Genomic DNA, 56,739 nt, shown 5'->3' with positions numbered 1-56,739 from the left:
CAATGCGCATTGGCATGTCGGCGGCTCCGCCGAACGGGTACGGCCTCGTTGGTGGCTTTGGGCAAGGTATGGTGGGTGTGGTGACGGCGGGCGATCCGCAGCACCCCCCAGAGCATGGCGGCGGCAACGCTCAACCAGGCGCCAACCAGCATGAAAATTGCCATTGTCAGGCTCATGTTTGCCTCCTCAGGTCCATGGCCAGCCCAATTTGCTCGCCACGCGAACTCCACTAGAGTCTAGCCGAAGCCGTGTTGCAGGCTATTGACCGATGGTCTTGAGCCTTGGGCCGCTTTGTTCTAAGCCTTCTTCACTCTATACCCGCGCCTTCTACCGGCCTATGATCGCAACCCAGGGCCGGGCGCTGTCTGCCGGGCATCAGCACAAGCGAGTGTTCATGCTGCCACTGTCTAACACCTTTTTTGCGATAGCCCCAGGCCGCCTGCTGGCAGCGTGTGCACTGACACTCGCGTTGGTCGGTTGTGCCAGTCAACCAGCAGCGCCGACCCAAGGCCTGGCTCAGCGCGTAGAAATTGGTTCGGTACCGTTTTATCGCGGCAACGCCAATCAAAGCGCACCCATGGCGCTGGCAGCCATACTTTCGCAACAAGGCGTACGCATTACTCCAGGGTTGCTTGAGCAACCATTGGGGCTGCCGCAAGGGGTCGACAAACTGCAGGACTCGATGCAGAACGTTGCCCGGCAATATGGCATGGTGGTCTATCCGCTGGAGCCGAAACTCAACGCACTGCTGACCCAGGTGTCTGCGGGTAATCCAGTGTTGTTGCGGTTTGAAGAGGGGGCGGCATTTTGGGGTGAGCCGCGCTATGCCTTGCTGGTCGGCTACGACCGCTACAAGGAACGCGTGCTGCTGCGTGCCGGGATGAATCGACGCATGCTGATGGATTTTGATGATTTCACATCGGTGTGGAACAAGCAGGGGAGTTGGGCGGTACTGGTACAGCAGCCGGGCCAGTTGCCCGCTCAGGTTGACCGTCAGCGTTGGCTGAAGGCGGCCAATGACCTGGCCCAGGCGGGCCAGGAACGAGCAGCTCGCCAGGCCGTCAGTGCCCTGGGGCAGTAACAGCCTGGAAGCAGCCAGGGCTTAGAAGCCCAGGCGGTCGCGCAGGCTGTAGTACCAGGCGCCCAGGGCGCTGAACGGTACGCGCAGCAGTTGGCCTCCTGGGAACGGGTAGTGTGGCAGCTCGGCGAACGCATCGAAGCGCTCGGCTTGTCCGCGCAGTGCTTCGGCCAGCACCTTGCCCGCCAAGTGGGTATAGGTAACGCCGTGGCCGCTGCAACCCTGGGAGTAGTAGATGTTGTCACCCAGACGACCTACCTGAGGCAGGCGCGACAGGGTCAGCAGGAAGTTGCCGGTCCAGGCGTAGTCGATCTTCACGTCCTTGAGTTGCGGGAAGGCTTTGAGCATTTTCGGTCGGATGATCGCTTCGATGTTCGCCGGATCACGTGCACCGTAAACCACGCCACCACCAAAGATCAGGCGCTTGTCACCGGTCAGGCGGTAGTAGTCGAGCAGGTAGTTGCAGTCTTCGACGCAATAATCTTGCGGCAACAGTTGACGCGCCAGATCATCGCCCAGCGGTTCGGTGGTGATTACCTGAGTGCCGCACGGCATCGACTTGGACGCCAGTTCCGGTACCAGGTTGCCCAGGTAGGCGTTGCCGGCAACAATGATGAACTTGGCACGCACTTTACCTTGTGGTGTGTGCACAACCGGGTTAGCGCCACGCTCGATGCGTACAGCCGGGGATTGCTCGTAGATCTTGCCACCCAGCGACTCGACCGCTGCAGCTTCGCCCAGGGCCAGGTTCAGGGGGTGAATGTGGCCGCCGCTCATATCGAGCATGCCGCCCAGATACTGATCGCAATCGACTACTTCACGGATGCGCTTCTGGTCCATCAGCTCCAGTTGAGTATGGCCGTAGCGTTCCCACAGGCGCTTTTGCGATTCCAGATGGCCCATTTGCTTGGGCGTCAGGGCTGCGAATACACCGCCGTCCTTGAGGTCGCACTGGATGTTGTATTTGGCTACGCGTTCGCGAATGATGCGTCCGCCTTCAAAGGCCATTTGGCCGAGCAGTTGCGCCTGCTTGGGGCCAACAGTACGTTCGATAACGTCAATGTCGCGGCTGTAGCTGTTGACGATCTGGCCACCGTTGCGGCCCGAAGCGCCGAAACCGACTTTGGCGGCTTCCAGCACGGTGACACTAAAGCCGGCTTCCAGCAGGAACAAGGCGCTGGACAGACCGGTGTAGCCGGCGCCGATCACGCAGACATCGGTCTGTACCTCTTCCTGCAACGCCGGGCGCGGCGGTACCGGATTGGCCGATGCGGCGTAGTAGGACTGAGGGTAGGGTGTATTGGCCATGCTGCGAAACCTCTGTTTTATATTTTTTACGACTGTACCGATGCTATCAATAATAATAAACACCCGCTAGTCATGTGTTAAAAATCCTTTACCCCGGCTTTTGCTAAATATTTTTAAGATTCAGTGGCTTAGCCAAAAAAAAGAGTTGACACTGTCAACCGAATACGTAGAATGCCGCCCCACAGCAGGCACATAGCTCAGTTGGTTAGAGCACCACCTTGACATGGTGGGGGTCGTTGGTTCGAGTCCAATTGTGCCTACCAAATCAAATCCGCCCCTGCTGGGCGGTCCAGAAGGGCTCACCGAAAGGTGGGCCCTTTTTTGTTGTCTTGGATTTTCTGCGATGCCTCGGCGAGCCAGGCGCACTAAAGCTGCTGATTTTTTTATGAAATTTCGCTTTACGACAGGTGCATACCTGCGTATTATGCGCCCCACAGCAGGCACATAGCTCAGTTGGTTAGAGCACCACCTTGACATGGTGGGGGTCGTTGGTTCGAGTCCAATTGTGCCTACCAAATCTCGACAAGAAGGGCGATCCGAAAGGATCGCCCTTTTTGCTTTCATCGGGCCGCCGATTGTAACCTTTGGCCTTGCCGCCGATGGTAAAATCCGCCGCTTGTATCCAGGAGATAGACGCGTGCGCAAAGTGGCGATGGTAATGGCAGTACTGGCTCTGGCCGGCTGCGAAAATGCAGTCGAAGGCGTGCACAAGCAAATTGCCGAGCAGTTGCCCAATCCCAAGACGGCCAAGTTCGGCAACGTGCGAATCGACAAACAGGGCACCATTTGCGGTCAGGTGCGCAGTAAAGACGATGCTGGTGCCTTTTTGCCCTACCGCAGCTATGTGGCCTTCAAGCAAACCGAGGGCTACGAGATTGTTCTCGCCGACAAGGGCAGCAACCTGCGCATTCGCGAAGCCTGTGGTGGCGCCGAGCTGCAGCGCAGCGCCGAAGCCATGGCAGATAAGCCTGCACCTGAAGGGTGGGACGTTGAAATCGTCCAGGGGGCGAACATGGGCGCCTTGAGCGACATGACCGCCCGCCTGATCGAAAAGCAGATCCCTTCGTCAGTGGTGTACCGCAACGGCAAGCCAGTGGTTTTGCTCGGTCCGTTCCCGAGCAAGGCTGAGGCCGAGGCGCGGCAGGCTGATGTGATGACGCGCCTGGGTACCGACTCGATCGTTATTCAGCACGACGCGCCACGCTAGCCACAGCCTTCCCGGGCCCCGTACACTCACAGCTCAATGCAAGGAGAGCTGTGATGAAGGAAGCGTCGCCCGCCATACCCCTACAGCCTATCGAACCGACTGAAGGCGCCGACAAACAACCGGCGCTTGCGCTTTACCTGCGCCATGACTTTGATGTCGAAGGACAATTGCTTGACTATGCTATGCATGAGGGCCGGTTGAGCAACGTCCACGGCAAGGCGCGCCATAAGCCGCGCGAGCATTGAGCAGGAGGGCTTATGTCTACGCTGGAGCGGGCAATTGCGGTGGCAGCGAGGGCGCATGAAGGGCAGCAGGACAAGGGCGGCGCTGCCTATATCCTGCATCCACTACGGGTGATGTTGCAGGTCTCGACAGTCGAGCAACGCATCGTTGCGGTGCTGCACGATGTGCTCGAGGATTCTTCGATGACGTTGCCGGACCTTGCCCGCGAAGGCTTTACCCTCAAGATCCTCGCCGCAGTGCAGGCATTGAGCCGTCGGGATGAGGAAAGCTATGAGGCTTTCGTTATCCGTGTAGGCGACGATCCGTTGGCGCGCGTAGTGAAGCTTGCTGATCTTGCCGACAACAGTGACCTGTCACGCATTGCCTCTCCCGGCCCCGAAGACCTGGCCCGCCTGGCTCGTTACCATCAGGCCAGCGCCTACCTGCAGGCGCTGGCCTGATGCTCAACCGCAAGCACTGAGGTTCACCGGGCCGACGAACTCATTGCCGTGCCCCATCACACAGGCGACTCGCTGATTGCGCTGGCGTTCCCAAGGTTGCGGTGGGTAGGTTTTGTTCCAGGCTTCATAGAGTTGGCGGTCCTGCTTGGACAGTTTGAGGCTGTACTGCTTGCTCATATAGAAGTAGGTGCGTGCGATCATCCCGCGAATCGATGGCCGCGGCATGACCTTCTTGGCCTTGAAGTCCACTTGGGTCAGGCATGAACCATATTGCCCGCGTTGTTCAGGCAGCCAGCCGAAGCTGAAATTGCTGCGATCGCCGTTTACCTCGCCAATACTTGGCACCAGATTGTGCAGGTCGGCCTCGGCACGCTGGAATACTTTGTCATTGCGTGTGCAATTCTTGCGCCCGCCACTTTGCCAGCACTGGCGCTGGTGGCCAATCTGCCAGGCAGGAACGATATGTTCCCATTCGATGCGCGAGGCGCGGTTGGCATTCTTGCGCGGAATGTACCCGCACGCGGCGAGGTCGACCCTGTTGCCGTTGTATTTGCAGCCGCAGTAGAACTCAGTGGACTGCGGTGCATACAAGCGCCAGGCAACTTTTTTGGCTTCGCTGAAAGTGCGGGGTGCGTCGGCGTGGGCATTGGTGAAACTAAACAGTAGGCAAGCGACTGCAAAAAACGAAACTCTCATGCGGGTTCAATCTTCCTTTGGCACAACCCAGAAAATCTGCACGCCACCGTCATCGCGGTAGGCGAGGGTGACGTTGTCGTTCTCGGCGATTTCCTCAAGCAGGGTCGCCCAATCGTCGGGGGATTCATGCTCCAGGCGGAAGATCAGTGCGGCTCGCGCTTTCTGTGCGGTCGGTGAGTTGATGATTTTCTGGATGCGGATGCCCAGTTGCTCGTAACTGCTGGCAGGGGCGGAAGTGGTGGCCACGAAACGTTCCTTATTTGGCTGTATGTGCGTACAGTATTTTACTGTAAGCAATTTCGCAACAGCTCGTCAGTAAAAGAGCGCATGAGACCGCAAACCGCGCACTTTGCTGCGGTCCGTTTAAAGTATTTTTACCTGGGGTAGGCGGGGGGAGGGCTTGCCCCGTCCTACAGGAGGGGCAAGCACTTGGAGTGCGAAACTCAGTATTCCCAGAAAATCCGCTGCAGCTCTTTGCTGTTCTGGGTCTTGGTCAAGGCGACCATTGCCAGAATCCGGGCTTTTTGTGGGTTGAGGTCATGGGCTACAACCCAGTCGTTCTTGTCGTCAGGCTGCTCGGCGTTGCGCAGTACGAAGCCGCCGGCATTCACATGCGAGGAGCGAATGATCTGCACGCCCTCCTTACGCAGCTCCTGCAGTGTAGGAACTACGCGGGAGGATACCGAGCCGTTGCCGGTGCCGGCATGGATGATTGCTTTGGCGCCGCCCTGTGCCAGCGCCTTGTAGGCGGTGTCGGTAACGTTGCCGTAGCCGTAGGCGATGTCTACCGCAGGCAGGCTGTTGATTTTCTTAATGTCGAATTCGGAATCCATGGTGTGGCGCTTGGCTGGCAGGCGAAACCAATACGATTTGCCTTCAACGACCATGCCCAGTGGCCCCCAAGGGCTCTTGAATGCTTCGGTCTTGATGTTAACGGTCTTGCTGACGTCACGACCCGACTGGATTTCATCGTTCATGGTGACCAGCACGCCTTTGCCGCGCGACTCTTTGTTGCTGGCCACGGCTACGGCGTTGTAGAGGTTGAGCATACCGTCGGCAGACATGGCAGTGCCTGGGCGCATGGAGCCGACAACTACAATTGGCTTGTCGGTTTTTTCTACCAGGTTGAGGAAGTAGGCAGTCTCTTCCAGGGTATCGGTACCGTGGGTGATCACGATCCCATCGACATCCTTGCTGTCGGCAAGCTCGGCAACGCGTTTGCCCAGTTGCAGCAGGTTGTCATTGCTGATGCTTTCGGAGGCGATCTGCATCACTTGTTCGCCGCGCACATTGGCGATATTTGCCAGTTCCGGAACACCGGCAATCAGCTTGTCCACGCCCAGCTTGGCGGCTTGGTAGGTGGCGCTGTTGGCGGCGCTGGCACCGGCACCAGCGATGGTGCCCCCGGTGGCGAGAATGACCACATTGGCCAGTTTCTGTTGGTTCTCGACTTCTTTGGCGTTGACACCTGCGGGCAGTAACAGCAGCAGGGCCAATGCCCCTGGAACGAAGGAGTTAAGCGCAGCTTTCATTATTGATCTCTCTTATGAATGGAGTTCGCTGTGTAACTCGCAGGAGGGAGCAGAAAGCGGGCCAAGTCTGCCGTTCGTCGGATTATGTGGTTAACTAATTGATATACATGGTTTTTTTGAAGCTAGAGGACGTCCCTTTTAACTTTTTCTGTTCGATAAACCGAATGTTCCATTTTGGGGGGTTCGGTTTTCCGAGCAATTTGATGATAATTCGTACGGGCAACTTCCAGAGCATCGACGGTGGCGAATTTGACAAAGTCTGGTTGCGTTCCCATAGTGAGTTAACGCAAACGTTTGCGACCCGATAGATAATTATAAAATTCGGAGTAAATGCAATGAAGCTGCCGTTCGCAGGACGTCTTTTGGCGCTCGCCGTAATGTCTTCGCTGTCCCTCGCACTGCCTCTTTCCCCGGCCGTGGCGGAGGAAAAGCCCAAGGTTGCCCTGGTGATGAAATCCCTTGCCAATGAGTTCTTCCTCACCATGGAAGACGGGGCCAAGGCCTACCAGAAAGAACATGCCAGCGCATTTGATCTGGTGTCCAACGGCATCAAGGATGAAACCGATTCAGGCAACCAGATTCGCATTGTCGAGCAGATGATTGTTTCCGGGGTCAATGCCCTGGTTATCGCACCTGCCGATTCCAAGGCGCTTGTACCTGTGGTCAAGAAAGCCATGGACGCGGGCATTACCGTGGTCAATATCGACAACCGTCTCGACCCTGAAGTCCTCAAGAGCAAGAACCTCAGCGTACCCTTTGTTGGTCCGGACAATCGCAAGGGTGCACGTCTGGTGGGCGAGTACTTGGCCAAGGAAAAGCTCAAGGCTGGCGATGAAGTCGGCATCATTGAAGGTGTCTCGACCACCACTAATGCCCAGCAGCGCACCGCTGGCTTCAAGGATGCGATGGAGGCGGCGCAAATCAAGGTCGTTTCAGTGCAGTCGGGCGATTGGGAAATTGCCAAGGGCAACGCCGTTGCGGCTTCCATGCTCAATGCCCACCCTGAACTCAAGGCGCTGCTGGCTGGCAACGACAGCATGGCGTTAGGCGCGGTTTCGGCGGTACGGGCAGCGGGCAAGGCTGGCCAGGTGCAAGTCGTCGGCTACGACAATATCAACGCCATCAAGCCTATGCTCAAGGATGGTCGGGTACTTGCGACCGCTGATCAGTACGCGGCCAAACAGGCAGTGTTCGGTATTGAAGCCGCGTTGAAGATGCTCAAGGGCGAAAAGCCAGAAGTAGACGCTGACAACGTCATCCAGACCCCAGTCGAGCTGATCACCAACAAGTAGTCGCACTGCAAGCGCCTGCCCATGGCAGGCGTCAGGAGAACAGGTAATGTCAGCGACTGCGCAGGTAGTGCTTTCGGTCAGTGCAATAGGCAAGACCTACGCTCAGCCGGTGCTGAGCGATGTCAGCCTGAGCCTGCGTCGAGGTGAAGTGCTGGCCCTCACTGGCGAGAACGGTGCGGGCAAAAGTACCCTGTCGAAAATCATTGGCGGTCTGGAGACGCCCAGCACCGGGTATATGGAATTTCAAGGTCAGCCCTACCTGCCCGGCAGCCGGGCCGCCGCCGAGCGAATGGGCGTGCGCATGGTCATGCAGGAACTCAATCTGCTGCCGACACTGAGCGTGGCCGAGAATCTGTTTCTCGACAACCTGCCTAGCCGTGCCGGCTGGATCAACCGCAAGCGCCTGCGCCAGATGGCCCAGGCTGCGATGGCGCAAGTCGGCCTGGATGCTATCGATCCAGACACCCCGGTTGGCGAGCTGGGTATCGGTCACCAGCAAATGGTGGAAATCGCCCGCAACCTGATCGGTGAATGCCGAGTACTTATATTCGATGAACCCACCGCCATGCTCACGGCGCGAGAGGTCGAGTTGCTGTTCACTCAGATCGCCCGCCTGCAGCAACAGGGCGTGGCCATCGTCTACATCTCTCATCGTCTCGAAGAACTCAAGCGCATCGCTAAGCGTATCGCTGTGTTGCGCGATGGTCGGTTGGTATGCGTCGAGCCGATGGCACGCTATAGCAGCGCCGAACTGGTGAACCTGATGGTGGGGCGCGAATTGGCCGAGCATATCGACCTGGGTCAGCGCCAGATCGGTGCGCCGTTGCTCAAGGTCAATGGCCTGGGCAGAGCTGACAAAGTTCGCGACGTGTCTTTCGAGGTGCGCAGTGGCGAAATTTTTGGCATTTCAGGGCTGATAGGTGCAGGTCGTACCGAATTACTACGTTTGATCTATGGTGCCGACCGCGCCGACAGCGGCACTATCGAGTTGGGCAATCCTTTGCGTGGCGTTCACATACGTTCTCCAGTATCGGCAGTGCGCCAGGGCATCGCCCTGATTACCGAAGACCGTAAGGGCGAGGGGTTGCTGCTGTTGCAGTCAATCAGCAGCAATATTGCCTTGGGCAACATGCCGGCGATTTCCCGGGCGGGAATACTTGACCGCGATGCCGAGCGTGACTTGGCACAGCGCCAGATCGCTGCCATGCGTATCCGCAGTTCTGGTCCGCAACAGGCGGTAGGTGAGCTGTCGGGGGGTAATCAGCAGAAGGTAGTGATCGGTCGTTGGCTGGAACGTGATTGCTCGGTGCTGTTGTTTGACGAGCCAACCCGTGGCATCGATGTCGGTGCCAAATTCGATATCTACGGCTTGCTGGCTGACCTGGCGCGCAACGGCAAGGCATTGGTGGTGGTTTCCAGTGATCTGCGCGAGCTGATGCTGATCTGTGACCGTATCGGTGTGCTCAGCGCCGGACGGCTGGTCGATACCTTCGAGCGTGAAACCTGGACCCAGGATCAATTACTGGCCGCGGCCTTTGCCGGCTATCAGAAACGTAATGCGCTGCACGAGGCAGCGCCCAGGACAGACTCATGAAAACCACGCCATTGGACACAGTGCCGCCAGGCGCCAAACGCAGCAGTAGTTATTCTGGGTTTGGCACCTACCTGGGGTTGGCCGGTGCGTTACTGGCGATGATTGTGCTGTTCTCGTTCCTGAGCAGCCACTTTCTCTCTTACGGTACGTTCAGCACATTGGCCAACCAGATCCCCGATTTGATGGTGCTGGCGGTTGGCATGACCTTCGTGCTGATCATTGGCGGTATCGATCTATCGGTCGGATCGGTGTTGGCCCTGGCGGCCTCGGCAGTCAGTGTCGCCATGCTGGGGTGGGGCTGGAGCCCACTGCCAGCTGCCTTGCTGGGTATGGCCGTGGCGGCACTGGCAGGTAGCATCACCGGCTCAATTACAGTCGCCTGGCGTATCCCATCCTTTATCGTTTCCCTGGGCGTGCTGGAAATGGCCCGAGGCCTGGCCTACCAGCTGACCGACTCACGTACCGCCTACATTGGCGACGCTTTTGCCTGGCTCTCCAATCCTTTGGCGTTCGGAATATCACCGTCGTTCATCATCGCCTTGCTTGTGATCGTCGTTGCCCAACTGGTACTGACGCGCACGGTGTTCGGGCGCTACCTGATAGGCATCGGCACCAATGAAGAGGCCGTGCGCCTGGCGGGTATCGATCCGCGCCCTTACAAAATCCTGGTGTTCTCGCTGATGGGCTTGCTGGCCGGCCTTGCCGCGCTGTTTCAGATTTCCCGCCTGGAGGCCGCCGACCCCAATGCTGGCTCCGGCCTTGAGCTTCAGGTCATTGCCGCCGTAGTGATCGGCGGGACCAGTTTGATGGGCGGACGCGGCTCAGTCATCAGCACGTTCTTTGGCGTATTGATTATTTCTGTGCTGGCCGCAGGCCTGGCGCAGATCGGCGCATCGGAGCCAACCAAGCGCATTATTACCGGGGCGGTAATCGTTATCGCCGTGGTCCTCGACACCTATCGTAGCCGGCGTGCTAGCCGGCGGAACTGACTCATGGCAACTATCAAAGATGTCGCGGCGCTGGCGGGTATTTCCTACACCACAGTGTCCCATGTACTGAACAAAACCCGCCCGGTCAGCGAGCCTGTACGCCTCAAGGTCGAAGCGGCTATCGCTGAGCTCGACTATGTGCCAAGTGCGGTGGCTCGTTCGCTGAAGGCGCGCAGCACCGCTACCATTGGCTTGCTGGTGCCCAATAGCGTCAACCCATATTTTGCCGAGCTTGCCCGAGGTATCGAGGATGCCTGCGAGCGTAATGGCTATTGCGTGATTCTGTGCAACTCAGACGACAACCCGCAAAAACAACGCAGTTACCTGCGCGTGCTGCTGGAAAAGCGCATCGATGGCCTGATTGTGGCGTCCGTGGGTGAAGACAGCGACTTGCAAGGCAGCCTGGCCAACGTGCGCACCCCGATGGTTATCGTCGATCGTGAGCTGGAGGGCGTCGCAGCGGATCTTGTGCGCATCGACCACGAGTTGGGGGCTTATCTGGCTACCCGCCATTTGCTGGAGTTGGGGCATCGCGACATTGCCTGCATCGGTGGCCCGGCCAGCACCAGTACGGCGCAGCTGCGTCTGGCAGGGTTTCAGCGCGCGTTGGCTGAAGCTCAAGTGCAGGTGAGTGACGAGCATATCGTCAGCAGTGACTTCACTAGCCTGGGTGGGTATGCGGCGGCTGCGCAACTGCTCGAGGGGCGCCGACCTACGGCGATTTTTGCTGGCAACGATATGATCGGCATCGGTGTGCTGCGTGCTGCGGCAGAACGCAATATTTGTGTGCCCGGCGAACTCTCGGTCATAGGCTTCGATGACATCCAACTGAGTCGCTACGTCTTCCCGGCCCTCACCACGGTGGGGCAATCGATTCGTGAACTGGGTGAGAGCGCTGCCTCACTGTTGTTGTCGCGCATTGCCCAGCCGTTGCGCGGCGAGCCGGAGCAACGCATCGTTGAGCCCAAGATCGTGTTGCGTGAGTCCACTGCACCGCGTCCAGACCTCTTCAATGAATACCGTTGAGATCGGAGCACCTATGCACGCCAAAGTGGTGGTGGTTGGAAGTCTCAATATGGACCTGGTGGCCCGCGCCGAGCGCTTGCCGCGCGCTGGCGAAACCCTGGCGGGAGAATCCTTTGCTACCGTGCCGGGTGGCAAGGGCGCCAACCAGGCGGTGGCTGTAGCGCGCCTGGGCGCTTCGGTTGCGATGATCGGCAATGTCGGCGACGACGCTTATGGCCACCAACTGCGCCAGGCCTTGCTCGATGAGCAGATCGATTGTCGAGGGGTGGCAGTGTGTCCCGGTGTATCCAGCGGGCTGGCATTGATTGTGGTAGATGCCAGCAGCCAGAATGCCATCGTTATCATCCCGGGTGGCAATGGTCAGTTACAGCCACAATCGGTTCAGGCTTCCGATGACTTGCTGCAAGGCGCTGAAGTCATCATCTGCCAACTGGAAGTGCCCTCGCAGACTGTGGCCTACACTCTTGAGCGGGGCCGGGAACTGGGCAAAACAGTGATTCTCAACCCTGCACCTTGCACTGGCCCCTTGCCGCTGAGTTGGTACGCTTCAATCGACTACCTGATCCCCAATGAAAGTGAAGCGCAGGCGCTGACCGGCCTGCCGGTAACCGATCTGGCCAGCGCGGAAGTTGTGGCCAGCCATCTGCGCGAACTTGGGGTAAAAAACGTGATCATCACGCTGGGTGCCCAAGGGGCGTTGTTCGCCGGCGCCCAAGGCGTACGGCACTTTGCAGCGCCGCCAGTACGGCCAGTGGATACCACGGCTGCTGGCGACACGTTTGTAGGTGGTTTCGCAGCTGCGCTTGCGCGGGGAGTGGAGGAAAGTGAGGCGATTGCTTTTGGCCAACGTGCCGCGGCCCTATCGGTAACCCGCGCTGGCGCCCAGCCTTCAATTCCTCGTCTGGGCGAGGTGTGGTCATGAAGAAGACGCCTTTGCTCAACATTGCCCTGTCGCGGCTCATCGCCTCGCTGGGGCACGGCGATATCCTGGTCATTGGTGATGCCGGTTTGCCGGTACCACCGGGTGTCGAGTTGATCGATCTGGCGTTGACCCCGGGTACTCCGGATTTTGCCAGTGTTCTGCGTGCGGTATTAAGCGAAATGCAGGTGCAGAGCCATGTGCTCGCCGATGAAACGTTCACGGCCAATCCTCCGGCCTTGACCACCATTGAGCAATATCATGCCCATGGTCAGCTTGGTGCGAGAACTCGACTTAATCATCCTGAGTTCAAGCAGCTCTGCCGTGGCGCCCGCGCCATAGTGCGTAGCGGGGAGTGCCAGCCCTACAGCAATATTGCTCTGATCGCCGGTGTTACGTTTTAACGCTTTATGAATTCGGTGGCTTGATTCATTGCGCCAAACGTCTGCTACAAGGAGTTCTGCTGATGTCCATTTTATCGCAGGGCGCAGAGCAAGTTGCGCCCATCGATTTGATCATTGATACCGACCCGGGTGCTGACGATGTAGTGGCCTTGCTGTTGGCCATGGCTTCACCCGAAGAGCTGAACATCCGCGCTATCACAACGGTTGCTGGCAACGTGCGCCTGGAGAAAACGTCGCGCAATGCAAGGTTGGCCAGGGAGTGGGGAGGGCGAGAAGACATTGCTGTATATGCCGGTGCGACCAGGCCGTTGCTACGCACGCCTGTCTACGCCGCTGATATCCATGGTGAGGAGGGTTTGCCGGGTGTTGCGGTGTATGAGCCCAATCAAGGCTTGGCCAAAGGCTGTGCGGTTGAATACTTGGTCGAGACGTTGAGTAACGCCAAGCCGCAAAGCATTACCCTGGCTATGCTCGGCCCGCAAACCAACCTGGCGCTGGCCTTGATTCAAGCCCCGAAAATAGTCCGCGGCATCAAGCAGGTGATAGTAATGGGAGGGGCCCATTTCAATGGTGGCAACATCACGCCCGTGGCTGAATTCAATCTATTTGCCGATCCGGAGGCCGCTGAAGCGGTGTTGAGCAGTGGGGTCAAGTTGACCTACCTGCCACTGGATGTGACCCATAAGGTGCTGACCAGCGACGCACGGCTCAGGCAGTTGGCCACCGTCGATAATCAGGCCAGCAAGCGGGTGGTGGGCATTCTCGATGCCTACGGCAGGCCCGATATGCAGCGCTATGGTATTCCGGGCGGCCCGGTGCACGACGCCAGTGTGATCGCTTACCTGATCAGGCCGGCCTTGTTCAGCGGCCGGCAGATTTACATGCAGGTGGACAGCCGCAAAGGCTTGACCTATGGCCAGACAATTGCTGACTGGCACGGCGTCCTTGGGCAACCGGCCAATGTGCTGTGGATCGACAGTGCAGATGCCCAGGGATTTTTTGACCTGCTCAGTGCGCGGCTTGCGCGTCTGAAGTAGCCTGCGAGTAGCGTTCGAACACCTGATCGACGAAGCTGCGGGCAGCCTCATTGCCCAGGTCTTTGACCAATAGGTCAACGGCAATCAGCATCAGTTCTTCAGCGCTGGCGGGGCTGTAGGCGCTTTGGCCTTCGGCCCACTTGACCTTGATGTCGGCATCGATGATGTGGCTTGTCATAAGCTTTTCCAAAAATAACTGCGCGCTGTGAGTTCAAATGCCGTGCCCTGGCGTATGAAGACGGAGACCTGATTGCCCTTCGCCCAAGGCAGCAGTAGAGCATGTCCAGAGTGGTCCAGGCACTGCGACTTAGGCATAAGCGCGGGGGCGTGGCAAACTAATGGTTTTCAGCTTGGCGGAACAGTGCTGTGCAGATCGACTTGAGCAACCCCGAACAATTCACCGTCGAGACGGTACGCCGCATGCTTGCCGCCGGTAGCAACGCTGTGCACAACCAGTTGCGGGTCAGTCGCGATGGCATTGCCTGGCTATCGCAAGTCGTAGGTGGGCGTGATCTGGATGGCTTGGCCTTTCGTCTGGAAACCTGGGCGGCCGGCTCAGGCTGCGTGGGGGAGCAGGCGGCAGCAGATGAGCGTTGGGTGCTGCAGGTGTTCAATGTTTTGAGCAGCAACTGGCCAAAACCTGTGAGTGACTACATAGACCTGTACTGAGTGCCCATGCACTTTGTGCAAAATTCCGTGACGATTAGGTTTTTACCTGAGCGCGCTGGCTCAGGCAGACTTGACGGGTTTTGCAACGAAAAATCAGCGAGGCTGTCACAGAGGCAGCAGCATTCCGTTTTTAAGGAGGATTCATGTTCCGTGCATCACTGATGAGCCTGGTAGCAGTTGCCGTATTGGCCGGTTGTAGCAGCAATAGTGGTTCGTCGTCCAAGGCCCCGGAGGCTGCAGTGGCGAACAACGACGGCCGTTGTCAGGCAAGCGGCGCCGAGTTCGCCGTCGGCAAGCAAGCAACGCCAGCTTTGGTCGAGCAAGCGCGCAAGGCCAGCGGATCGCAAATGGCGCATGCGCTTGGCCCGAATGATGTCATGACCATGGATTACCGTTCCGAGCGCCTGAATTTGCACACCAATGCGCAAGGTGTGGTTATTAGCGTTAACTGCGGCTGATTTCCGTTTCTCGCAGGCACAAAAAAACCCGCCACATGGACGGGTTTTTTTATTCGGTCAGAGCTTACTCTGGACGAACTTGTGCAGCCTGCATGCCCTTCTGGCCTTTTTCGGCAACGAAGGAAACGGTCTGGCCTTCTTTCAGGCTTTTGAAACCGTCAGATTCGATAGCCTTGAAGTGAACGAACAGGTCGTCGCCGCCACCTTGTGGAGTGATGAAGCCGAAGCCTTTCTCATCGTTGAACCATTTTACGGTGCCGGTTTGGCGATTAGACATGGGTGTATCTCCAGGAAACATGATTTTCGGTAGTGCGGTGTTGCCGAGGCCAACAGGGTGCACGCGACCATCATAGTATAAATATGGGCTTGTAGCCCCTTTTACCTTCGCAGATTGCTGATCTGGAGCAATTTAGCGATGGATTATCCGGCCAAAGGCCTATTTTTTCGGGCCGCAGACCGCTGCGACTTTTTCTTGCGCGCGCTTCATTACGCTTGCATCTACGCCATCCTGCAGGGTGTCGAGGTCCTTGATCTCTTTATCGCTGAGGTTTTTTTCAAGCACATCTCCGGCGCATTTGCAGTGAATTACGGCTTTGTCCTGGGTCAGGCCTTGCTTCTGTGCCTGAGCCACGCAGGATGTCTGGTAATCGGCAGGTAGCTGGCCGGCACTGGCGCCCAGCGGCAGTAACAGAGCAGAAGCAGCCGCCAGGGCCAGAAAAGACGGAAGTCGCATAGCCAAACACTCCTTGGGGTCTAGTTTCACAAGAGTAGGTCGCTTCAGAAACTCTGAGCGGAAAATTTCCCCTCAAGTTCCCCTCAGTGGTCGCTAAGCTTTGTGCTAGCATGCCTAGCTTGAAATTGCCGCCAGCTTTTACTTACGGCTTGTAGCTTGCAATTCCCTTTTTATTCCAGTCACTCTGGTTCGTTCCCTGGCAGGCGTTCGGGCTTCTGCCACTGTGAGGCAGGCTTTGCTTGTGCAAAGACAGGGGCGGATCTTGTACTGGCTCATCCCAACCCACGTGACCTTTGGTAGGGGTCACCACTAGGAGAGGAGGCGCCATGCCCATTATTACTCTTCCCGATGGCAGTCAACGTTCGTTCGACAAGGCCGTATCCGTAGCCGAAGTCGCCGCATCCATTGGTGCAGGCCTGGCCAAGGCCACCGTAGCAGGCAAGGTTGATGGCAAGCTGGTAGATGCCAGTGACCTGATCGAGCACGACGCCAAGCTGCAAATCATTACACCCAAGGACGAAGAGGGGCTGGAGATTATCCGTCACTCGTGCGCCCACCTGGTTGGCCACGCAGTCAAGCAGTTGTACCCGACCGCTAAAATGGTTATCGGTCCGGTCATCGACGAAGGCTTCTACTACGACATCGCCTACGAGCGTCCCTTCACACCTGAAGACATGGCTGCTATCGAGCAGCGCATGCAGCAGTTGATCGACACCGACTACGATGTCATCAAAAAAGTTACCCCGCGTGCCGAGGTAATCGAGGTCTTCAAGGCGCGTGGCGAAGACTACAAGCTGCGACTGGTCGAAGACATGCCGGATGAACAGGCCATGGGCCTGTACTACCACGAAGAATATGTCGACATGTGCCGCGGTCCGCACGTGCCGAACACCCGCTTCCTCAAATCGTTCAAGCTGACCAAGTTGTCCGGCGCCTACTGGCGTGGCGATGCCAAAAACGAGCAGCTGCAGCGTGTCTATGGCACTGCCTGGGCCGACAAAAAACAGTTGGCTGCCTACATTCAGCGCATTGAAGAAGCGGAAAAACGCGATCACCGTAAAATCGGCAAGCGCCTGGGTTTGTTCCATCTCCAGGAAGAGGCGCCGGGCATGGTGTTCTGGCACCCTAACGGTTGGACGCTGTACCAGGTGCTCGAGCAGTACATGCGCAAGGTGCAACGTGACAACGGCTACCTCGAGATCAAGACCCCGCAGGTTGTTGACCGTTCGTTGTGGGAGAAGTCTGGTCACTGGGCCAACTACGCCGACAACATGTTCACCACGCAGTCGGAAAACCGCGACTACGCCATCAAGCCGATGAACTGCCCTTGCCACGTGCAGGTGTTCAATCAGGGCCTGAAGAGCTACCGCGAATTGCCGCTGCGTCTGGCCGAATTCGGTGCTTGCCACCGCAACGAGCCGTCGGGTGCTCTGCATGGCATCATGCGTGTGCGTGGCTTTACCCAAGACGATGCGCACATCTTCTGCACTGAAGAGCAGATGCAGTCCGAATCTGCGGCTTTCATCAAGCTGACCATGGATGTCTATGCGGACTTCGGCTTTACCGACGTGGTGATGAAGCTGTCCACTCGTCCTGAAAAGCGTGTTGGTTCTGATGAGCTGTGGGATCGCGCCGAAGCGGCGTTGGCGTCCGCGCTTGACAGCGCCGGTCTGCCATACGACCTGCAGCCAGGTGAAGGCGCTTTCTACGGTCCGAAAATCGAATTCTCGCTCAAGGATTGCCTCGGTCGTGTCTGGCAGTGTGGTACCCTGCAGCTCGACTTCAACCTGCCAATTCGCCTGGGCGCAGAGTTCGTGTCCGAAGACAACGGCCGCAAGCATCCTGTCATGCTGCACCGTGCCATCCTCGGTTCGTTCGAGCGTTTCGTCGGAATTCTGATCGAGCACTACGAAGGTGCGTTCCCGGCCTGGCTAGCGCCAACTCAGGCGGTGGTGATGAATATCACCGACAAACAAGCCGAATTTGCTCAACAAGTGGAAAAAACTCTGGCCGAAAGCGGTTTTCGTGCCAAGTCCGACTTGAGAAATGAGAAAATTGGCTTTAAGATCCGCGAGCATACCTTGCTCAAGGTTCCTTATCTCCTAGTTATCGGGGATCGGGAAGTCGAAACGCAAACTGTCGCTGTGCGTACCCGTGAAGGTGCTGACCTGGGCTCAATGCCCGTCGCCGAGTTCGCGGACTTGCTCGCGCAAGCGGTTTCCCGGCGTGGTCGCCAAGATTCGGAGTAATTATTATTAAGCGTGATATGAGACAAGACAAACGAGCTGTACCGAAGGCCCCGATCAACGAGAATATCTCGGCACTCGAGGTTCGGTTAATTGGCGTTGACGGCGAGCAGTTGGGCATCGTCTCGATTGGTGAAGCGCTTCGTATCGCTGAAGAAGCGAAGCTGGACCTGGTAGAAATTTCTGCTGATGCTGTACCTCCTGTCTGCAAAGTCATGGATTACGGCAAGAGCCTGTTCGAAAAGAAGAAGCAGCAGGCCGCGGCGAAGAAGAACCAGAAAGTCATCCAGATCAAAGAAATCAAGTTTCGTCCAGGGACGGAGGAAGGGGATTACCAGGTAAAACTACGCAACCTGGTACGTTTCCTTAGTGATGGGGACAAGACCAAAATCTCTCTGAGATTCCGTGGTCGTGAGATGGCCCACCAGGAGCTGGGTATGGAACTGTTGAAGCGGATCGAAGCTGATCTTGCCGAATACGGAACCGTCGAACAGCATCCGAAGATGGAAGGACGCCAGCTTTTGATGGTCATCGCCCCCAAGAAAAAGAAATAACCACCAGGGCACGGCAGGCCTTGCGGTTATGTTTATCAACTGAATGCGGAGTATCCGAACATGCCAAAAATGAAAACCAAAAGCGGTGCAGCCAAGCGTTTCTTGAAAACGGCTAACGGCATCAAGCACAAACACGCTTTCAAGAGCCACATCCTGACCAAAATGTCGACTAAGCGTAAGCGTCAACTTCGTGGTAGCAGCTTGCTGCACCCGTCGGACGTGGCAAAAGTCGAGCGCATGCTGCGCCTTCGTTAATTTTTGGATCTAGATAGAGGAAGTTACTCATGGCTCGTGTAAAGCGTGGCGTCATCGCTCGTAAGCGTCACAAGAAAATTCTGAAACTGGCTAAAGGTTACTACGGTGCACGCTCGCGCGTATTCCGTGTTGCCAAGCAAGCGGTCATCAAGGCAGGCCAATACGCCTACCGCGACCGTCGTCAGAAAAAACGTCAGTTCCGCGCTCTGTGGATCGCTCGTATCAACGCTGGTGCGCGTATCAACGGTCTGTCCTACAGCCGCCTGATCGCTGGCCTGAAAAAAGCGTCGATCGAAATCGACCGTAAGGTTCTGGCTGATCTGGCAGTGAACGAAAAAGCGGCGTTTGCTGCGATTGTCGAGAAAGCTAAAGCCTCGCTGGCTTAAGTACCCCGACAATCACCCGGCGTCATTTCCGGCGCCAGGTGTTAACGTCTTAATAGGGGAAGAGCCTGCGCTCTTCCCCTATTTTGTATCTGGAGTCTGTACATGGAAAACCTGGACGCGCTGGTCTCCCAAGCCCTGGAGGCCGTGGAACGCGCTGAAGACATCAATGCCCTGGAACAGATCCGGGTTCAATTCCTTGGCAAGAAAGGCGAACTGACTCAGGTGATGAAGACCCTGGGCAACATGCCTGCCGAAGAGCGGCCGAAAGTGGGCGCGCTGATCAACGACGCCAAGGAACGCGTCACCGAGGTGCTCAACGCGCGCAAGGCTGCTTTCGAAGAAGCCGAACTCAGCGCCCGTCTGGCTGCCGAATGCATTGATGTGACCTTGCCGGGCCGTGGCCAGACCTCAGGCGGTCTGCATCCGATCACCCGTACGCTGGAGCGCATCGAGCAGTTCTTCACCCACATTGGCTACGGCATTGCCGAAGGCCCTGAGGTTGAAGACGACTACCACAACTTCGAAGCGCTCAACATTCCCGGCCACCACCCGGCCCGGGCAATGCATGACACCTTCTACTTCAATGCCAACATGCTGCTGCGTACCCACACCTCGCCGGTGCAGGTGCGGACCATGGAGTCCAGCCAGCCGCCAATCCGCATTGTTTGCCCGGGCCGCGTTTATCGCTGCGACTCGGACCTGACCCACTCGCCGATGTTTCACCAGGTCGAAGGCCTGCTGATCGATCGCGACATCAATTTCGCCGATCTCAAAGGCACCATCGAAGAGTTCCTGCGGGTGTTCTTCGAAAAGGAACTGGCGGTACGCTTCCGTCCGTCCTTCTTCCCCTTCACCGAGCCTTCGGCTGAAGTCGACATCCAGTGCGTGATGTGCAGCGGCAAAGGTTGCCGCGTGTGTAAGCAGACCGGCTGGCTGGAAGTCATGGGTTGCGGCATGGTTCACCCGAACGTGCTGCGCATGTCTGGCATTGATCCGGAAGAGTTCCAGGGCTTTGCCTTCGGCATGGGTGCCGAGCGCCTGGCCATGCTGCGTTACGGCGTCAACGATTTGCGCCTGTTCTTCGACAACGACTTGCGGTTCCTTGCGCAATTTCGCTAGGTCGCGCACCCGTAACGAATCTTTCAGGAGAGCAGGATGAAATTCAGTGAAAAATGGCTGCGCGGTTGGGTAAACCCGCAGGTATCCCGAGACGAGCTGGTTGCTCGTCTTTCGATGGCCGGCCTTGAAGTCGACAGCGTAACGCCGGCTGCCGGCCAGTTCAGCGGCATCATCGTGGGTGAGGTGCTGAGCACCGAACAACATCCCGATGCTGACAAGTTGCGCGTGTGCCAGGTCAGCAGCGGCAGCGAGACTTTCCAGGTAGTGTGTGGCGCGCCTAACGTGCGCCCTGGCCTGAAGATCCCGTTCGCCATGATTGGTGCCGAGCTGCCGGGCGATTTCAAAATCAAGAAGGCCAAACTGCGTGGCGTTGAGTCCAACGGCATGCTGTGCTCGGCTGCAGAACTGCAGATCAGCGAAGAGAATGACGGCCTGTTGGAACTGGCAGCTGATGCACCGGTGGGCGAAGACATTCGCGTGTACCTGGATCTGGACGACGCCAGCATCGAGATCGGCTTGACCCCTAACCGGGGCGACTGCCTGTCGGTGGCGGGTCTGGCGCGTGACGTAGGTGCCTTGTACGACGTGCCGGTCACTCGCCTGGCCGTGCCGGCCGTTGCCGCCGTCCATGATGAAGTGCGTCCGGTTGAAGTTCTGGCGCCCGCAGCCTGCCCACGTTACCTGGGTCGTGTTATCCGCAATGTCGACCTGTCGCGCCCAACCCCGCTGTGGATGGTTGAGCGTCTGCGTCGCTCCGACGTACGCAGCATCGACGCGGCTGTCGACATCACCAACTATGTGATGCTCGAACTGGGCCAGCCGATGCACGCCTTTGATCTCGCCGAAATCAACGGCGGTATCCGTGTGCGCATGGCCGAGGAGGGCGAGAAGCTCGTTCTGCTCGATGGTCAGGAAGTGGCACTGCGTAGCGATACCCTGGTTATTGCTGACCACTCTCGTGCCCTGGCCATCGCCGGCGTCATGGGTGGCGAGCACAGCGGTGTATCCGACACCACCCGTGACATCTTCCTCGAAAGCGCCTTCTTCGAACCGATCTCGGTTGCTGGTAAGGCGCGTTCATACGGCCTGCACACCGATGCATCGCACCGCTACGAGCGTGGCGTTGACTCGCAACTGGCTCGCGAGGCCATCGAGCGTGCGACTGCGCTGCTGCTGGAGATTGTCGGCGGCGAAGCCGGTCCTGTGGTCGATGTCACCAGCGAAGAGCACTTGCCGAAGGTTGCGCCGATCACCCTGCGCGCCGAACGCTTGAGCCAAATGCTGGGCATGGAAATGGCTGGCATTGAGGTCGAGCAACTGCTCAACGGCCTGGGCCTGAAGACCACCGCTGGAGAAGGGCAGTGGCAGGTGGAAGTACCAAGCCATCGCTTCGACATCAGCCTTGAGGTCGACCTGATCGAAGAGTTGGCCCGTTTGTACGGCTACAACCGTCTACCGGTTCGTTATCCGCAAGCTCGCCTGGCCCCGCAAGCCAAGGCTGAAGCCCGTGGTGAACTGCCAGCCTTGCGCCGTTTGCTGGTTGCTCGCGGCTACCAGGAGGCGATCACCTATAGCTTCATCGATCCGAAACTGTTCGAACTGTTCACGCCAGGCGTGGAGCCACTGCTGCTGGCCAATCCGATCTCCAGCGATATGGCGGCCATGCGCGCCTCGTTGTGGCCAGGCCTGGTCAAATCGCTGCAGCACAACCTCAACCGTCAGCAGGATCGTGTACGCCTGTTTGAAAGCGGCCTGCGTTTCGTTGGCCAGTTGGGTGACCTCAAACAGGAGCCTATGCTTGCGGGCGTGGTGTGTGGCAGCCGTCTGCCGGAAGGCTGGGCGAACAGTCGCGACACCATCGACTTCTTTGATGTTAAAGCCGACGTTGAAGCTGTTCTGGGCTTCTCTGGCTCGCTCGCCGAGTTCAGCTTCGTTCCTGGCAAGCACCCGGCCTTGCACCCAGGTCAAACTGCCCGTATTGAGCGTGGGGGTCGTGAGGTAGGTTACTTAGGGGCTATCCACCCTGAGCTTGCCAAGACCCTGGGTCTAGACCGTCCTGTATTCGTCTTCGAGCTGGTACTGGGTGAAGTTGCCGATGGCCGCTTGCCGAAGTTCAGCGAGCTGTCGAAATTCCCGGAAGTGCGCCGTGACCTGGCCTTGGTGGCAGGACATGATGTTGCTTCGAGCTCGGTGCTTGAAGTAATTCGTGACAATGCAGGCGAATGGCTTACAGACCTCAGGCTGTTTGATGTTTATCAGGGTAAAGGTATTGATCCTGATAGAAAAAGCCTTGCCGTAGGCTTGACCTGGCAGCATCCGTCGCGCACTCTTAATGATGAAGAGGTGAACACAGCGACACAAAACATCCTCACCTCGCTCGAACAAAGGTTGAACACCACGTTAAGGAAATAGCGTATGGGTGCTCTGACGAAAGCTGAGATGGCCGAACGGCTGTACGAGGAGCTGGGCCTGAACAAGCGTGAAGCCAAGGAATTGGTTGAGCTGTTCTTTGAGGAAATCAGGCACGCTCTAGAAGACAACGAGCAAGTCAAATTGTCCGGATTCGGCAATTTTGACCTGCGTGACAAGCGCCAGCGGCCGGGCCGCAACCCCAAGACGGGGGAAGAGATCCCGATCACGGCGCGTCGAGTCGTCACCTTTCGTCCAGGGCAGAAGTTGAAAGCCCGAGTTGAGGCCTATGCTGGAACCAAGTCATAACGACGAGCTTCCGCCGATTCCAGGCAAACGCTACTTCACCATTGGTGAGGTAAGCGAGCTTTGTGCGGTAAAACCGCACGTGCTCCGCTACTGGGAGCAGGAGTTCCCGCAACTCAACCCGGTAAAGCGCCGCGGTAATCGACGGTACTATCAGCGCCAGGACGTGCTGATGATCCGCCAGATCCGCGCGCTGCTGTACGACCAGGGCTTCACCATCGGCGGGGCGCGCTTGCGCCTCTCTGGCGATGAAGCCAGGGACGACACCACTCAGTACAAACAACTGATTCGACAGATGATTGTCGAACTGGAAGACGTGTTAGTGGTGCTGAAGAAGTAACCCGTATCGGGCCGGGAATTACGGAAAAAATGCTTCCATAATTCAAAAGGTTAGGGTACATTCTTCAACGTTCTCAGCAACTAGGGGAATTGCTTCAAGCCCAGTCGGGGCGTAGCGCAGCCCGGTAGCGCACTTGCATGGGGTGCAAGGGGTCGAGTGTTCGAATCACTCCGTCCCGACCATTATTTTCAATGAATTAGCCCAATCTTTTCAGGTTGGGCTTTTTCATGTGTGGGATTTTTTCGGGACATCATTCGATTTTCCCCTTCAAGATCGTCAACACCGGGCCACGCGAGTCCGCTGCCGTGCCTTCTTCGACGCGAATCTACCGACGCTCCCATTGACCTTCAGCAGCACTTTCCTAGTGGTGGTCGACGAATTCATCGAACAGTGCTTTCAGTGAAACCTCGTCGGCCAGCAGGCCCTCGCCGGTGAGCGCGTCGACTACCTGGCTCGCCACCCCACTGCTATTGATGGCGATGAGCTCGAGGTCGGAGTATTTGCCTTGAGCGAAGAGTTCCGCGCCAACTGGGCCGAGCAGAACAGCAACGCCTAACGCGTCAGACCATCAGAAACCATCGTGTTTAGCGGGGTTTGGCTCGATCGGGCACGCGACCCACTAAGTGGTAAGGCATATTGACATCATTCGTGGCGAAAATGAGAATTGGGTCCTCTTAAAGCCTGAAAAGGACTTGGCGTATATGTTCCGAAGGATTTTCGACACGGTTTCTCATGCTGCAGACAAAGTGGTTGAAAACGTATCCGAGGCATATGAAGCCACAGTGGGGACAGTCTCCACGGCTACAGGTGTTGTTGTTGATGCGTATGGTGCAACCCGCGATACGGTGGTCGAGACCGCAGACAAGGTGGCGGACGTGGTGTCGGACGCCTATGGCTCGTCGCGAGATACAGTGTCCGAAGCGGCCGACAGGGTGGTCGATGTGGTCTCGGATGCCTTCGACGCCACGCGAGATACAGTTTCTAGTGCCACCGACGTAGTTGTCGACGTTGTCTCGGATGCTTATGGTTCGACTCGTGATGTTGTCAGTGGCAGCTTCGATGCTTCGCGTGATTACGTCAGTGGTTTTGGTACATCAATGGGGGCGTTCTGGGCGGCCCGTAAAACCCGTGAAAGCGCCAAAATTATGGACGCCGAGTCGCGCGGTGAAGCACGTGAGAAGGTGCGGAGCTTGGAGCGCGAAAAGCGCTTCGAAGCGGCCTTGAAAAAAGCAGGCGCCCGAATCCAGGACAACGACGACTATTTTCGCATGCTTATTGCTATGCAGGCTGTGGCCCAAGCCTGTGCCGCGTGCGACGGAAAAGTCAGCCGCGAGGAGCAGGAGCAGATTGACGAGTTACTCTTGGGTATGGGGGCTAAATGGCTTCCACCCCAAGTGAGAAACGCGCTGGATGAACTAATCGCGCAGCCGCCGACTATTATGGATGCTTTTGCGATGGCGCAAAAAGTGGGTACTGATGCGCAGGACTTGTTCCAGGAAATCGTACGCTTTGTGATCTACCTCGATGAGCAAGTCAGCGAGTCGGAGCAACAATTCCTCGCCCACTGGGTACAGTTGCGCGCTAGCGCCTGACGGAGAGTTTCATGACGGATCGAATCGAGCGGTTCAAGGCGCGTCGCCAACTTCAGGCTCAACTACGTGAACAACCGGTACTTGTGGCCTTGCCGAATGCAGGAGAGGCGTTAGTGTTGCGGCAACAGCCAGTTGATCAACATCGGATCGACTCATTGTTTGGTTCACTGTCTGTGGACATCGATAAAATGGTGTGCGAAGCAGATGTGGACGAAGCGCTTCGCGTATTCAGCGAAAATTTTACCCAGGAGCGTTTCGAACAGTTGCTCAGCGACAGCCGTCGCGAAGTACTTCAAGCGGTTGCCGTTCCCTTTGGCCTTGGGCGAGTACTCGCGGTGTACGACAAGGTGGGTGGAAACGTAGATACCATTCACAACGCCCGCCAAGAAGTCTATGCCACCGACGAAGCGCGGCAGGAGTATGCCAAGAAGCCGAAATACAACCCGGACGACTATCACGGCGACAAAAGGTATACAGACAAGAACGCTCTCGATACCAAGGCGCAGTCTGAAGGTCGTCTTGAAGACGCCTATACCGGTGAAATTTTCAGGCATAAAAACTTAGACCCACGCAATTTAGATCATACGATCGCGGCCAAGGAAATTGACGAGGATGCCGGGCGTGTTCTAGCGGGTCTTGACGGTGTAGATCTAGCCAATGCCCCTACTAATCTCAACCCGACTATGGAGCGCTTCAATAAGTCGAAGGGCCAGCGCGCGGCTGTTGACGTCGTCGCCCAACTGCAACAGGAAAGTCCCAAGCGTCGAGCTCGAATTGCAGAGCTTGAGTCCAAGCCCGAGTTGACGAAGAGTGAGCGAGGTGAACTGGAGTTAAACCAGCAGAAGCAGGCGATTGCAGATAATCCCGAGCGTCTGCTAGCAAAAGACAAGGCAGCGCGGGAGGAGTATGAAGGGAAGCTGCGCGATGCGTATTACAAGGGCAATAAGTTTCGCGACGATGTAATCGGAACCAGCTTGAAGGAAGGCGGCAAAATGGCCTTTCAGCAAGCCTTTGGACTAATGCTGGTGGAGTTTTTCAGTGCCACCTTCGACGAACTGAAGGATTTCTATCGAAACGGGGCCATTCACGACAAATTATGGCCGGAGCTACGTAGTCGAATGGAGCGAGTAGCTAGCCGAGTCGGCAAGCAGTGGAAATCCGCTCTCGCCGCCGGTGGAGCAGGCTTTGTTGCAGGTGTTTTGTCTAATTTGGTCACGGTCTTTCTCAACACCCTGAAGACCACCGGGAAGCGCGCAATCCGCATGTTCCGTGAGGGCTTCATGTCCTTGCTGCGGGCAATCAAGATGTTGGCATTTCCACCCCAAGGCATGACATTGCGTGAGGGGGCGCACGAGGCGCTGAAGGTGGTGTCTGCCGGTGCAGTGGTGATTGGCGGAGTTGCGTTCGAAGAGATCATCGAGAAGTACATTCTGGCAATACCGGGCTTGGGCGCCATAGGATCGATTGTTTCTGCAGTGATTGTTGGTGCGTTGACAGGGCTAGCCAGTACCTTTGTCGTGTACTTAATCGATCGCCTAGACCCCTTGGGTGTGAATCGCAGTCGTGAGTTAGCTTCGTTACATATGCACTTGGACGGCGAGTTGGAAGATGTAAGGGGCCGTAACGACAAATGGTTGATCGAGTTGGAGGCGACCTTCGATTTTTGATTTTGGGAAGGCGCTCCTGATGGTGGTGATTCTCGAGACATCCTATTCCGGTTAGATTCGGCAGTTTGTTTCGAGAGCCCCGCCCCGCGTTGGGCTTTTTGCGCATGGTGCCGGCCAGGTGTGTCGATTGCTGTCGTTCTATTTCAGCTTTGGAAGGCGAGGCGCGCGCAACGTTTCGCTGCTCGGATGTCAGCAGGTGGCGGCTTCCATCGGCGTCAGCCCTGAGACGACGCAGTCGTACTCAAGCGATTCCATCCGTCTCGCTGCGAGGTTGTAGCCGATTTTTAATTGGCGTTATACAGCTGAGACACTACAGCGGCCCGTAGACATTACAAACCTAGCGGCGTCCAGATACAGTGAGTCTTCATTAGGCGATAGGTTTGAAAGATCGACCGATCCGCCCAAAAATTGTCTTCCACCAGGACAATTCTTCGTAATAGCCGGTTCGGTTGTCTATTCTCACGCCGCAACTTCCTGCTCGCCAGAGATGACACATGAATCGCGCGCTCGACTGACCTCTTTCTCTCCATCAATGTCGTCTACATTTGTGGGGAGTTCCTTTTCCGGTGAGAACGCTCATGTCCCAGTTGAAAACAGTGTTAACGATGCTCACCAGCGCTGCCCTGATCGCGGCTTGTGCTGGTGCTTACGCCGACCCTGGTAATGGCAAGGGGCAAGGTAATGCTCACAACGCCTCAAGTCACGAAGCTCAAAGGGGAAAAGCAAAAAGCTCAGGTCATAACGAAGGGGATCACGGCCCGAGCATCGATCGAGGTAGCGTTTTGAGTGTGCTTAGTCGTTACCACAACTATTGGAGCCCTGGATCGGAGTTGCCTCCAGGCATCCAGAAGAACCTGGCACGCGGAAAATCGCTGCCTCCCGGAATTGCAAAGAAGCTCGATGGTCGTCTTCTTGGGCATTTACCTCGCTACGACGGCTACGAGTGGCAGCAAGTTGGGACCGATTTAATTTTGGTAACTATTGCTACCGGTATCATTTACGAGGTTCTCAATGGCGCTCTAGATTGATCTTGATGGGCTAATTTTCCGTCAGCTCTCTCGCCTCCCAAGCAGAAGCTCCAAAGCGCCGCCATTCAGTTCATCCAGGATTTTGTCGTACTGGCTAGGTTTGGAATTCACGGTTTGTCGGGATGGTGGCTAAGTGAAATTATTTAACTCGGAGCTTTAAGTCGATAACCTAAATAATTGATTTCACTCAAACCAGTACGAGATCCGCTGATGCTCAGAGCAACAGTTCTGCTTATTGCTTTTGCGTTTGGTCCAGCCCTTGCGCAGGACTCTGTCCAGGATGCGGTCGGATCAAAAGTCATCGCTTTAGGTGAGGTTGAAGAGTACTCCTGTCCTGGGCTCGGAATTTATGATTGCTCGAATTGGCCAGCGAGCCTTTACCGATTCAAAGACCAGAACGTCTGCTTCACATTCAACGAAGTATGTGATTTCGAATGTGCAGCCATGCTGGTTGAGAAGAACGCAGAGCAGTCTATTTTATTAGTCGGCTCCAGGTATGGTGACAAGATTTTGAAAGCAGCAGGGCAGGTTAAGGAATGCCCAGAAAGCTATTCCAGTAAGCCTCAGTCAGCGGGCGGCCGTCAGTTTCGCTCCGATGGGGAAGCCGATGCTGTGCTTGATGAGCAACCGAACTAGCCGCCCCTAGCTTTCAGCCGACTGCGCGGCAATCGCTGTCCAGTATTTTTCTAACCGGTTTCCTCTCGGCCGCACTCAATCCCAAACCTGGCTTGTTCGTCCTGGCATTCATTGCCTGGTCAACGGCTTGAACGTCGGTACCGGATTGACCTTTGTTGCGCCGGGCTTGTCGATTGCGACGCTTACAAAAGTAACGGTTCTACACGCTGCGTTCTGTACACCCAAGCTGACGCTTTCAAGCGGTGATGGTAAATTCGCTCCGCGATGGGACTGTTCAGGAATGCGTTATGGAACCACAGATGGTTGAAAATAAACGAATCGGTGTGAACGAATTCACTGGCCGAATCGTAAGCGGTATCACTTTTCTTGATTGCGATTTTTCCAGAACCGACCTGTCGGAAACACAGTTCGTGGATTGCAGCTTCTATGATCGAGATCGTCAGGTAGGGTGCAATTTTCGTAGCGCCAAATTGAAAGGCGCCTCCTTCAAGCGTTGTGATATCTCGGTGTGCGTTTTCAATTTTGCCAGTGCGCTCGGGCTTGAGATTAGCGAATGCAAGGCTCAAGGTGCGGACTTCAGCAGTGCGAGCTTCATGAATGTTATTTCCAGCAAGTCCTGGTTCTGCAGTGCCTATATCAATAAGAGCAATTTGGCCTATGCCAATTTTTCCAAGGTAAATCTTGAAAAGTGCGAACTGTGGGACAACCGCTGGACCGGTGCCAATGTAATGGGCGCCAGCTTTGCCGGATCGGACCTTTCCGGCGGTGAGTTCAGTTCGTTTGACTGGCGATCTGCAGACTTTACCGGTTGCGACTTGACCGACTCGGCGCTCGGCGACCTCGATATCAGAACGGTTAATTTGGATGGCGTGAAGGTCAGCCGTGATCAGATGAGCGAGCTTGCCGCTCTATTAGGGATCAATGTGCTGGGATAGCTGCCTGTGAGCGCAGCGTGAAACAGCGCAGGAGGTGCAGGGCGCACCCCCTTTCACTCAGGCTCCAGTGAGCATGGCGCTACACAGCGATTCGATGTTTTCTACCAGTTCTTCGTATTGCACCGGTTTGCTTAAGTGTCGATCGAAGCCGGCGTCCTTGGCCTTTTGCGCTTGCGCGGCGACACCGTAGCCGGTGAGTGCTATTGCAGGTGTAAATTTATGCAGCTTGGTTTGCCGTAATGATCGGATGAGTTCGTGACCATCCATGACCGGCATGCCAATGTCTGAAAGAATGATGTCGTAATGCTCTTGAGTGGCGTTTTCCAAAGCAAGTCGTGGGTCGGAAAACGAGTTGACCATCGCGTCTTCCATCTCTAGCAAAATGCGCATTACTTCGATGATTTCCAAGGAATCATCCACCAGCAACACCTTGAGCCCCTTGAGACGACCTTTCTGCTCGCGCTTTTGCTCATCTGGGTTGTCGTCAAAGGACTGCTCCGACAGCGGTAACAGCACGGTAAATGTACAGCCGTGTCCCAAGCCCGCAGATTTGACGCTGACTGAACCCTTATGGGTCTGAACAAGTTGGCGTACCAAGGACAAACCGATGCCCAACCCATCGCGTTGGTGGTTGCCCGTTCTTGGCTTGGCTTGGCTGAACAGATCGAAAACCTGTTCGATATCAGACGCAGCAATGCCGATGCCGTTATCGATGATATCGAGTCGAGCCAGATCCTCGGCCATGCTGAGGACAATCTGAATGCGAGCATTACCCTGGGTGAATTTCAGTGCGTTATGCAACAGATTCCAGATGACCTGTTCTAGACGTGTAGGATCCCCGTCAACAGGTACCGAGACGCCCGATGAGGGAACATCAAGCGTTATCTCGGCATTCGGATACTCTTCAGCGGCTACCGCGTGGATGTCGCGCACGATGTTCGCTAGATCAAGTAAACGCGTCTTGAGCTTCAGCTTGCCGGTACGAATACGGGCGACGTCTAGAAGATCATCAATGATGCGCGCCTGGCTAATGACGGCCTCGCTGATGGTGGCGGCGGCTTTACTTGCCTTCTCGGCACCTCGCACGGATGGCAGTCGTCGGAGTATCTCGGTATTTAGCTGGATCAAGTTCAAGGGGTGCTTCAGCTCATGCGACATGACGGCAAAGAACTCGTCCTTCATGTGGCTCGTGACTTGGTTCTCTGCCAGCTTTTTGCTTTGTTCTTCGTGAAGTCGCTTGTGACCGGTCAAGTCTCGGGCAATTTTTACATAGCCCATATCGGTTTCCGCGCGCAGCAGGGTTACTTCGCCGCTGCAATAGAAGCGACTGCCGTCCTTGCGTACATGCCAGCGCTCGTCCTCACCGCGACCCTGCTCACGGGCTTGGCGCAATTCGCTTTCGGGTACGCCGGCTTTGCGATCTTCGGGCGAAAACAGCAGGTCGTAGTAGATGCCCAAGACTTCTGTGCTCTTGTAGCCGAAGATCAATTCGGCGCCGGTATTCCAATCAGTGATCAGGCCTTGCTCATCCAGAATGATTATTGCGAAATCGTGGGTGCTTTCCGCCACTAATCGCATGCGCTCTTGCCCTAGGCGCAAATCTTCTTCGACTTCGCGGCGCTTGGTTATGTCGATGAACGTCAGCACGGTGCCGTCAATGTGGCTTTCGCTAGAGCGGTAGGGCAGCAGCCTCGCGATGTACCAGCGCTGGTCGCTGCTGTTGACTTCCCGTTCCATCATGCTGAGGGATTCGAAAACCGAGGCGGCATCGTCCGCCAACTGCGGGTAATTCAAGCGGTGGGTGATATCCAGTAGTGAGCGACCTGTATCGACGGGCAACATGCTGAAAATTTCAGTCGCTCGCGGCGTGAACCAACGAATATGCATGTTGCGGTCAACAAACACGGTGGCGATATCAGTGGAGGCAATCAGGTTGGCCAGATAGTCATTTATCTTATCTGTTTCTTCAACCTTGGTTTTTAGCTCGTAATTGACAGTCAGCAGCTCTTCATTGATCGATTGCAGTTCTTCCTTGCTGGTTTCGAGTTCCTCTGTGGCCGAGCGTAGCTCTTCGTTGATAGCGTGCATTTCCTCATTGGAAGCCTTGAGCTCTTCACTGGAGGATTCCGAGTGTTCAATCGTTTCCTGCAAGTGCAACTTGGTACGTTGCAGTTCACTCTCCAGGCTGGAAAGTACCTGGTTCTCCGTTTGCTGGCTCAGCTCGCCGATACCCAGTTCGGTTCCCAATTGTGAAATGCCGAAGACGATCAGTCGGACATCCTGCTCTGAGGGTTCATCCTTGTAAGGCTGCACCATGATGTCGATCCAGTAGTCCCCTTGCGGGTCTTCTATTCTGACTTTTCTCGACATCGTCGCTTTGCCGCTTTGCTGAGCCTGGAACAGCGTCGTTCTCAGCTCCAGACGCAATTGCGGCATCACCAGGCCCAGGACATTTCGACTCATCTCACCGCCTATGTGGCGCAAGAAGCGCCCGGCCCCTTCACTCATGTGCAGGATGTCCGCGTTGGCATCGACAATCAGGCTCGGTGGCAATCGTTGTTCAAGTGCGCGCTGGTGAATGTCAGCGTAGGCGACTTTTCGCGTTACCTGCGCTACCGGCGGAGGAACGGACATGTTGAAGGAGCTGAAACCGCCCCGCGGCATCGTTGGTGTTCGCCTGTTTGCAGAAACAGCTTTCGCCCGGAAAATCCGGTTTCGCTTATCCACGGGCGTGAATAAATCGGGACAGGCATCTGCAGATTCAGATGTGCCGAGAAACAAGTATCCCCCTGGGCGAAGGGCAAAGTGGAACATCTGCAGGATGTCCCGTTGAATCTCCCGCTCCAGATAAATCAGCAGATTGCGGCAGACGATCAGATCTATCTGAGAAAAAGGTGGATCGCAAAGCAGGCTGTGATTGGCAAACAAGACTTTTTCGCGGATCTCTTTACGTACCTTGAAACGCTCGCCTTCCTTGAAGAAGTATTGGCGCAGGCGTGTCGGCGGCACATCCGTGATAATGGCTTCGGGGTAATGTCCAGCGCGCCCGGTAGCAATCGCCCGCTCATCGATATCCGTGGCGAACACCTGAACCTTCACGGGGTGCGCTTCCAGTTTTTGGTGCTCAGTGCACAAGATGGTCAAGCTATACGCTTCTTCACCGGTAGAGCAGCCCGCCGACCAGATCCGCACCTCGTCGCGTTTGGGCTTCTCCAGTTCGCCGCTCATCAATGAAGTCAGTACGTGTCGCTCAAGTGCCTCGAATGCTTCGCGGTCACGGAAGAAATTGGTGACTCCAATCAGCATGTCACCGAGCAAATTGCTGGCTTCTTCGGGGTTGTTCTCCAGGTAGCTTAAATAGGCGGGCAGGTCGGGTTGTGCCGTTACTTGCAGGCGACGTTCGATACGCCTGAGCACTGTGGCACGTTTGTAATGCTTGAAGTCATGGCCGGTGCGGTTTCGCAGCAGCAAGAGAATGTCTTGCAGCGTTTGCTCTGCCGCCGCGCGCTCTCGTTCGGGCGTATCCGAGGGCAGGTGCATATCATGCGGCGCCGGAAGTTTAATGCTTTGCGAATTGCGCCAGAGCTCGAGTATTTTTTGCGGAATCTCAGCGACAGGTAAAACCACATCGACCATACGTGTGGCGATAGCCGCCTGTGGCATACCATCGAATTCTGCATCCGACGGTGTTTGAACCAGGGTAACGCCACCTTGCTCTTTGATTCGAGACAACCCGACGGCACCGTCGCTGCCAGAGCCTGATAGCACGATGCAGAAAGCGTGCTCCTTGTGCACATCTGCCAAGTCTCGGAAGAACAGGTCAATCGCCACATGATGGCCCACGGGCCGATTTGTGGGGATGACCCGCAAATAGCCGTCATTCATGGATAACTGGCTGGCAGGAGAAATCACGTAAACGTGGTTACGCTCGATAGGGCAGGGGTCATTCACCTGTCGCACCGGCATCGAAGTGCAGTCTTGCAGTATCTGGTCAGCAACACTTTCATGATCGGGTGAAAGGTGCAGGACGATGACGAATGCCATGCCACTGTCGGCGGGCATTTGCTCAAAAAACGTCTTGAGTGCGCCAAGGCCACCCGCAGACGCACCGATTCCGATAACTGGGAAGGCTAACTGGCTTGGCGTAACACCTTCCCGTTGAGGCAAGGACTGAGGGCGCCCCGGAATCGATTTCATTGCAAAATCCCTGTTATTCAAAAGAACTGAAACGTTCTACTAAGCGAGATCATTTTAAACGCCATCAGCCCGCCCAAGGTAAATAATGTGCTTCGTGTCTCGGTGCTATCACAGCAACGCTGCAGAGGCATCACCGAAATACCAGCGCGGCGGACTGATTGACTGGAAAATCCCCTCCCGCTACGGAGCGCAAAAAAGCCTGGTCTGCCAGTACACGTAACTCTCGCCACTCAACAAAGCCGATGAGCCGAAGTCGGTCCATCTCGTCCGCTTGCCGGAGCAGATCATCGTGATAGTTATTGGGGCAGTCCCTTCGCAGCTTCCAGTCATCATAACGTGCAAACCAGGCATCCAGCGCCGCGAATTTTTGCGCCTCAAGGAGAGAAAGCTTGGTATAGGCATTCATGATCTTGCTCCGCCATGGCGCTTTAACTATTGAGCCAACTCAATCGCGCTTGGTTCAACGCGCAGCAGTGACCAGCGGACATCATGACCAAGCAGTCTTTGTGATTGAACCATCAGCGATGAAATCAATCTCCCAAAGAAGACACTGCTGAATTTATACGTGAGTGGAATGACTGCCAAAAATCGGAAACTTAAAGCCCGTGCAACCATCATCTGCCTTCGCAGTGGCAAGATTCTATTGGTGCGAAAGAAAGGTGGGCGATGGAATTTCCCCGGCGGAGCCATTGAAGCCGGAGAGTCTCCAGGTGAGGCTGCTCTACGAGAAATGTTCGAAGAAACCTGTATTGGTTGCGCGGGAATGGTTGAACTCTGCAGTCTGGAGGTCGGCAGTGTGTTGCACTACATCTTTACGACGCAGGTGGCTGACGAGGACAAGGCAATTGCTGGTCACGAAATCGCTGCGTGTAAATGGGTGCGACAAGAGCAGCTCCATCAGATTCTACTCAAACCTATGGCTACCGCGTTAATATCCCGAAGGCTGCCTGCGTTGTCGAGGTGATTTATTATTTTACAACGCTGGTCGACTTTGCCCGAGTTGTGCCGTTGAGAGTTATTAACCTTTAAGTTTGTGTATGGCGTTGTTAGTCAGTATTTTTCCGGCCTGATTCGCAATCAGCCAACGATTCTCGACATTAACCATTGCGTCTTGTCCCACGCCTTGAATTGTTCGACCACCGTCCATCCACGCTTTGCGTAATAAGTGTGTTGATCGCTGGTGTGCAAATAGAGTTTTTCAATTCCGCAGTGCTGGGCGTGTGAATAAATGCATTCAATAAGTTGTTCGGCAATTCCAGTGCCCCTTGCCGAAGGGGTAACGAACACACAGGCAAGCCAGGGGCCAAGTTCAGGTCGGGTGGACAAATCGTGGGCCGCGAGCGCAGCACCTCCCAGCAGTTGATTATGGTCAAGGGCGATCAGGCATTGCCATTGGCCATTGCTTTGACCTTCGGCAAATTCCTGCTGCCAGTCTGCTAGCGGCTGGTCTTTGAACTCGTACTCAAACTGATGATGTACCCATTGAGCAAATGTATCGCAATGGGACATGTGATTTTTTAACCAGTCAAAATGGCGCATCGACAACCTCCTTGTAGAGCCTGTCATCAGATACGAATAGGGTAGGAGTAGCAAGCCCATCCGGTAAATAGACTAATGAGCACATACGCGTTTTTGCTCAAAGATCATTCCTACTCGTTTACCGGAAGCGTCTGATAGATGTCATTTCCATCGGGGTGTAACTTCCTGTCCAAAGCTCGAGCTGACAGAAATTTGCAAATATTTTAAGCATTTTCCAGTTTATTTTTCTGGGCGCATATCGCCCTGAAAAGTCTAATAATTTGCGCTAGCGAAACTTCTCAATGTCCTATTCAAGCAAGTTGTCTGCTCATTATCTTGAGCTCGCCAATGCGGCTATCTGCGAACAAAGCTTTGCAGGTGAGGATGTCCGATTTTCGGGCGAGTTCGAGGCATTGGAAAGCGAGTTGGGCAAAGCGCAATCCATGCATGAGGGTGGGCAAGTAGATTGGGCCAAGGTGCTGGAGGCCAGCGAGATGTTGCTTCGAACGCAGTCCAAGGATCTGCGGGTTGCTGCCTGGTTGACGTGGGCGCTGTATCAACGCGAATCCTATCAGGGCCTGCTGGCGGGTGTTGGCCTGTTGCATGTTATGTGTGCCAGCCACTGGCAGCAACTACACCCTGCCAAACTGCGCACTCGTTCGGCTGCTATTGGTTGGCTGGTATTGCGCCTTGAGCAGGTGCTAGGCAATGACATTCCGATAAAAGAACAACTGCCATTGTTCGAGCTGATGGTCGAGTACCTGCAAGGACTTGAGGTAATACTTGCCGAGCATCTGGCTGAAGAAGCGCCTTTGCTTTTGCCCCTTTGCCGACGCTTGAAAGGTATGGTCCAGCGTACTGCAGACAACCAGGCCGAATCTGGCGCTGTTCCGTCGGTAGTAGCTCAGGTGCAGCAGGTTGCAATCCAGTTGTTCATCCCCGGTTCGCCCATCGACAATGAGAAAGATGCCCAAAGGGGTCTTCGGGCATTGCAGGAAAACGCTCGCATTCTGTGTGCCTGGTGGCTCAAGCAAAAGGCCACCGATCCGCGCGCTTTGCGCTTGAGCCGGCTCATGCTCTGGTTGCCCATCGATTCGCTTCCGGGCCGTGACGCTGAGCAAGTTACCGCCTTACGCGGGTTACCTGCTGACAAACTCAAGGCCTATGCGCAGCGTTACGCAAATGGGCAATACGCCGATCTGCTCGTTGATCTTGAGGCCAGTCTGGCTGTTGCGCCGTTCTGGTTCGATGGCCAGCGCATGGCCTGGGAGTGCCTGCAAGGCTTGAATGCCGAGCAGGCGATGGTTGAAGTGGAGTTTCACTTCGCCCTGTTGCTGCAGCGTCTGCCTGGGCTGTTGGAGCTGAGCTTTCACGATGGGGTGCCGTTTGCTGACGCGGCAACTCGTCGTTGGATCAGCGCCCATGTCATGTCCCATCTGCAAATCCCCAGCACGCCACGCAAGGTTGAAGTGACCTCCAGTCAGCCCGCCTGGGAAAAAGCCTTCGAAGAGGTGATGCCCGTTCTGCAAAGAGACGGCTTGAAGGCTGCCGTGCAAATGCTCAAGTACGGTCTACAAGCTGCCCAGGGAGGGCGAGAGCGGTTCTTCTGGCAACTCAGCATGGCCCGGCTGTGCTTTGTGGCGAAAAAGTACGAACTCGCCAAGACCCAGTTCGAAAGCCTTGATCAGGAGCTTCATCGCTCGGGCTTGAACGCCTGGGAGCCCGAACTTGCACTTGAAGTGCTGCACTTTCTACACAGTTGCTGTGAGTTGTTGCCGCAGAACCACGCGGTGCGAGATCGCAGGGAAGAAATTTACCGCAGGCTGTGCCACCTCGATCTCGAGGTCGTACTCGAATAGACCCCAGGGTCAACAACCACACGGAGAAAAGCCATGGCCAAAGAAGGCTCGGTAGCCCCAAAGGAACGCATTAACGTCACCTTCAAGCCCGCCACAGGCGGAGCGCAGGAAGAGATAGAACTGCCATTGAGGCTGCTGGCTATCGGTGATTACACCCAGCGTACAGATGAACGCAAGGTAGAGGATCGCAAGCCGATCAGCATCGACAAAATGACCTTCGACGAGGTGCTCGCCAAGCAGGAGTTAAGCCTCACGCTCAGCGTGGCAAACCGCCTTCAGGAGGAAGGCAGCACAGAAGAGCTGGCAGTCAGCGTGCGGGTCAACTCAATGAAGGACTTCAACCCAGCCAGCCTGGTCGAGCAAGTACCCGAATTGAAAAAGCTGATGGAGTTACGCGACGCGCTGGTAGCGCTCAAAGGCCCGTTGGGTAATGCCCCTGCATTTCGTAAAGCAATTGAAGCGGTGCTCGTCGACGACGAATCGCGCGGCCGCGTTCTTGGTGAGCTGGGCTTGAACGCCGCAGCCCCGAAAGCATGAGCCCCTATCCGCCAAGGAAACCCTGACAATGAGCACTAGCGTAACGCAGCAAAAAGGCAACCAGAATAGCGAATACAGCATCCTCGACAGCATCATCGCCGAAACTCGTCTGACGCCGGATGACGAGGCCTACGACATTGCCAAGCGTGGGGTGTCAGCTTTTATCGAAGAGTTGCTCAAACCACACAACAGTGGCGAGCCGGTCAAGAAGGCGATGGTTGATCGGATGATCGCCGAGATCGATGCAAAGCTAAGCCAGCAGGTGGACGAAATCCTCCATCATCCAGACTTCCAGGCGCTGGAGTCCGCGTGGCGCGGGTTGCAATTGCTGGTTGATCGCACCAACTTTCGTGAAAACATCAAGATCGAAATCCTCAACGTGTCCAAGCAGGACTTGCTGGATGACTTTGAAGACTCTCCGGAAGTCATGCAGGCCGGTCTGTACAAGCACGTCTATACAGCCGAGTACGGTCAGTTCGGTGGTCAGCCGGTTGGCGCGATTATAGCCAACTATTTCGTGTCGCCCAGCGCACCTGATGTGAAGCTGATGCAGTATGTCTCAAGCGTCGCTTGCATGTCCCACGCCCCATTCATCGCTGCTGCGGGGCCAAATTTCTTTGGCCTTGAAAGCTTTGCCGGACTGCCGGACCTCAAGGATCTGAAAGATCACTTCGAAGGGCCGCAATTTGCAAAATGGCAAAGCTTTCGCCAATCAGAAGACTCACGCTACATCGGCTTGACCGTGCCGCGATTCCTGCTGCGCAATCCGTACGATCCAGAAGATAACCCGGTCAAATCCTTCGTCTACAAGGAAACCGTTGCCAACAGCCACGAGCATTACCTGTGGGGCAATACCGCCTATGCGTTTGGTACCAAACTGACCGATAGCTTCGCCAAATTTCGTTGGTGCCCGAACATCATCGGCCCGCAGAGCGGTGGTGCAGTTGAAGACTTGCCGTTGCACCATTTCGAAAGCATGGGTGAAATCGAAACCAAGATTCCTACGGAAGTGCTGGTGTCCGACCGTCGTGAATACGAACTGGCCGAGGAAGGTTTCATTTCCCTGACCATGCGCAAAGGCTCCGACAACGCAGCATTCTTTTCTGCCAGTTCGGTGCAGAAGCCCAAGTTTTTCGGTATCAGCGAAGAGGGCAAGACTGCAGAGTTGAACTACAAACTCGGCACCCAGTTGCCTTACATGATGATCGTCAATCGACTGGCCCACTACTTGAAGGTGCTCCAGCGCGAGCAGTTGGGTTCGTGGAAAGAGCGCACTGACCTTGAGCTGGAACTCAACAAGTGGATCCGCCAGTACGTGGCTGACCAGGAAAATCCTAGCGCCGAAGTCCGTGGTCGTCGTCCGCTGCGCGCGGCCGAAATTATCGTCGCCGATGTTGAAGGTGAACCAGGGTGGTATCGCGTCAGTTTGAACGTGCGCCCGCACTTCAAATACATGGGGGCCGATTTCACCCTGTCGCTGGTTGGCAAGCTGGACAAAGAGTAAGCGGAGTTAGTGCATGTCTGGATACGGCAGCCTTTTCGAACGCCTGGGTGGCGAAGCGCAAAAGCGAGTTGGCTGGAGTCGCGAGGAGTCCGCGACGGCTTCGGTGGCTGCCCATCTTTCGAAGATGCTTGGCACTCGAGCGGGCAGTGTACAAACGCTTTCCGATTACGGGTTGCCCGATCTCAATGACATGCGCCTGAGCCTGCACGATGCCCTGAGCCAAGCTCGATCTGCGATCGAGAGTTTCATCGAGGCCTATGAGCCGCGGCTGAGCAATGTGCGAGTTGTTCCGTTGCCACGAGATCACGATCAGCTTCGCCTGTTCTTCAGTATCGAGGGTTTGCTGGAGGTTGATGGCTTCAAGCGTCTGGTCAACTTCACAGCACGACTCGATGGTGGCGGGCAAGTCAAGGTCGGCTGAATCGACTTCGACAGCAGTCAGATCCTCAAGGCGTTAGGGCTGTTGCCAAGGGCTAGCAGCCCTCTTGAACACGAACCGCAGGGAACCCCGGTGTCCTTCAATCACTACTATCAAAGCGAACTTACCGCTTTACGCCAGCTAGGTCGGCGTTTTGCCGAGCGAAGCCCGGCGTTGGCACCTTTTCTCGGCCAGGCTGGGCGAGACCCGGATGTGGAGCGCTTGCTCGAAGGTTTCGCTTTTCTTACGGGGCGTCTTCGCCAGAAGCTCGACGACGAACTCCCGGAGTTGAGCCATTCGTTGATGCATTTGCTGTGGCCGAACTACATGCGGCCGTTGCCAGCGTTCAGCGTTTTGCAGTTTGAACCCCTCAACCAATGCGGACCGGCGCAACGTGTTGAGCGTGATACGCCGGTCGAAAGTTTACCTATCGATGGGGTGCATTGCCGATTTCGCACCTGTTACCCCACTGAGGTCCTGCCCCTGGATCTTACCGCGCTGAATTACTCGGTAAATGGCAATGGAGCGCTACTCAGCCTGCGCCTTGAAATGAGTTGCGAAGGCCACCTTGGCGAGCTGCACCTGAGCCGTTTGCGCCTGCACCTGGCGGGTGATCGTTATATCAGCCAGATGCTTTACCTGAGCCTGCTGCGCAACCTTGAAGGTATCGAGTTGGTACCGCTGGATAGCGATGGCAAGCCATTTACGGGCGAGGGTGGCAAGAACGTGTCGTATACGTTGCGCAGTCAATGTGTGCAACCGGTGGGTTTTGCCGAAGAGGAGGCGTTGATTCCATACCCGCTCAACACGTTCCGTGGCTACCGCTTTTTACAGGAGTATTTTGCCTTCCAGGACAAATTTTTGTTCGTCGATCTGACGGGGCTGGATGTACTCCAGTCGTTGCCGCAAGACACGCTCAAGCAGCTTCAGGGCCTGGAGATACGCTTCGATATTTGCAAGGGCGGCATACAACGCCTGCGGCCAACGCTGGACAACGTGAAGCTTTACTGCACGCCGATTGTCAATCTGTTTAAACAAGATGCGCTACCGATCCGTCTCGATGGCAAGCAAGACGAATACTTGTTAATGCCAGCTGGATACGACCTGGAAAGCTGCGGCGTATTTTCGGTGGAGACCGTAACCGGCTGGATGCCCGGTGGTGTGGGTTACCAGGCCTATGTACCGTTTGAGTCATTCGAACATGACCCAAGCTTTGACGTCCCGAACAGCCGCCCGCATTACAGTGTCCGCCAGCGTCCTTCCATGCTGCACGACGGCCTGGACACCTACCTGAGCTTCGGTGTTCGCAATACCGTCATCCATGAAACGCTGTCGATGGAGTTGATCTGCACCAACCAGAATCTGCCGCGGCGCCTCAAGTTGGGTGACATCAGTCTGGCGTGCGAGCAAACCCCCGAGTTCCTCAGTTTTCGCAACATTACGCCAGCCACCTCAAGCTACGCGCCGCCTTTGAACCGCGACTTCTTGTGGAAGCTGATCAGCAACATGTCGCTCAACTATCTGTCGCTGGCAAACGTCGATGCCCTCAAGGTGATTCTCGAAACCTACGACTTGCCACGCTACTACGACCAACACCTGGAAAAAGTCAGCAGGCGACTGCTGGATGGGCTCAAGTCGGTCCGCCATGAGCATGTCGACAGGCTGCACAAGGGCTTGCCTGTACGTGGTTTGCGCACCGAGTTGACCATCGATCCGCAGGGCTACGTTTGCGAAGGCGACATGTTTGTCTTCGCCTCGGTCCTCAATGAGTTCTTTGCACTCTACGCCAGCCTCAACTCCTATCACGAGTTGCGGGTGAAAAGCACACAGGGAGAGGTGTACCAATGGACACCACGAATGGGGCTGCAGCCCCTGCTTTGAGCGGCCTGACACGGGGCATCCGCGAGTATTCACTGTTCCAGGCCGTATTGTTGGTGCTGGACCGGTTGCGCGAAGCCCACCCGCAATTGAGCGCAGAAGATCTTTACGATCAGCTGGAGTTTCAAGCCAACCCGAGCCTGGGTTTTCCGGGCAGTGATGTCGATCGGGTGGAGTTTTTCGAAGAGCAGGGGGACATGCGAGCACGCTTGCGCTTCAACTTGATCGGCCTGTTCGGTTCCGGCTCGCCGTTGCCAGCGTTTTACGGTGAACAGGCCCTGGGTGATAACGAAGACGGCAACCCGACGCGCAATTTCCTCGATCTGTTTCATCACCGATTGCAGCGGTTGATGTTGCCAATCTGGAGCAAATACCGCTACAGCACTCGTTTCGTCAGCGGCGCGCTTGACCCGTTCTCAGCGCAATTGTTTGCCCTGATCGGATTGGGCGGTGAAGAAATCCGCAAGGCCGAAGAGCTGAACTGGAAGCGCCTGCTGCCCTACTTGGGCCTGCTCAGCCTGCGTGCCCACTCCGCAGCGTTGATCGAGGCCGTGCTGCGTTATTACTTCAAGCATGCCGACCTTGTGATCGAGCAGTGTATCGAGCGCCGGGTAGCCATCCTTCAAGAGCAACGCAACCGCATGGGCCGCGCCAACAGCTTTTTGGGTGAAGACCTGGTGCTGGGTGAGCATGTACGCGATCGCAGCGGCAAGTTCCGCATCCATATCCGTCAGCTTGACTGGCAGCGCTTCCATGAATTCCTGCCCATCGGCTTTGGTTACCAGCCCCTCTGCGCGTTGGTCAGGTTCACCCTGCGCGACCCCATGGACTACGACATTCGCCTGGTCCTGCGTCAGCAAGAAATCCGCGAGCTGCGTATTGGCGGCCAAAACGTCTGTCGCCTCGGCTGGACCAGTTGGCTTGGCCGCGAACGTGCGGACGGTGTAGTCACCCTGGGCAGCAAAATTCATTAAGGACAGATGTCATGATTAACGTAGACCTGCAGCAACTCATCCAGGCGCTGGACGCCGATACCCGCCGAGACCTGGAAGGTTGCGCCGAACGTTGTGTCGCCCGTGGTGGTAGCAAGATCCTTGTCGAAGACCTGTTGCTAGGATTGTTGGAGCGCCCGCAAGGCATACTTGCGCGGGCACTGCAGGACGCTGAGATTGACGCGGGGGAACTCAGCGCAGTGTTGCAGTCGCGGACCGAACACAGCGCTTCGCGTAACCCGGTTTTCGCTCCAGAGCTGATTCAATGGCTGCAGGATGCGCTGTTGGTAGCCAATCTCGAACTGGGCCAGAGTCGGGTCGAGCAGGCGGCGCTGATTCTTGCGTTGCTGCGCAACCCCATGCGTTACGCTGGCAGCCGCTATTTGCCGTTGCTGGCCAAGCTCGATATCGAGCGTCTGAAGGGCTTCGCTCTGGCGCAGCAAGATCAGCCTGCCTGTGACAAATCAGCTGTACCTGGCGAATCACTGTTGCAGCGTTTCACTCATAACCTGACCCAACAGGCTCGCGACGGCAAGCTCGATCCAGTGCTGTGCCGAGACGATGCCATTCGCCAAATGGTCGATATCCTCGCTCGACGCCGCAAGAACAACCCCATCGTGGTGGGCGAAGCGGGTGTCGGCAAGACCGCTGTCGTCGAAGGCCTGGCTTCACGCATTGCTGCAGGCGAAGTACCGCAGGTGCTCAAGGGCGTGGAATTACTGTCGTTGGACATGGGGCTGCTGCAGGCCGGTGCCAGTGTAAAGGGTGAGTTCGAGCGTCGGCTCAAGGGGGTAATCGACGAAGTCAAAGCCTCATCAAAGCCGATCATTCTGTTTATCGATGAGGCGCACACACTGATCGGTGCCGGCGGCAACGCCGGTGGCTCCGATGCTGCCAATTTGCTCAAGCCCGCGCTGGCCCGTGGTGAATTACGCACCATCGCCGCTACAACCTGGGCCGAGTACAAGAAGTACTTCGAGAAAGACCCAGCCTTGGCCCGACGCTTTCAACCCGTACAGTTGCATGAGCCGACTGTCGGCGAGGCGGTAACCATTCTGCGTGGCCTGGCGCAGATCTACGAGAAAAGCCACGGTATTTACCTGCGTGACGATGCAGTGGTGGCCGCCGCCGAGTTGTCGGCGCGCTACCTTGCCGGTCGGCAATTGCCGGACAAGGCTGTGGATGTACTCGACACTGCCTGCGCGCGGGTGCGCATCAGCCTTGCGGCGGCGCCACAGAGCCTGGAGCTACTACGTACTGAGCGTGCCGAAGGTGGCCGTCAACTTCAAGCCTTGAGCCGTGACGCTGAAGCTGGTCTCGTCATAGACCAAGAGGTTTTTAGCGAGCTGCAAGCCCGTCTGCTTGAAGCTGAAGTCGAGCAAAACGCCTTGGAACGCCTGTGGCAAGAGCAGCGGCAGTTGGCTGAGCGCCTACTCGATCTGCGCCAGCGCCTGGCCCACGCTCGAGAGCGGGAAGCCATCGAGTCTGCTGGCGACGTCCTGGAAACTGAGGAGGGAGGGGGGCAGGCGGTTGAAGCGCTGACCACCGCGCTCAACGAAACCTATCACGCCTTGAGCGATGCCCAGGTGCAAGCGCGTTTGGTCAGCTTTGAGGTGTGTCCACGTCTGGTGGCTGAAGTGATCAGCGCCTGGACCGGTGTACCGTTATCGCAACTGGCCCGTGAGCACAGTGCCAAGGTAGCGAATTTCGACGCCGACCTGCGAGAGCGTATTCGCGGACAGGAGCAGGCGGTACATGCCTTGGACCGTTCGATGCGAGCTAACGCTGCCGGGCTCAACAAGGTGGACGCTCCGGTGGGCGTCTTCCTGTTGGTGGGGCCGAGCGGTGTTGGCAAAACCGAAACCGCCCTTGCCCTCGCCGATCTACTGTACGGCGGTGATCGGTTCATCACCACCATCAACATGTCGGAGTTCCAGGAGAAGCATACCGTGTCGCGTCTGATCGGCGCGCCACCTGGCTACGTCGGTTACGGCGAAGGCGGCATGCTCACCGAAGCGGTACGTCAGAAACCCTACTCTGTGGTGTTGCTCGATGAAGTCGAGAAAGCCGACCCCGACGTGCTCAACCTGTTTTACCAGATCTTTGACAAGGGCGTCGTCAACGACGGAGAAGGGCGCGAAATCAATTTTCGCAACACCCTTATCCTGATGACTTCGAACTTGGCCTGCGAGCGTATCGATGCGTTGTGCGAGCACGGTGCGCGGCCAAGCGCCGAGGCCTTGGAGGAGGCCATTCGCCCGGTCCTCAGTAAACACTTCAAACCGGCGTTGCTGGCCCGGATGCGGGTGGTGCCGTACTACCCGGTGCAGGGGACTGTTCTGCGTGAGCTGATCGAGATCAAGTTGGCGCGCCTGGGCCAGCGCTTGCAGCGTCGCCAGTTGGTGTTCAGCTATTGCCAAGGCCTGGTTGACCACTTGGCGGAGCGCTGCACCCAGAGCGAAAGCGGCGCACGCCTGATTGATCACTTGCTTGAGTTGCACGTCCTGCCTCTGGTGGCCGACCGTCTGCTGGAGGCGATGGCCAGTGGTGAACGTCTTCAGCGTGTGCATGCCACGCTCGATAGCGGCGCCAGCGTGACCTGCGAGTTTGCCTGAGGTGGGTGCGATGTTCACGCGTGTCGCTCAGCCGCTGATCTATGCCGAGGCATTGCTGGCGCAGTTCGCCAGCCTTTCGCGAACGACAAATGTCAGTACTCTGCTGCGTGAGTTCGTGCACGGAGCAGCTGGGCTTAGCGGCTGCGAACTGATTCAACTGTATGTGCTGGACGCCACCCATACGCGACTGCATCTGAGCGCTGAATACCTCGACGCCATACCTTCGCCTCCAGACACGGCGAGCTTGCCGGTGGATTACAACGGCGAGCAACTGCTGCAGTTCGCACTATGCCAAAACCGCGTGGTGAGCATAGTGGGTTTGAGCGACAGCGTGCATGAAACCAGCTTTTTACCCGCCAAGGGTAAACCCTGGCAGTCCTTCTTGTGTGTACCGCTGCTTAACAGGCAGAAGACCGTTGGCGGCTTGCTTTTATGTGCCAGCCGACACCCTGTCGATCTGAAAGGCTTCGCCGATTCCCTGGGGCAATTGGGATCGTTCGTGCTGACGCAGTTGGCCCTGCTGCAGAGTCTGAGACAGCCGGTCGGTCACCCAGCACCTGCAACCAACACTGCGGTTGGCTCCAGTGGATATGGGTTGATTGGCAACAGTGCAGCGATGCGCGAGACCTGCCAACTGATCAGCAAGGTGTTGCACAGCCCCTACACGGTGTTGCTGCAGGGTGAGACGGGTACAGGCAAGGAACTGGTGGCGCGTGCCATCCATGATTACGGTCCGCGCCATACCAAGGCTTTTGTCGTGCAGAACTGCGCAGCCTTTCCGGAACATCTTCTGGAGAGTGAGTTGTTCGGCTATCGAAAAGGCGCGTTTACCGGTGCTGACCGTGACCGCCAGGGCCTGTTCGACTCGGCCAATCACGGCACCCTGGTGCTGGACGAAGTGGGTGATATGCCGCTGTCACTGCAGGCCAAGCTCTTGCGCGTACTGCAGGAAGGCGAGATCCGCCCGCTAGGCTCCAATGACACCCACAAGATCGACGTACGAATCATCGCCGCTACCCACCGCGATCTGGCGGTACTGGTCAGCGAAGGCAAGTTTCGCGAAGACCTGTATTACCGCCTGGGGCAGTTTCCGATTGAGTTGCCGGCCTTGCGCGAGCGCGAAGGCGACATTCTTGAGCTGGCCCGACACTTCTCGGATAAGGCCTGCACCTTCCTGCAGCGTGAGCAGGTGAGTTGGTCGCAGGGTGCCCTCGATCATCTCTGCGGTTACCACTTCCCAGGCAACGTTCGTGAGCTTAAAGGCTTGGTGGAACGGGCAGTTTTGCTCTGCGATGGCGCAGAACTGCTGGCTGAGCACTTCTCCCTGGGGGGGCAGCCGCCAGCGCAAGAACAGGGGCTCAATTTGCGCGACCGACTGGAGAAGGTCGAGCGCCATTTGCTACTCGATTGCCTGCGCAGGAACGACGGCAATCAGACCCAGGCGGCCCGAGAGCTGGGTTTGCCCCGACGTACGCTGCTGTACCGCCTTGGCCGACTCAACATCAATCTTGGCGACTGCGATGACTAGCCTGAAACGCCTTCTTCAATCGTCACCGTTCCATTTACGCAGTGGTGTCGGCAATTGCCGCCGTGCTGCGCCTGGCCTATCTCTGGAGATTCTCTGATGCCTGTTCGTCACTGGTTAGCCGTCCTGCTGGCGTTGCTCGTTCTCAGCAGCCTTGGCGGTTGTAGCGGCAATTACAAATTCAACGACAACACCTATCGCCCATTGGGTGATCCGCAAGCGCTCAATCGCGGAAAGTGACTGTAAGGAGCACCACTATGGATCTGGTTTTCGAAATGCTCAAAAGCAAGCAGGGCGTGCCTCCGGCGTTGAGCAGCAAAACCTTCAAACTTGCGGGCGGTGTGATCGGGCGCAACGAGGACTGTGACTGGGTCATCCCTGACAAGGAGCGTCACGTGTCAAATCATCACGCCACTGTCACCTACCGCTACGGTTCTTTCTTTCTCACCGATATCAGTCGCAATGGCACCTTGTCCGGCGAAAACGGTGCGCGGCTACGTAGGGGCGAGCCGCAGCGAATCGAGCACGGCAGCGTCTTTGTTCTCGGTGACGTCGAGATTCGCGCGCGGCTGGTGCGGGATCCGGCCACCTTTGCCACTGAAATTGGCCGACCTCAGGCAGCAGGCAGCGTTATTCCTGATGATGTATTTCTCGATCCGCTCAACGCCCTTGACCATCAGGAGCGAGCCTATGCGCAATGTGATGATCTGCAAGCTCTGGACATACCCATTCAGACGCCACCACAGCAGGCGGACTTTGCGCTTATCGACATGGAAAGCCTGCATCTTCCGCAGCTGATAGCACAGCCTGAAAGGCCAGCTCCCGTTGAGCCGATTGCGCGGGAGCGCCAGCGAGAAAGCTTCTGGGGGCATCTGGGTACCGCGCTGGGTGTGGATCTCGAAGGTCTCGATGATGACAGCCGCGAAGCCCTGGCAATCAATGCAGCGCACCTGCTCAAGCAGAGCATCGGCGGCCTGCAGCAGAGTCTGCGCACCCGTAGCGAGCTCAAGAGCGAGATGCGCCTGGCGTTGACCACAGCGCAAGGCAATAGCACAAACCCGCTCAAGTCTGTCGCGGATGCCGGTGAGGTGCTGGGCGTTCTGCTGATGGGCAAAAAGCCCGGGCAACTGTCAGCCGAACAGGCAATTTTTCAGGCCCACCGTGAGCTGCAGGCACATCAGGTGGCGCTGCTGGCAGCGAGCCGTGCGGCACTTCTGGGCAGCCTCGAGCATTTCTCGCCGCAACAACTGAAGCTGCGCTTCGAGCGTGACGCCAAACCGTTGCTGGTCACCGCCGGCAGCCACTGGCGGGCATACAACCGCTATCACCAGGATCTGTGCCAGGACGACGACTGGAGCGAGCGCCTGCTCGCGCGGGATTTCGCCAAAGCCTATGAGGAACAGATCCGCCTGATTTCCACCCTTCACGCAGGACACCAAGGATGATGCGCATGTCTGGTTGCTCGACCCTGTTACTAAAAGCACTGGCGGTACTGGCAACCTTGCTGGCCCTGGCGGGTTGCTCGGCGCTGTCACCGTATTCGACTCTGACCAAGCTGAACCTGAGGCTGACTGCAAGCGATCAGCTCAACCCCGATCTTAACGGCCGCCCCTCACCGATCGTGATACGCCTGATCGAACTCAAGCACCCGGTAGCCTTCGAGAACGCTGACTTCTTTAGCCTTTATGAGCGCGCCAAGGAGTCCCTGGTGCCGGACTTGGTGGCCAGCGAAGAGTTGGAGCTGCGTCCAGGGGAAACGGTTGAACTCAAGCTCAGCGTCGACAAGGGCAGCCGCTACGTTGGCGTGCTCGCGGCTTATCGCGATCTCTCCGAAACGCAATGGCGCTATGTGGTTCCGCTAAGCCCGGTGGCGCTGACGTGTGCCGATCTGATCCTCGACCAGCGCGGCATCGGCAGCCGCAGTGCGTCACTCATCAATGCGGATGAATAAACATGAACTTGCACAAAGTCATTTGGCAGGAAGGCATGCTGCTGCGCCCGCAGCACTTGCAGCATAACGATCGCTACTACGACTATCAGATGAAGGCGCGCACTCAACTGCTGGGTAGCTTCACCTGGGGTTTGCTTGGGTTGGAAATCGACCTGCATTTTCTCGACATGGGCAAGCTGGTCATCAGCCAGGCTTCCGGCATCCTGCCTGATGGCAGTTTGTTCGAGCTGGATGGCAACACCAATCCGCTGGCCCTCGATGTGCCGCCCAACACGGGTAAAACTTCGGTATACCTGGCGTTGCCGTTAGTCACCGGGAACCACATCGAGTGCCGTCGTGCTGAGCAGTCCGACGTGTTGGCGCGCTATACCGCCTACGAGGTGCAAATAGCCGACTCCAACGCCGGTGACGACGCCAGCAGCCAGATCAGCTGTGGCCGACCAGACTTTCGCCTGTTGCTGGGCGAACAGCAGAGCGACCAGGCCTATGTAAAGCTCAAGCTCTGCGAGATTCTCGACACCACCCCCGATGGGGTCATCAGCCTAGACCCGGACTTTGTCCCGACCTTCATCCACACCCACGCCTCAAGCTATCTGCTGGCGTGCTTGAAAGAAGTGATCAGCATGCTCAGCCTTCGGGGCGACACCATCGCCGAGCGGATACGTTCGAACGGCAAGGTGGGAGGTGCCGAAGTCGGCGATTTCATGATGCTGCAGTTGATCAATCGCACGGAGTTGCTGCTGCGTCATTTTCTCGATCTGGAACAGCTTCCGCCTGAGGCGTTGTACCGCGCGCTACTTACGATGCTGGGCGACCTCGCCACCTTTGCCTCTGACAGCAAGCGACCTAGGCTGGACAGCCGTTACCAACATAGCAACCAGGGCGCAAGCTTTCGCAAACTGATGGAAGCGATACGTCAGGTGCTATCGATGGTGCTCGAACAGCACGCCATCGAGCTGGAGTTGCAGCCGCGTCAGTACGGAATTTTGGTTTCGGCATTGCACGATCACACACTCTTGAATACGGCTTCGTTCGTGCTCGCTGCCAGCGCCAATTGCGACTCCGAAGAGTTGCGCCATCGCCTGCCGGCGCATCTCAAGGTCGGCCCGGTGGAGCGTATTCGGGAGCTGGTCAACCTGCACCTGCCGGGGATCAAGATAAAGCCGCTGCCGGTAGCGCCACGGCAGATCGCGTTTCACGCCAACAAAACCTATTTCATTCTCGAACTCAGTTCTGAAGACCTGGTGCAGTTGGAGCGTTCCGGTGGCTTCGCCTTCCATGTTTCTGGCGAATTTTCCGAGCTTGAACTGACATTCTGGGCCATCAGGAACTGACCAACATGAGCAAAGACATGGAACAACACCAGGACGACAAAACCGTCCTGCTCGACCGTCAGGGCCAGGGCCCGGCGCAGGGTGCGCTCACCGATTTCGAGGCGCTGCCGCGCTTCGAACAACTGGAGAATCGAATAATCTACGCCGCGCGCCTGCGCCCGGCTGAAACGTTCAACATCAGCCTCAATGCATTGGTGGCGGCAGCCTCCGACCTCTTGTCGGAGGTGGTGCGTCTTAAGCATGACGCCAATGATGAAAGCCTTCACGACCTGAACGATCGCCTGACCGCAAGTTTGAAATTGTTCGATCTGCGCGCACAGGAGAATGGCGCGCAAAGCAGCCAGGTAATGGCTGCTCGCTATGTGCTGTGCACTGTGGTCGATGAGGCGGTAGTTACCGCCAAAGGCAACAAGGAAAGCGAGTGGTCGCAGATGAGCCTGCTTAGCAGCTTTCACAACGAGACATTCGGTGGCGAGAAGTTCTTCCAGCTGTTGGATCGGCTATCGAAGAATCCGGTCAAGCATTTGCCAATGCTGGAGTTGATGTACCTGTGCATGTCCCTCGGTTTCGAGGGCAAGTACCGGGTGATTCCCCGCGGCACACTTGAACTTGAAGACATCCGCGACTCACTGTACCGGCAGATCCGACAACTGCGTGGCGATGTACCGCGCGAGTTGTCACCGCATTGGCAAGGGCTCCGGGACAAGCGGCGCGGCCTGGTGCGAATTGTGCCGGTATGGGGGATCGCGTTGTTCACCGTGGCTTGCCTGGTCGTGATGTATTCGGGGTTTGCCTGGGTTTTGGGTGAGCAGCGCGACAGCGTCCTGCGTCCTTATCAGCAGCTTGACCCTTCGTGGTCCAGCCCCAGCCGTAAATCAGAGATGCGTGATGAAAAATTTCTTTAAAAAAGCCGCTGCGATCCTGTCCAGGACATGGGTCTGGACACTGGCGCTGGTGCTGTTGGTGGCACTGCTGGTGTGGGGTGTGGGGCCACTGCTGGCGGTCAACGATTACAAGTTCTGGGAGAGTGCCAGCTCGCGGTTGCTTAGCATCAGCGTGCTGTTTCTGTTTTGGGGCCTGGCTATGGTCTTCGCCAACTGGCGCGCCGGCATCCGCAAAAAAGACCACGACGACAGTGAAGACGGCCAGTTGCGCTTGCGTCGTGAAGCGTCGATCGATAAAGAACAGAAACTGCTGCGCAGCCGCTTCAACGAAGCAGTGCGCACCCTCAAGACATCAAGCCTGTATCGCGGCCGCAGTGAACGTTGGCGTAACGATCTGCCGTGGTACCTACTGATTGGCCCGCAAAGCAGCGGCAAAACCAGCCTGCTGGAGTTTTCCGGCCTGGATTTTCCGATCAACAAGATCGAGCGCAAGCTGACGCGCGACACCTTCGGTACCCGACATTGCGATTGGTACTTTGCCGATCACGGCGTGCTGATTGACACCGCCGGCCGCTACCTGAGCCAGGAAGACCCGGCAGTCGATGGCAGCGCCTGGAACACCTTGCTTGAGCTGCTGCGCAAACGGCGTCGCGGACGTCCGCTCAACGGTGTGTTGGTGAGTATTCCAATGGACGTACTCATCAGCGGCAATGAAGACGGCCTGAGAGTCATTGCCGATCAAGTACGTGCCCGTCTACAGGACATTCGCCAGAAACTGCACGTTGACGTGCCGGTTTACCTGGTACTGAGTAAAGCCGATCGGCTGCTGGGGTTTAACGAATCCTTCGATCAGTTGACCCGCGAGGAAAGCGATCAAGTATTCGGCAGCAGCTTTGCCAAGGAGCAGAACGGTGCTGACGTGACCATGCTGCGCCAGCAGTTCGAAGAGTTGCTGCGACGCCTGAACAGTCAGGTGATCATGCGTATGCACCAGGAGCGCGATACCCAACGCCGGGGCCGGATCCTCGACTTCCCGCATCAACTGGGCCAGATCGGCGAGCTTCTCTGTGTGTTCGTGGATATGGCGTTCACCGGCAACCGCTACCAGCAGGCCAGCCAGCTACGCGGCTTTTACCTGACCAGCGCGCCACATGTTCCGGAGAAACCGGCGCAAAACCCCAAGGGCGACGACGCCCGGCCAAGTGAAGGCGCCGATGCCCTGCCAACATTGCGCAGCGGGCCCTCACGATTCATTCATCACCTGATGAGCCGGGTGATATTTCCCGAGGCTGACCTGGCCGGCCTGGATAAACGCGAACGCAAGCGCATTCACTGGGGGCAGCGTGCGCTCTACGCAGGCGCATTGGCTGTATTGGCCTTGTTCGGCGTGATGTGGGCGCAAGGCTTCTCTGCCAACCATGAGCGGTTGCAAAGCCTGCGCTCACTGGCACAGACCTGGACCCAGCAACGTGAAAGCCTCAGTGCGCAAGACGATGCGATGGCAGCGCTCAAGGTTCTGGATGCCAGCTTCGACGCCTCCAGCGTTTTTCCGGCCTCGACCGATGTTGCGCTGTACGAACGTGTCGGCCTGTATCAGGGCGAAAAGATCAACCCGCCGGTACTCAACGCTTATGAGCAAGAGCTGCAAGCACAGTTGCTGCCACGGGTGGCACAAATGCTGGAAAACCAGATTCGCACCAACCTGCGTGACCGCGACCGCTTGCTCAACAGTTTGCGGGCGTACTTGATGCTGAACATGGCTGATCGTCGCGATCCTGCCTGGCTCAAGGATTGGGTGGCCAACGCCTGGTCGACGCACTATGCCGGCAACACCGAAGTGCAGAACGACCTGAATGGGCATTTCCAGCGCCTGCTCAAACTTGACTTCAGCTACCCCGTCAACGATCCGTTGGTTAGCCAGGCCCGTCAGGTGTTGCGCAGCGAATCGCTGGCCAACGTGGTGTATCGGGTGTTGCGCGAGCAGAGTCGAAGCCTGCCGGAGTACCGCCTGAGCCAGCACCTCAGGTCGCAAGGCAATGTGTTTTTTGGCACTGACTACACCATACCTGGCTTCTACACCCAGCAAGGTTACCAACAGTACTTTTCGGTACAGGGGGCGGCACTGGTCACGGATATCCTGCGTGACAACTGGGTGCTGGGTGAGGGCAGCGGTATCAGCGGCATGGACCTGCGACGCCTGAGGGTGGCGCTGGAACAACTGTACTTTCGCGACTACGCCAACTATTGGAGTGAAGCGGTCGGCCGGGTTGGCCTGCAACCTTTCAATGATGCGGGCGAAGGCGCCGCACAGCTGGCGGCGCTGACTTCAGCCGACTCGCCGATTCTGCAACTGCTTGTGGAAGTCCGTGAAAACACCCGCTTCCAGGCGCTCGCCGAAAGCGCTGAAGATGTAGTCGCTGCAGCCGACACGGTGAACGTGGCGTCGAGCACGGTCACAGCCGCTGCAGCGGTTGCCGGAAAGGCTCAGCAAGCCCTGGCCAGCAAATTGCCGGACACCGCAAAAAACGCACTGCAACGGCGATTCGAGACGTTGCACCGTTTGCTCGACGACAACAACGCTCCCGCGCCTGATCTGAGTTTGGCGCTGCAGGCGCTGAACGACCTGCAACTGCAGTTGGCGAGCCTGGCCCGTGCCAACCTGCCTGAGCAAAGCGCATTCGAAATGGCCAGGGCCCGTATGAGCGGACATCGCGATGCGATCAGCAACCTGCGCAACGCCTCGGTGCGCTTGCCACGCCCGGTAAGTGCCTGGTTCAACGTACTGGCGCAGGACACCTGGCGCCTGGTACTTGGCGACGCCTATCAGTTTCTCAACCAGCGTTATCAGAGTGAGCTGTACAGTTTCTACGGCAAGGCCATTAACAAGCGCTATCCCTTCAGCGCCCACAGCACAAGCGATGTCGCCATCAACGACTTTCGTGAGTTTTTCAAAGCCCAGGGCGTTGCCGAGCGTTTCTTTGAAGCCTACATGCGGCCGTTTGTCAGTGGTGATGCAGGCAGCTACCGACTGCGCAGTATTGACGGCCAAAGCCTGGCGGTCTCCAGGCACTACCTCAACCAGATGGCGGCAGCCCATGTGATTCGGCGCAGCTTTTTTGCTGAGAATCCGGCGCAACCGCAGGTGCAGTTCAAGCTCGAGCCTTACACCCTCGATCCTGCCGTCAGTCGTTCCGAGTTTCGCTTCGGCGCCCAGGCCTTGGAATACCGCCATGGCCCCATCATGCCGGTGTCTTTCCAGTGGCCAACCGATGCCGAAGATGGTCGAACCAGCCTGGTGCTGGAAAAGATGTCCGCGCGTCCTATCGGCATCGAGAAGAACACCGGCCCTTGGTCGTTGTTTCGTTTGTTTGACCTGATGCAGACCGAATACCTGAGCGGTCGTGACGTGCTGGTGCTCAAGGCCGAGGTGGGCGGCCTGCGCGCCAACTACCTGCTTATGAGCCAGCGCACACCGAATCCGTTCGACATGGACGTGCTGCGCAGTTTCCGTATGCCGGAGCAGCTCTGATGCAGCTTGCCAGTGCTTGGCGCAGTGCCGCGCGCACCGACCCTGGCAAGGTTCGGGTGCGCAACGAAGACGCTTTTCTCGATTGTCCGCAGCGGGGTCTTTGGGTGGTCGCCGATGGTATGGGCGGGTATCGGGGAGGTGATATTGCCAGTCAGTTGATCGTCGCAAGCCTGGCTGACTTACCGGCTTACAACTGCTTCGATGAGCGTCTCAAAGGCCTGCGCGAATGCCTGCACTGGCTCAACTGGCGCCTCGGCCAAGAGCTCACAGTGACTGCCGACCGACGCGACAGCATCATTGGCAGCACCGTGGTTGCGCTGTTGCTCGAAGGCAACCGCGCTGCTTGTGTCTGGGCTGGGGACAGCCGCTGTTACTTGTGGCGTGGGCAACGGCTTTACCAGTTGACCAAGGACCACTCGCTGCGACAGCAACTGGTTGATGAGCAAAAGATGAGTATCGCGCAGGCAAAAGCCCATCCGCAGGCCAACGCCCTGACCCGCGCCGTTGGCGCGAGCGAGCAACTTACCCTGGGCGTGCTGGAGCTGAAAACCTATCCGGGCGATGCCTTTCTGCTCTGTAGCGACGGCCTTTACCAAGGGTTGGCCAGCGATGTCCTGGGCAAAGCCTTGAACCTGCCTTCGCCGCAGGCCGCGTTGAAGCACCTGTTCGACGGCGTGTTGCATGGCGCGGCACGTGACAACCTGACGGCCGTGGTGATTCGCCCGTGAACGAGCTGCATGTGGGGTTGGGGGAGGGCAGCGACGAAGCGCTCAGCGACCCGACGTACTTTGCGTTCGCCAGGACCAGCAACGCAGCGGGCAATATAGTGGCCCTCGAAGACAAGCCTGCAGCACCGCTGGCGCAGCTACCGCAGGTGCTGCTGGGCCGCTATCGCCTTGAGCGTCTGCTGGGGGCGGGGGGGATGGGCGCTGTCTACCGGGCCCGGGATCTGCTGCATGAGCAGTTCGGCGATCCCGATCCTTACATCGCGATCAAGCTGTTGAGCGATACCTTCCTTGAGTCGCCAGATGCCAGTGCCTTGCTCTACAGCGAATTTGCCCTGACTCGGCGCTTGCATCACCCGAACGTGGTCCGGCTGCACAGTTTCGAGGTGGACACCCATTGCCAGCGTGCCTTTATCACCATGGAGCTGATGCATGGCCTGACCCTGGACAAACTGCTCTGTGAACACCCTACGGGGTTGCCGTGGCATGAGGTGCGTGATGTGGCCTTGCCGCTGCTCGACGCCCTGGCTTACAGCCACACGTGCGGCGTACTGCATGGCGACCTGAAACCAAGCAACGTGATGCTCAGTGAGCGCGGCGTGCGACTGTTTGACTTCGGTCTTGGCAAAGCCGAGGAGGGCGCGCTGCCTAGGTTGGCGCAATTGAGCCGCAGCCAATTCAATGCCTGGACACCCAGCTATGCCGCGGCAGAACTACTGGAGGGCGGCGCGCTGTCGGTCCGTAGTGATCTGTACGCGCTGGGCTGCGTGATCTATGAGCTGGTGTGTGGAAAGCACCCGTTCAAGCGCTTACCCGCCACCCAGGCCCGCGATGAAGGTCTGGACCAAACGCTAACCAGGCCCCGTGGCTTACCCAGGCAGTGCTGGCCTGCGCTGCAAAAAGCGCTGAGTTTTGACCCCTGCACACGCCTTTCCAATGCCTCCCAGCTACGCGCTGCATTGGCGCGGCCGACGTCGAGGCTAAAGGGTTGGCTAGCGAGGTGCCGGCTATAAAAACCGCGAACTCGGACACCATGCAGCCCACCATTTCTCGGTTGGGTCAGGTGGCCTGTTGCTCACTTTTACTCACTCAGCTCAAGGACTAGCCCATGTTCGCGTCGGCCAATACCGCGCAGTTCGAACTACTCATCCCCTCGGTGCGCAACGACTTCAAGGTACTGGCGTTCGAGGGCAGCGAAGCCATCAGCACCCTCTACGCGCTGCGCGTTGAACTGGTCAGCGAGTACCCCAACATCGAACTGGAAAGTTTGCTCAACCAGCCAGCCTTCCTGCGCTTGGGCTTGCGCGGTGAAGGGCTTCACGGGTTCATCGACGATGTGGCGGTGGGCGAATCGGGCAAGCGCCTGACGCACTATCAACTGACCCTGGTGCCGGCGCTGCACTACTTGCAGTTCAGCTACAACGCACGCATTTTCCAGGACATGGACGTACCGCAGATTGTCACCCAGGTCCTCAAGGGCCATGGCATCCAGGCCGACGCCTTTACCTTCAATATCACTCAGAGCCCCAAACGCGCCTATTGCACGCAATACAATGAAAGCGACTTCGCGTTCATCCAGCGGCTGTGCAGCGAAGACGGCATCGCCTGGCATCACCAGCACAGTGTCGATGGCCACCGATTGGTCTTCAGCGAAGACCAGACCTACTTTCCCAGGCTCGGCAGCACGCCTTATCAGCAAGGCAGCGGCCTGGTCGCGGACGAGCCGGTGGTCAGCCACTTTTGCCACCGTGTCAGAACCCGAACCAGTGCGGTGACGCGCCGCGACTACGACCTGCAGCGTCCCAGTCGCTTGCTGCAAAGCCGCGCGAGCGCCGAGTTCAACCCAGTGCTGGAAGACTATCGCTATCCATTGCTGCTCGAAACACAAAAGCGCGGCCAGCAACTCACCCGTCAGGCCCTTGAACGCCACCGCCATGACTACAACTTGGCCGAAGGCAAAAGCGATCAGCCAACATTACGCAGCGGCCATTTTTTCACCCTCAGCGACCACCCGCGCAAACAGCATAACGACCTGTGGCTGTTGCTCGGCGTGACGCATGAAGGCAAGCAACCGCAGGTGCTTGAAGAGTCGATCAGCAGTAACAGCCAGGCCGCGGACGGCTTCACCCAAGGCTACCGCAACAGCTTTCGCGCCATTCCCTGGGACGCCATCTA

The 56,739-nt window shown here is 57.0% G+C and carries 55 protein-coding genes, 3 tRNA genes and 1 pseudogene (1 of these 59 only partly in view); 48 read left to right on the top strand and 11 right to left on the bottom strand.

Annotation, left to right across the window (positions count from 1 at the left end; all coding sequences use genetic code 11):
- A protein-coding gene (locus H8F21_RS27165; protein WP_203482334.1) for a hypothetical protein crosses the window boundary here: on the bottom strand, positions 1–176 show its 5' portion. 1 nt of this gene lie to the left of the window's left edge; 176 of the gene's 177 nt are visible here — the first part of the coding sequence; its start codon is at positions 174–176; its stop codon straddles the left edge of the window (only 2 of its three bases are visible, at positions 1–2).
- Positions 177–337: 161 nt separating this feature from the next.
- Here H8F21_RS27165 and H8F21_RS27160 point away from each other — a divergent pair, with 161 nt between their 5' ends.
- Positions 338–1,081: a peptidase C39 family protein gene (locus tag H8F21_RS27160; RefSeq protein WP_203482332.1), complete on the top strand. Its 744-nt coding sequence runs from the start codon at positions 338–340 to the stop codon at positions 1,079–1,081.
- A gap of 21 nt (positions 1,082–1,102) precedes the next feature.
- On the opposite strand, the gene H8F21_RS27155 is transcribed toward H8F21_RS27160, so the two are convergent.
- A complete protein-coding gene (locus H8F21_RS27155; RefSeq protein WP_203482330.1) occupies positions 1,103–2,386 on the bottom strand; it encodes an NAD(P)/FAD-dependent oxidoreductase in 1,284 nt (427 codons plus the stop codon).
- Positions 2,387–2,572: 186 nt separating this feature from the next.
- Between H8F21_RS27155 and H8F21_RS27150 the strand changes: the two genes are divergently transcribed.
- The 5 genes from H8F21_RS27150 (at position 2,573) to H8F21_RS27130 (ending at position 4,276) form a co-directional block, all read left to right on the top strand.
- A tRNA-Val gene (locus H8F21_RS27150) sits at positions 2,573–2,649 on the top strand.
- Between the two features lie 175 nt (positions 2,650–2,824).
- Positions 2,825–2,901 (top strand) — tRNA-Val (locus tag H8F21_RS27145).
- 122 nt (positions 2,902–3,023) lie between these two features.
- Entirely contained in the window at positions 3,024–3,593 is a 570-nt protein-coding gene (locus H8F21_RS27140; RefSeq protein WP_203482328.1) for an SPOR domain-containing protein, read from the top strand.
- 53 nt (positions 3,594–3,646) lie between these two features.
- The gene (locus H8F21_RS27135) at positions 3,647–3,838 is read left to right on the top strand and encodes a GNAT family protein (protein WP_203482326.1); all 192 of its coding nucleotides are present in this window, start codon (positions 3,647–3,649) and stop codon (positions 3,836–3,838) included.
- A gap of 12 nt (positions 3,839–3,850) precedes the next feature.
- The gene (locus tag H8F21_RS27130) at positions 3,851–4,276 is read left to right on the top strand and encodes a GTP pyrophosphokinase (RefSeq protein ID WP_203482324.1); all 426 of its coding nucleotides are present in this window, start codon (positions 3,851–3,853) and stop codon (positions 4,274–4,276) included.
- A 3-nt stretch (positions 4,277–4,279) separates the two neighbouring features.
- On the opposite strand, the gene H8F21_RS27125 is transcribed toward H8F21_RS27130, so the two are convergent.
- The 3 genes from H8F21_RS27125 to H8F21_RS27115 all read right to left on the bottom strand — a co-directional run bounded on the left by H8F21_RS27125 (position 4,280) and on the right by H8F21_RS27115 (position 6,504).
- Complete coding sequence (locus tag H8F21_RS27125) at positions 4,280–4,972, bottom strand: endonuclease (protein ID WP_203543698.1); 693 nt, start codon at positions 4,970–4,972, stop codon at positions 4,280–4,282.
- Between the two features lie 6 nt (positions 4,973–4,978).
- Complete coding sequence (locus tag H8F21_RS27120; RefSeq protein ID WP_203585700.1) at positions 4,979–5,269, bottom strand: DUF1654 domain-containing protein; 291 nt, start codon at positions 5,267–5,269, stop codon at positions 4,979–4,981.
- Positions 5,270–5,415: 146 nt separating this feature from the next.
- A complete protein-coding gene (locus H8F21_RS27115; RefSeq protein WP_203482196.1) occupies positions 5,416–6,504 on the bottom strand; it encodes an asparaginase in 1,089 nt (362 codons plus the stop codon).
- A 335-nt stretch (positions 6,505–6,839) separates the two neighbouring features.
- Between H8F21_RS27115 and H8F21_RS27110 the strand changes: the two genes are divergently transcribed.
- The 7 genes from H8F21_RS27110 (at position 6,840) to H8F21_RS27080 (ending at position 13,765) form a co-directional block, all read left to right on the top strand.
- Positions 6,840–7,796 carry a sugar ABC transporter substrate-binding protein gene (locus H8F21_RS27110; RefSeq protein ID WP_203482198.1) on the top strand — a complete coding sequence of 319 codons (957 nt, stop codon included), beginning with the start codon at positions 6,840–6,842 and terminating at the stop codon, positions 7,794–7,796.
- A 46-nt stretch (positions 7,797–7,842) separates the two neighbouring features.
- Positions 7,843–9,390 carry a sugar ABC transporter ATP-binding protein gene (locus H8F21_RS27105; protein WP_203482200.1) on the top strand — a complete coding sequence of 516 codons (1,548 nt, stop codon included), beginning with the start codon at positions 7,843–7,845 and terminating at the stop codon, positions 9,388–9,390.
- The gene (locus H8F21_RS27100) at positions 9,387–10,379 is read left to right on the top strand and encodes an ABC transporter permease (RefSeq protein WP_203482201.1); all 993 of its coding nucleotides are present in this window, start codon (positions 9,387–9,389) and stop codon (positions 10,377–10,379) included. Before H8F21_RS27105 ends, H8F21_RS27100 begins: the two co-directional genes overlap by 4 nt.
- 3 nt (positions 10,380–10,382) lie before the next feature.
- On the top strand, positions 10,383–11,405 hold the full coding sequence (locus H8F21_RS27095; protein WP_203482203.1) for a LacI family DNA-binding transcriptional regulator: 1,023 nt from the start codon (positions 10,383–10,385) through the stop codon (positions 11,403–11,405).
- A 13-nt stretch (positions 11,406–11,418) separates the two neighbouring features.
- A complete protein-coding gene (gene rbsK, locus H8F21_RS27090) occupies positions 11,419–12,327 on the top strand; it encodes a ribokinase (protein ID WP_203482204.1) in 909 nt (302 codons plus the stop codon).
- Complete coding sequence (gene rbsD / locus H8F21_RS27085; protein WP_203482206.1) at positions 12,324–12,728, top strand: D-ribose pyranase; 405 nt, start codon at positions 12,324–12,326, stop codon at positions 12,726–12,728. The genes rbsK and rbsD overlap by 4 nt, the downstream gene beginning before the upstream one ends.
- A gap of 62 nt (positions 12,729–12,790) precedes the next feature.
- The gene (locus H8F21_RS27080) at positions 12,791–13,765 is read left to right on the top strand and encodes a nucleoside hydrolase (protein ID WP_203482208.1); all 975 of its coding nucleotides are present in this window, start codon (positions 12,791–12,793) and stop codon (positions 13,763–13,765) included.
- Here the strand turns inward: H8F21_RS27080 and H8F21_RS27075 are convergent.
- Entirely contained in the window at positions 13,737–13,943 is a 207-nt protein-coding gene (locus H8F21_RS27075; RefSeq protein ID WP_203482210.1) for a hypothetical protein, read from the bottom strand. The genes H8F21_RS27080 and H8F21_RS27075 overlap by 29 nt on opposite strands.
- Before the next feature lie 188 nt (positions 13,944–14,131).
- On the opposite strand from H8F21_RS27075, the gene H8F21_RS27070 reads away from it, so the two are divergent.
- Together H8F21_RS27070 and H8F21_RS27065 are read left to right on the top strand one after the other, a co-directional pair.
- A complete protein-coding gene (locus H8F21_RS27070; RefSeq protein WP_203482212.1) occupies positions 14,132–14,434 on the top strand; it encodes a hypothetical protein in 303 nt (100 codons plus the stop codon).
- Between the two features lie 143 nt (positions 14,435–14,577).
- Entirely contained in the window at positions 14,578–14,892 is a 315-nt protein-coding gene (locus tag H8F21_RS27065) for an I78 family peptidase inhibitor (RefSeq protein ID WP_203482214.1), read from the top strand.
- 64 nt (positions 14,893–14,956) lie between these two features.
- Here H8F21_RS27065 and H8F21_RS27060 read toward each other — a convergent pair whose 3' ends face one another.
- Positions 14,957–15,169, bottom strand: a complete 213-nt coding sequence (locus tag H8F21_RS27060) for a cold-shock protein (RefSeq protein WP_003179963.1) — start codon at positions 15,167–15,169, stop codon at positions 14,957–14,959.
- A 159-nt stretch (positions 15,170–15,328) separates the two neighbouring features.
- On the bottom strand, positions 15,329–15,625 hold the full coding sequence (locus tag H8F21_RS27055; protein ID WP_203482216.1) for a hypothetical protein: 297 nt from the start codon (positions 15,623–15,625) through the stop codon (positions 15,329–15,331).
- A gap of 326 nt (positions 15,626–15,951) precedes the next feature.
- Here H8F21_RS27055 and thrS point away from each other — a divergent pair, with 326 nt between their 5' ends.
- The 15 genes and pseudogenes from thrS to H8F21_RS26985 all read left to right on the top strand — a co-directional run bounded on the left by thrS (position 15,952) and on the right by H8F21_RS26985 (position 29,098).
- Complete coding sequence (thrS, locus tag H8F21_RS27050; RefSeq protein ID WP_136475527.1) at positions 15,952–17,874, top strand: threonine--tRNA ligase; 1,923 nt, start codon at positions 15,952–15,954, stop codon at positions 17,872–17,874.
- Positions 17,874–18,425 carry a translation initiation factor IF-3 gene (gene infC, locus H8F21_RS27045; RefSeq protein WP_178084210.1) on the top strand — a complete coding sequence of 184 codons (552 nt, stop codon included), beginning with the start codon at positions 17,874–17,876 and terminating at the stop codon, positions 18,423–18,425. Before thrS ends, infC begins: the two co-directional genes overlap by 1 nt.
- Before the next feature lie 60 nt (positions 18,426–18,485).
- Positions 18,486–18,680: a 50S ribosomal protein L35 gene (rpmI, locus tag H8F21_RS27040; RefSeq protein ID WP_002553160.1), complete on the top strand. Its 195-nt coding sequence runs from the start codon at positions 18,486–18,488 to the stop codon at positions 18,678–18,680.
- Positions 18,681–18,709: 29 nt separating this feature from the next.
- The gene (rplT, locus tag H8F21_RS27035; RefSeq protein ID WP_010222414.1) at positions 18,710–19,066 is read left to right on the top strand and encodes a 50S ribosomal protein L20; all 357 of its coding nucleotides are present in this window, start codon (positions 18,710–18,712) and stop codon (positions 19,064–19,066) included.
- Positions 19,067–19,168: 102 nt separating this feature from the next.
- Positions 19,169–20,185, top strand: a complete 1,017-nt coding sequence (gene pheS / locus H8F21_RS27030) for a phenylalanine--tRNA ligase subunit alpha (protein WP_028941672.1) — start codon at positions 19,169–19,171, stop codon at positions 20,183–20,185.
- A 36-nt stretch (positions 20,186–20,221) separates the two neighbouring features.
- Positions 20,222–22,597, top strand: a complete 2,376-nt coding sequence (pheT, locus tag H8F21_RS27025) for a phenylalanine--tRNA ligase subunit beta (protein WP_203482218.1) — start codon at positions 20,222–20,224, stop codon at positions 22,595–22,597.
- A gap of 3 nt (positions 22,598–22,600) precedes the next feature.
- Positions 22,601–22,903 carry an integration host factor subunit alpha gene (ihfA, locus tag H8F21_RS27020; protein WP_002553164.1) on the top strand — a complete coding sequence of 101 codons (303 nt, stop codon included), beginning with the start codon at positions 22,601–22,603 and terminating at the stop codon, positions 22,901–22,903.
- Positions 22,884–23,240 (top strand): MerR family transcriptional regulator, encoded by a 357-nt coding sequence (locus tag H8F21_RS27015; RefSeq protein WP_203482220.1) that lies wholly within the window; start codon positions 22,884–22,886, stop codon positions 23,238–23,240. The genes ihfA and H8F21_RS27015 overlap by 20 nt, the downstream gene beginning before the upstream one ends.
- 105 nt (positions 23,241–23,345) lie before the next feature.
- Positions 23,346–23,422: transfer RNA gene (locus tag H8F21_RS27010), tRNA-Pro, on the top strand.
- Positions 23,423–23,941: 519 nt separating this feature from the next.
- Complete coding sequence (locus H8F21_RS27005) at positions 23,942–24,832, top strand: hypothetical protein (protein WP_203543733.1); 891 nt, start codon at positions 23,942–23,944, stop codon at positions 24,830–24,832.
- Between the two features lie 11 nt (positions 24,833–24,843).
- Positions 24,844–26,499 carry a hypothetical protein gene (locus H8F21_RS27000; RefSeq protein WP_203585699.1) on the top strand — a complete coding sequence of 552 codons (1,656 nt, stop codon included), beginning with the start codon at positions 24,844–24,846 and terminating at the stop codon, positions 26,497–26,499.
- Between the two features lie 578 nt (positions 26,500–27,077).
- Entirely contained in the window at positions 27,078–27,527 is a 450-nt protein-coding gene (locus H8F21_RS26995) for an anti-virulence regulator CigR family protein (RefSeq protein WP_203585698.1), read from the top strand.
- Positions 27,528–27,737: 210 nt separating this feature from the next.
- The gene (locus tag H8F21_RS26990; protein WP_203585697.1) at positions 27,738–28,163 is read left to right on the top strand and encodes a hypothetical protein; all 426 of its coding nucleotides are present in this window, start codon (positions 27,738–27,740) and stop codon (positions 28,161–28,163) included.
- A gap of 8 nt (positions 28,164–28,171) precedes the next feature.
- Positions 28,172–28,353: pseudogene (locus H8F21_RS29710) on the top strand (LysE family translocator); the annotation flags it as partial.
- A 97-nt stretch (positions 28,354–28,450) separates the two neighbouring features.
- Positions 28,451–29,098 carry a Qnr family pentapeptide repeat protein gene (locus H8F21_RS26985; protein ID WP_203543737.1) on the top strand — a complete coding sequence of 216 codons (648 nt, stop codon included), beginning with the start codon at positions 28,451–28,453 and terminating at the stop codon, positions 29,096–29,098.
- A 57-nt stretch (positions 29,099–29,155) separates the two neighbouring features.
- Here the strand turns inward: H8F21_RS26985 and H8F21_RS26980 are convergent, their stop codons facing one another.
- Both H8F21_RS26980 and H8F21_RS26975 read right to left on the bottom strand, forming a co-directional pair.
- A complete protein-coding gene (locus H8F21_RS26980; RefSeq protein ID WP_203585696.1) occupies positions 29,156–33,295 on the bottom strand; it encodes a CheR family methyltransferase in 4,140 nt (1,379 codons plus the stop codon).
- Positions 33,296–33,425: 130 nt separating this feature from the next.
- Positions 33,426–33,701, bottom strand: a complete 276-nt coding sequence (locus tag H8F21_RS26975; protein WP_203585695.1) for a hypothetical protein — start codon at positions 33,699–33,701, stop codon at positions 33,426–33,428.
- A gap of 168 nt (positions 33,702–33,869) precedes the next feature.
- On the opposite strand from H8F21_RS26975, the gene H8F21_RS26970 reads away from it, so the two are divergent.
- The gene (locus tag H8F21_RS26970; protein WP_203585694.1) at positions 33,870–34,259 is read left to right on the top strand and encodes an NUDIX hydrolase; all 390 of its coding nucleotides are present in this window, start codon (positions 33,870–33,872) and stop codon (positions 34,257–34,259) included.
- 113 nt (positions 34,260–34,372) lie between these two features.
- Here H8F21_RS26970 and H8F21_RS26965 read toward each other — a convergent pair whose 3' ends face one another.
- Positions 34,373–34,834: a GNAT family N-acetyltransferase gene (locus tag H8F21_RS26965; protein WP_203585693.1), complete on the bottom strand. Its 462-nt coding sequence runs from the start codon at positions 34,832–34,834 to the stop codon at positions 34,373–34,375.
- A 281-nt stretch (positions 34,835–35,115) separates the two neighbouring features.
- Here H8F21_RS26965 and tssA point away from each other — a divergent pair, with 281 nt between their 5' ends.
- The 17 genes from tssA to tssI all read left to right on the top strand — a co-directional run.
- Complete coding sequence (tssA, locus tag H8F21_RS26960; protein WP_203585692.1) at positions 35,116–36,672, top strand: type VI secretion system protein TssA; 1,557 nt, start codon at positions 35,116–35,118, stop codon at positions 36,670–36,672.
- 33 nt (positions 36,673–36,705) lie between these two features.
- Positions 36,706–37,209 (top strand): type VI secretion system contractile sheath small subunit, encoded by a 504-nt coding sequence (tssB, locus tag H8F21_RS26955; RefSeq protein ID WP_203585691.1) that lies wholly within the window; start codon positions 36,706–36,708, stop codon positions 37,207–37,209.
- Between the two features lie 28 nt (positions 37,210–37,237).
- Entirely contained in the window at positions 37,238–38,713 is a 1,476-nt protein-coding gene (tssC, locus tag H8F21_RS26950) for a type VI secretion system contractile sheath large subunit (protein ID WP_203543744.1), read from the top strand.
- Positions 38,714–38,726: 13 nt separating this feature from the next.
- Positions 38,727–39,134, top strand: coding sequence for a type VI secretion system baseplate subunit TssE (gene tssE, locus H8F21_RS26945; protein ID WP_203543745.1), 408 nt, complete (start codon positions 38,727–38,729; stop codon positions 39,132–39,134).
- A 90-nt stretch (positions 39,135–39,224) separates the two neighbouring features.
- A complete protein-coding gene (gene tssF, locus H8F21_RS26940) occupies positions 39,225–41,012 on the top strand; it encodes a type VI secretion system baseplate subunit TssF (protein ID WP_203585690.1) in 1,788 nt (595 codons plus the stop codon).
- Positions 40,976–41,983 (top strand): type VI secretion system baseplate subunit TssG, encoded by a 1,008-nt coding sequence (gene tssG, locus H8F21_RS26935; RefSeq protein ID WP_203585689.1) that lies wholly within the window; start codon positions 40,976–40,978, stop codon positions 41,981–41,983. The genes tssF and tssG overlap by 37 nt, the downstream gene beginning before the upstream one ends.
- Before the next feature lie 11 nt (positions 41,984–41,994).
- Complete coding sequence (tssH, locus tag H8F21_RS26930; protein ID WP_203585688.1) at positions 41,995–44,616, top strand: type VI secretion system ATPase TssH; 2,622 nt, start codon at positions 41,995–41,997, stop codon at positions 44,614–44,616.
- A 10-nt stretch (positions 44,617–44,626) separates the two neighbouring features.
- Positions 44,627–46,144 (top strand): sigma-54 interaction domain-containing protein, encoded by a 1,518-nt coding sequence (locus H8F21_RS26925; RefSeq protein ID WP_203585687.1) that lies wholly within the window; start codon positions 44,627–44,629, stop codon positions 46,142–46,144.
- 96 nt (positions 46,145–46,240) lie between these two features.
- A complete protein-coding gene (locus tag H8F21_RS26920; protein ID WP_203543750.1) occupies positions 46,241–46,381 on the top strand; it encodes a type VI secretion protein in 141 nt (46 codons plus the stop codon).
- Positions 46,382–46,398: 17 nt separating this feature from the next.
- Positions 46,399–47,586, top strand: a complete 1,188-nt coding sequence (gene tagH / locus H8F21_RS26915; RefSeq protein WP_203585686.1) for a type VI secretion system-associated FHA domain protein TagH — start codon at positions 46,399–46,401, stop codon at positions 47,584–47,586.
- 5 nt (positions 47,587–47,591) lie between these two features.
- Positions 47,592–48,092: a type VI secretion system lipoprotein TssJ gene (gene tssJ / locus H8F21_RS26910; protein ID WP_203543752.1), complete on the top strand. Its 501-nt coding sequence runs from the start codon at positions 47,592–47,594 to the stop codon at positions 48,090–48,092.
- Positions 48,093–48,094: 2 nt separating this feature from the next.
- Positions 48,095–49,426: a type VI secretion system baseplate subunit TssK gene (gene tssK, locus H8F21_RS26905; RefSeq protein ID WP_203543753.1), complete on the top strand. Its 1,332-nt coding sequence runs from the start codon at positions 48,095–48,097 to the stop codon at positions 49,424–49,426.
- A gap of 5 nt (positions 49,427–49,431) precedes the next feature.
- Positions 49,432–50,331, top strand: coding sequence for a type IVB secretion system protein IcmH/DotU (gene icmH / locus H8F21_RS26900; RefSeq protein ID WP_203585685.1), 900 nt, complete (start codon positions 49,432–49,434; stop codon positions 50,329–50,331).
- Positions 50,315–53,839, top strand: coding sequence for a type VI secretion system membrane subunit TssM (tssM, locus tag H8F21_RS26895; protein ID WP_203585684.1), 3,525 nt, complete (start codon positions 50,315–50,317; stop codon positions 53,837–53,839). The genes icmH and tssM overlap by 17 nt, the downstream gene beginning before the upstream one ends.
- Complete coding sequence (locus H8F21_RS26890) at positions 53,839–54,567, top strand: PP2C family protein-serine/threonine phosphatase (RefSeq protein WP_203585683.1); 729 nt, start codon at positions 53,839–53,841, stop codon at positions 54,565–54,567. The genes tssM and H8F21_RS26890 overlap by 1 nt, the downstream gene beginning before the upstream one ends.
- Positions 54,564–55,577, top strand: coding sequence for a serine/threonine-protein kinase (locus tag H8F21_RS26885; protein ID WP_203585682.1), 1,014 nt, complete (start codon positions 54,564–54,566; stop codon positions 55,575–55,577). The genes H8F21_RS26890 and H8F21_RS26885 overlap by 4 nt, the downstream gene beginning before the upstream one ends.
- Before the next feature lie 95 nt (positions 55,578–55,672).
- On the top strand, positions 55,673–56,739 hold a 1,067-nt coding region (gene tssI / locus H8F21_RS26880; RefSeq protein ID WP_203585681.1), incomplete at its 3' end, for a type VI secretion system tip protein TssI/VgrG.

This window comes from Pseudomonas arcuscaelestis (assembly GCF_016881005.1).
GTDB classification, from domain to species: Bacteria; Pseudomonadota; Gammaproteobacteria; order Pseudomonadales; family Pseudomonadaceae; genus Aquipseudomonas; species Aquipseudomonas arcuscaelestis.
The sequence above is the reverse complement of the archived record's forward strand: the minus strand, read 5'-3'. Positions and strand labels throughout refer to the sequence as shown.

Coding starts and splice junctions, on each gene's coding strand:
- H8F21_RS27160 (WP_203482332.1), top strand. CDS start 338: ATGATCGCAACCCAGGGCCGGGCGCTGTCTGCCGGGCATCAGCACAAG.
- H8F21_RS27155 (WP_203482330.1), bottom strand. CDS start 2,386: ATGGCCAATACACCCTACCCTCAGTCCTACTACGCCGCATCGGCCAAT.
- H8F21_RS27135 (WP_203482326.1), top strand. CDS start 3,647: ATGAAGGAAGCGTCGCCCGCCATACCCCTACAGCCTATCGAACCGACT.
- H8F21_RS27130 (WP_203482324.1), top strand. CDS start 3,851: ATGTCTACGCTGGAGCGGGCAATTGCGGTGGCAGCGAGGGCGCATGAA.
- H8F21_RS27125 (WP_203543698.1), bottom strand. CDS start 4,972: ATGAGAGTTTCGTTTTTTGCAGTCGCTTGCCTACTGTTTAGTTTCACC.
- H8F21_RS27115 (WP_203482196.1), bottom strand. CDS start 6,504: ATGAAAGCTGCGCTTAACTCCTTCGTTCCAGGGGCATTGGCCCTGCTG.
- H8F21_RS27110 (WP_203482198.1), top strand. CDS start 6,840: ATGAAGCTGCCGTTCGCAGGACGTCTTTTGGCGCTCGCCGTAATGTCT.
- H8F21_RS27105 (WP_203482200.1), top strand. CDS start 7,843: ATGTCAGCGACTGCGCAGGTAGTGCTTTCGGTCAGTGCAATAGGCAAG.
- H8F21_RS27100 (WP_203482201.1), top strand. CDS start 9,387: ATGAAAACCACGCCATTGGACACAGTGCCGCCAGGCGCCAAACGCAGC.
- H8F21_RS27095 (WP_203482203.1), top strand. CDS start 10,383: ATGGCAACTATCAAAGATGTCGCGGCGCTGGCGGGTATTTCCTACACC.
- rbsK (WP_203482204.1), top strand. CDS start 11,419: ATGCACGCCAAAGTGGTGGTGGTTGGAAGTCTCAATATGGACCTGGTG.
- rbsD (WP_203482206.1), top strand. CDS start 12,324: ATGAAGAAGACGCCTTTGCTCAACATTGCCCTGTCGCGGCTCATCGCC.
- H8F21_RS27080 (WP_203482208.1), top strand. CDS start 12,791: ATGTCCATTTTATCGCAGGGCGCAGAGCAAGTTGCGCCCATCGATTTG.
- H8F21_RS27075 (WP_203482210.1), bottom strand. CDS start 13,943: ATGACAAGCCACATCATCGATGCCGACATCAAGGTCAAGTGGGCCGAA.
- H8F21_RS27065 (WP_203482214.1), top strand. CDS start 14,578: ATGTTCCGTGCATCACTGATGAGCCTGGTAGCAGTTGCCGTATTGGCC.
- H8F21_RS27060 (WP_003179963.1), bottom strand. CDS start 15,169: ATGTCTAATCGCCAAACCGGCACCGTAAAATGGTTCAACGATGAGAAA.
- H8F21_RS27055 (WP_203482216.1), bottom strand. CDS start 15,625: ATGCGACTTCCGTCTTTTCTGGCCCTGGCGGCTGCTTCTGCTCTGTTA.
- thrS (WP_136475527.1), top strand. CDS start 15,952: ATGCCCATTATTACTCTTCCCGATGGCAGTCAACGTTCGTTCGACAAG.
- rpmI (WP_002553160.1), top strand. CDS start 18,486: ATGCCAAAAATGAAAACCAAAAGCGGTGCAGCCAAGCGTTTCTTGAAA.
- rplT (WP_010222414.1), top strand. CDS start 18,710: ATGGCTCGTGTAAAGCGTGGCGTCATCGCTCGTAAGCGTCACAAGAAA.
- pheS (WP_028941672.1), top strand. CDS start 19,169: ATGGAAAACCTGGACGCGCTGGTCTCCCAAGCCCTGGAGGCCGTGGAA.
- pheT (WP_203482218.1), top strand. CDS start 20,222: ATGAAATTCAGTGAAAAATGGCTGCGCGGTTGGGTAAACCCGCAGGTA.
- ihfA (WP_002553164.1), top strand. CDS start 22,601: ATGGGTGCTCTGACGAAAGCTGAGATGGCCGAACGGCTGTACGAGGAG.
- H8F21_RS27015 (WP_203482220.1), top strand. CDS start 22,884: ATGCTGGAACCAAGTCATAACGACGAGCTTCCGCCGATTCCAGGCAAA.
- H8F21_RS27005 (WP_203543733.1), top strand. CDS start 23,942: ATGTTCCGAAGGATTTTCGACACGGTTTCTCATGCTGCAGACAAAGTG.
- H8F21_RS27000 (WP_203585699.1), top strand. CDS start 24,844: ATGACGGATCGAATCGAGCGGTTCAAGGCGCGTCGCCAACTTCAGGCT.
- H8F21_RS26995 (WP_203585698.1), top strand. CDS start 27,078: ATGTCCCAGTTGAAAACAGTGTTAACGATGCTCACCAGCGCTGCCCTG.
- H8F21_RS26990 (WP_203585697.1), top strand. CDS start 27,738: ATGCTCAGAGCAACAGTTCTGCTTATTGCTTTTGCGTTTGGTCCAGCC.
- H8F21_RS26985 (WP_203543737.1), top strand. CDS start 28,451: ATGGAACCACAGATGGTTGAAAATAAACGAATCGGTGTGAACGAATTC.
- H8F21_RS26980 (WP_203585696.1), bottom strand. CDS start 33,295: ATGAAATCGATTCCGGGGCGCCCTCAGTCCTTGCCTCAACGGGAAGGT.
- H8F21_RS26975 (WP_203585695.1), bottom strand. CDS start 33,701: ATGAATGCCTATACCAAGCTTTCTCTCCTTGAGGCGCAAAAATTCGCG.
- H8F21_RS26970 (WP_203585694.1), top strand. CDS start 33,870: ATGACTGCCAAAAATCGGAAACTTAAAGCCCGTGCAACCATCATCTGC.
- H8F21_RS26965 (WP_203585693.1), bottom strand. CDS start 34,834: ATGCGCCATTTTGACTGGTTAAAAAATCACATGTCCCATTGCGATACA.
- tssA (WP_203585692.1), top strand. CDS start 35,116: ATGTCCTATTCAAGCAAGTTGTCTGCTCATTATCTTGAGCTCGCCAAT.
- tssB (WP_203585691.1), top strand. CDS start 36,706: ATGGCCAAAGAAGGCTCGGTAGCCCCAAAGGAACGCATTAACGTCACC.
- tssC (WP_203543744.1), top strand. CDS start 37,238: ATGAGCACTAGCGTAACGCAGCAAAAAGGCAACCAGAATAGCGAATAC.
- tssE (WP_203543745.1), top strand. CDS start 38,727: ATGTCTGGATACGGCAGCCTTTTCGAACGCCTGGGTGGCGAAGCGCAA.
- tssG (WP_203585689.1), top strand. CDS start 40,976: ATGGACACCACGAATGGGGCTGCAGCCCCTGCTTTGAGCGGCCTGACA.
- tssH (WP_203585688.1), top strand. CDS start 41,995: ATGATTAACGTAGACCTGCAGCAACTCATCCAGGCGCTGGACGCCGAT.
- H8F21_RS26925 (WP_203585687.1), top strand. CDS start 44,627: ATGTTCACGCGTGTCGCTCAGCCGCTGATCTATGCCGAGGCATTGCTG.
- H8F21_RS26920 (WP_203543750.1), top strand. CDS start 46,241: ATGCCTGTTCGTCACTGGTTAGCCGTCCTGCTGGCGTTGCTCGTTCTC.
- tagH (WP_203585686.1), top strand. CDS start 46,399: ATGGATCTGGTTTTCGAAATGCTCAAAAGCAAGCAGGGCGTGCCTCCG.
- tssJ (WP_203543752.1), top strand. CDS start 47,592: ATGTCTGGTTGCTCGACCCTGTTACTAAAAGCACTGGCGGTACTGGCA.
- tssK (WP_203543753.1), top strand. CDS start 48,095: ATGAACTTGCACAAAGTCATTTGGCAGGAAGGCATGCTGCTGCGCCCG.
- icmH (WP_203585685.1), top strand. CDS start 49,432: ATGAGCAAAGACATGGAACAACACCAGGACGACAAAACCGTCCTGCTC.
- tssM (WP_203585684.1), top strand. CDS start 50,315: ATGAAAAATTTCTTTAAAAAAGCCGCTGCGATCCTGTCCAGGACATGG.
- H8F21_RS26890 (WP_203585683.1), top strand. CDS start 53,839: ATGCAGCTTGCCAGTGCTTGGCGCAGTGCCGCGCGCACCGACCCTGGC.